The organism is Pyruvatibacter sp., from assembly GCF_040219635.1.
Lineage (GTDB): Bacteria > Pseudomonadota > Alphaproteobacteria > CGMCC-115125 > CGMCC-115125 > Pyruvatibacter.
In genome coordinates this window covers 392790-448579 of sequence record NZ_JAVJSC010000002.1, presented here as the reverse complement: position 1 = coordinate 448579, position 55790 = coordinate 392790, and the positions used below count along the sequence as shown (strand labels likewise).

54 protein-coding genes and 1 tRNA gene (1 of these 55 only partly in view) are annotated in these 55790 nt (G+C 60.0%); 26 read left to right on the top strand and 29 right to left on the bottom strand.

Annotation, left to right across the window (positions count from 1 at the left end; genetic code table 11):
• Positions 1 to 15: 15 nt before the first annotated feature.
• The 7 genes from RIB87_RS03245 to RIB87_RS03215 all read left to right on the top strand — a co-directional run bounded on the left by RIB87_RS03245 (position 16) and on the right by RIB87_RS03215 (position 5121).
• Entirely contained in the window at positions 16 to 252 is a 237-nt protein-coding gene (locus tag RIB87_RS03245) for a FliM/FliN family flagellar motor switch protein (RefSeq protein WP_350143432.1), read from the top strand.
• 169 nt (positions 253 to 421) lie between these two features.
• Complete coding sequence (locus RIB87_RS03240) at positions 422 to 982, top strand: precorrin-2 dehydrogenase/sirohydrochlorin ferrochelatase family protein (protein ID WP_350143430.1); 561 nt, start codon at positions 422 to 424, stop codon at positions 980 to 982.
• Complete coding sequence (locus RIB87_RS03235) at positions 979 to 1773, top strand: phosphoadenylyl-sulfate reductase (RefSeq protein WP_350143428.1); 795 nt, start codon at positions 979 to 981, stop codon at positions 1771 to 1773. Before RIB87_RS03240 ends, RIB87_RS03235 begins: the two co-directional genes overlap by 4 nt.
• A 99-nt stretch (positions 1774 to 1872) precedes the next feature.
• Positions 1873 to 1959 (top strand) — tRNA-Leu (locus tag RIB87_RS03230).
• 188 nt (positions 1960 to 2147) lie between these two features.
• Complete coding sequence (gene mgtE / locus RIB87_RS03225; RefSeq protein WP_350143426.1) at positions 2148 to 3557, top strand: magnesium transporter; 1410 nt, start codon at positions 2148 to 2150, stop codon at positions 3555 to 3557.
• Positions 3542 to 4516, top strand: a complete 975-nt coding sequence (locus RIB87_RS03220) for a Kelch repeat-containing protein (protein WP_350143424.1) — start codon at positions 3542 to 3544, stop codon at positions 4514 to 4516. Before mgtE ends, RIB87_RS03220 begins: the two co-directional genes overlap by 16 nt.
• A complete protein-coding gene (locus RIB87_RS03215; RefSeq protein ID WP_350143533.1) occupies positions 4516 to 5121 on the top strand; it encodes a GNAT family N-acetyltransferase in 606 nt (201 codons plus the stop codon). The genes RIB87_RS03220 and RIB87_RS03215 overlap by 1 nt, the downstream gene beginning before the upstream one ends.
• A gap of 3 nt (positions 5122 to 5124) precedes the next feature.
• On the opposite strand, the gene RIB87_RS03210 is transcribed toward RIB87_RS03215, so the two are convergent.
• The 4 genes from RIB87_RS03210 to RIB87_RS03195 all read right to left on the bottom strand — a co-directional run bounded on the left by RIB87_RS03210 (position 5125) and on the right by RIB87_RS03195 (position 9791).
• Positions 5125 to 7731 carry an autotransporter family protein gene (locus tag RIB87_RS03210; RefSeq protein WP_350143422.1) on the bottom strand — a complete coding sequence of 869 codons (2607 nt, stop codon included), beginning with the start codon at positions 7729 to 7731 and terminating at the stop codon, positions 5125 to 5127.
• A 189-nt stretch (positions 7732 to 7920) separates the two neighbouring features.
• Positions 7921 to 8532, bottom strand: coding sequence for an NUDIX hydrolase (locus RIB87_RS03205; RefSeq protein ID WP_350143420.1), 612 nt, complete (start codon positions 8530 to 8532; stop codon positions 7921 to 7923).
• A gap of 4 nt (positions 8533 to 8536) precedes the next feature.
• A complete protein-coding gene (pip, locus tag RIB87_RS03200) occupies positions 8537 to 9496 on the bottom strand; it encodes a prolyl aminopeptidase (RefSeq protein WP_350143418.1) in 960 nt (319 codons plus the stop codon).
• A gap of 88 nt (positions 9497 to 9584) precedes the next feature.
• The gene (locus RIB87_RS03195; protein WP_043949251.1) at positions 9585 to 9791 is read right to left on the bottom strand and encodes a cold-shock protein; all 207 of its coding nucleotides are present in this window, start codon (positions 9789 to 9791) and stop codon (positions 9585 to 9587) included.
• Between the two features lie 383 nt (positions 9792 to 10174).
• Between RIB87_RS03195 and RIB87_RS03190 the strand changes: the two genes are divergently transcribed.
• The 5 genes from RIB87_RS03190 to RIB87_RS03170 are packed head-to-tail and all read left to right on the top strand — an operon-like array spanning position 10175 to position 15867.
• Complete coding sequence (locus RIB87_RS03190) at positions 10175 to 11794, top strand: carboxyl transferase domain-containing protein (RefSeq protein WP_350143415.1); 1620 nt, start codon at positions 10175 to 10177, stop codon at positions 11792 to 11794.
• Positions 11795 to 11806: 12 nt separating this feature from the next.
• Positions 11807 to 12601 (top strand): enoyl-CoA hydratase-related protein, encoded by a 795-nt coding sequence (locus tag RIB87_RS03185; protein WP_350143413.1) that lies wholly within the window; start codon positions 11807 to 11809, stop codon positions 12599 to 12601.
• Positions 12601 to 14613 (top strand): acetyl/propionyl/methylcrotonyl-CoA carboxylase subunit alpha, encoded by a 2013-nt coding sequence (locus RIB87_RS03180; RefSeq protein WP_350143411.1) that lies wholly within the window; start codon positions 12601 to 12603, stop codon positions 14611 to 14613. Before RIB87_RS03185 ends, RIB87_RS03180 begins: the two co-directional genes overlap by 1 nt.
• Before the next feature lie 10 nt (positions 14614 to 14623).
• Positions 14624 to 15061, top strand: coding sequence for a DUF1489 family protein (locus RIB87_RS03175; protein WP_350143409.1), 438 nt, complete (start codon positions 14624 to 14626; stop codon positions 15059 to 15061).
• Positions 15058 to 15867: a hypothetical protein gene (locus RIB87_RS03170; protein ID WP_350143407.1), complete on the top strand. Its 810-nt coding sequence runs from the start codon at positions 15058 to 15060 to the stop codon at positions 15865 to 15867. Before RIB87_RS03175 ends, RIB87_RS03170 begins: the two co-directional genes overlap by 4 nt.
• 9 nt (positions 15868 to 15876) lie before the next feature.
• Here the strand turns inward: RIB87_RS03170 and panC are convergent, their stop codons facing one another.
• A complete protein-coding gene (gene panC, locus RIB87_RS03165) occupies positions 15877 to 16737 on the bottom strand; it encodes a pantoate--beta-alanine ligase (protein ID WP_350143405.1) in 861 nt (286 codons plus the stop codon).
• Between the two features lie 263 nt (positions 16738 to 17000).
• Here panC and RIB87_RS03160 point away from each other — a divergent pair, with 263 nt between their 5' ends.
• The 3 genes from RIB87_RS03160 to RIB87_RS03150 all read left to right on the top strand — a co-directional run bounded on the left by RIB87_RS03160 (position 17001) and on the right by RIB87_RS03150 (position 19500).
• Positions 17001 to 17885: a division plane positioning ATPase MipZ gene (locus RIB87_RS03160; protein ID WP_350143403.1), complete on the top strand. Its 885-nt coding sequence runs from the start codon at positions 17001 to 17003 to the stop codon at positions 17883 to 17885.
• Between the two features lie 106 nt (positions 17886 to 17991).
• Positions 17992 to 18717, top strand: coding sequence for a vWA domain-containing protein (locus RIB87_RS03155; RefSeq protein ID WP_350143401.1), 726 nt, complete (start codon positions 17992 to 17994; stop codon positions 18715 to 18717).
• A 15-nt stretch (positions 18718 to 18732) separates the two neighbouring features.
• The gene (locus RIB87_RS03150; RefSeq protein WP_350143399.1) at positions 18733 to 19500 is read left to right on the top strand and encodes a DnaJ domain-containing protein; all 768 of its coding nucleotides are present in this window, start codon (positions 18733 to 18735) and stop codon (positions 19498 to 19500) included.
• 34 nt (positions 19501 to 19534) lie between these two features.
• Here the strand turns inward: RIB87_RS03150 and RIB87_RS03145 are convergent, their stop codons facing one another.
• Positions 19535 to 21187: a serine hydrolase gene (locus tag RIB87_RS03145; protein ID WP_350143397.1), complete on the bottom strand. Its 1653-nt coding sequence runs from the start codon at positions 21185 to 21187 to the stop codon at positions 19535 to 19537.
• 445 nt (positions 21188 to 21632) lie between these two features.
• Here RIB87_RS03145 and RIB87_RS03140 point away from each other — a divergent pair, with 445 nt between their 5' ends.
• The 3 genes from RIB87_RS03140 to clpA all read left to right on the top strand — a co-directional run bounded on the left by RIB87_RS03140 (position 21633) and on the right by clpA (position 24997).
• Positions 21633 to 22064, top strand: a complete 432-nt coding sequence (locus RIB87_RS03140; protein ID WP_350143395.1) for a DUF1499 domain-containing protein — start codon at positions 21633 to 21635, stop codon at positions 22062 to 22064.
• 150 nt (positions 22065 to 22214) lie between these two features.
• Positions 22215 to 22622 (top strand): ATP-dependent Clp protease adapter ClpS, encoded by a 408-nt coding sequence (gene clpS, locus RIB87_RS03135; protein ID WP_350143393.1) that lies wholly within the window; start codon positions 22215 to 22217, stop codon positions 22620 to 22622.
• A gap of 50 nt (positions 22623 to 22672) precedes the next feature.
• Positions 22673 to 24997 (top strand): ATP-dependent Clp protease ATP-binding subunit ClpA, encoded by a 2325-nt coding sequence (gene clpA / locus RIB87_RS03130; protein WP_502943195.1) that lies wholly within the window; start codon positions 22673 to 22675, stop codon positions 24995 to 24997.
• A gap of 74 nt (positions 24998 to 25071) precedes the next feature.
• Here clpA and RIB87_RS03125 read toward each other — a convergent pair whose 3' ends face one another.
• The 5 genes from RIB87_RS03125 to RIB87_RS03105 are packed head-to-tail and all read right to left on the bottom strand — an operon-like array spanning position 25072 to position 29639.
• Complete coding sequence (locus tag RIB87_RS03125; RefSeq protein WP_350143391.1) at positions 25072 to 26694, bottom strand: NHL repeat-containing protein; 1623 nt, start codon at positions 26692 to 26694, stop codon at positions 25072 to 25074.
• Positions 26695 to 26752: 58 nt separating this feature from the next.
• Positions 26753 to 27187 carry an HIT family protein gene (locus tag RIB87_RS03120; RefSeq protein ID WP_350143389.1) on the bottom strand — a complete coding sequence of 145 codons (435 nt, stop codon included), beginning with the start codon at positions 27185 to 27187 and terminating at the stop codon, positions 26753 to 26755.
• 3 nt (positions 27188 to 27190) lie between these two features.
• Positions 27191 to 28378 carry a GNAT family N-acetyltransferase gene (locus RIB87_RS03115; protein ID WP_350143387.1) on the bottom strand — a complete coding sequence of 396 codons (1188 nt, stop codon included), beginning with the start codon at positions 28376 to 28378 and terminating at the stop codon, positions 27191 to 27193.
• Between the two features lie 50 nt (positions 28379 to 28428).
• Positions 28429 to 29172 (bottom strand): glycerophosphodiester phosphodiesterase family protein, encoded by a 744-nt coding sequence (locus RIB87_RS03110; protein ID WP_350143385.1) that lies wholly within the window; start codon positions 29170 to 29172, stop codon positions 28429 to 28431.
• A complete protein-coding gene (locus RIB87_RS03105) occupies positions 29172 to 29639 on the bottom strand; it encodes a RidA family protein (RefSeq protein WP_350143383.1) in 468 nt (155 codons plus the stop codon). The genes RIB87_RS03110 and RIB87_RS03105 overlap by 1 nt, the downstream gene beginning before the upstream one ends.
• Positions 29640 to 29746: 107 nt before the next feature.
• Here RIB87_RS03105 and RIB87_RS03100 point away from each other — a divergent pair, with 107 nt between their 5' ends.
• Entirely contained in the window at positions 29747 to 30790 is a 1044-nt protein-coding gene (locus RIB87_RS03100; RefSeq protein WP_350143381.1) for an agmatine deiminase family protein, read from the top strand.
• A 3-nt stretch (positions 30791 to 30793) separates the two neighbouring features.
• Here the strand turns inward: RIB87_RS03100 and RIB87_RS03095 are convergent, their stop codons facing one another.
• Complete coding sequence (locus tag RIB87_RS03095) at positions 30794 to 31516, bottom strand: GGDEF domain-containing protein (RefSeq protein WP_350143379.1); 723 nt, start codon at positions 31514 to 31516, stop codon at positions 30794 to 30796.
• A gap of 253 nt (positions 31517 to 31769) precedes the next feature.
• Here RIB87_RS03095 and RIB87_RS03090 point away from each other — a divergent pair, with 253 nt between their 5' ends.
• Positions 31770 to 32591, top strand: coding sequence for a cell envelope integrity EipB family protein (locus tag RIB87_RS03090; protein WP_350143377.1), 822 nt, complete (start codon positions 31770 to 31772; stop codon positions 32589 to 32591).
• A gap of 9 nt (positions 32592 to 32600) precedes the next feature.
• On the opposite strand, the gene RIB87_RS03085 is transcribed toward RIB87_RS03090, so the two are convergent.
• Genes RIB87_RS03085 through RIB87_RS03070 form a run of 4 tightly spaced genes read right to left on the bottom strand, consistent with a single transcriptional unit; the run spans position 32601 to position 35755 of the window.
• A complete protein-coding gene (locus RIB87_RS03085) occupies positions 32601 to 33905 on the bottom strand; it encodes a DNA polymerase IV (RefSeq protein ID WP_502943194.1) in 1305 nt (434 codons plus the stop codon).
• Positions 33872 to 34783, bottom strand: coding sequence for an ROK family protein (locus RIB87_RS03080; RefSeq protein WP_350143375.1), 912 nt, complete (start codon positions 34781 to 34783; stop codon positions 33872 to 33874). The genes RIB87_RS03085 and RIB87_RS03080 overlap by 34 nt, the downstream gene beginning before the upstream one ends.
• 10 nt (positions 34784 to 34793) lie before the next feature.
• Positions 34794 to 35456 (bottom strand): hypothetical protein, encoded by a 663-nt coding sequence (locus tag RIB87_RS03075; RefSeq protein WP_350143373.1) that lies wholly within the window; start codon positions 35454 to 35456, stop codon positions 34794 to 34796.
• A gap of 17 nt (positions 35457 to 35473) precedes the next feature.
• Positions 35474 to 35755 carry a DUF3572 family protein gene (locus RIB87_RS03070; RefSeq protein ID WP_350143371.1) on the bottom strand — a complete coding sequence of 94 codons (282 nt, stop codon included), beginning with the start codon at positions 35753 to 35755 and terminating at the stop codon, positions 35474 to 35476.
• 144 nt (positions 35756 to 35899) lie between these two features.
• On the opposite strand from RIB87_RS03070, the gene RIB87_RS03065 reads away from it, so the two are divergent.
• A complete protein-coding gene (locus RIB87_RS03065) occupies positions 35900 to 36265 on the top strand; it encodes a response regulator (protein WP_350143369.1) in 366 nt (121 codons plus the stop codon).
• Positions 36266 to 36286: 21 nt separating this feature from the next.
• Positions 36287 to 37660 (top strand): PleD family two-component system response regulator, encoded by a 1374-nt coding sequence (locus tag RIB87_RS03060; protein WP_350143367.1) that lies wholly within the window; start codon positions 36287 to 36289, stop codon positions 37658 to 37660.
• Positions 37661 to 38385: 725 nt separating this feature from the next.
• Here RIB87_RS03060 and rpmG read toward each other — a convergent pair.
• The 7 genes from rpmG to topA all read right to left on the bottom strand — a co-directional run bounded on the left by rpmG (position 38386) and on the right by topA (position 46918).
• A complete protein-coding gene (rpmG, locus tag RIB87_RS03055) occupies positions 38386 to 38553 on the bottom strand; it encodes a 50S ribosomal protein L33 (protein WP_350143365.1) in 168 nt (55 codons plus the stop codon).
• Positions 38554 to 38647: 94 nt separating this feature from the next.
• Positions 38648 to 39862 (bottom strand): MFS transporter, encoded by a 1215-nt coding sequence (locus RIB87_RS03050; RefSeq protein WP_350143363.1) that lies wholly within the window; start codon positions 39860 to 39862, stop codon positions 38648 to 38650.
• A gap of 8 nt (positions 39863 to 39870) precedes the next feature.
• Complete coding sequence (locus tag RIB87_RS03045) at positions 39871 to 40515, bottom strand: NUDIX hydrolase (protein WP_350143361.1); 645 nt, start codon at positions 40513 to 40515, stop codon at positions 39871 to 39873.
• Positions 40515 to 41282: an NUDIX hydrolase gene (locus tag RIB87_RS03040; protein ID WP_350143359.1), complete on the bottom strand. Its 768-nt coding sequence runs from the start codon at positions 41280 to 41282 to the stop codon at positions 40515 to 40517. The genes RIB87_RS03045 and RIB87_RS03040 overlap by 1 nt, the downstream gene beginning before the upstream one ends.
• Positions 41283 to 41345: 63 nt before the next feature.
• Positions 41346 to 41786, bottom strand: coding sequence for a DUF983 domain-containing protein (locus RIB87_RS03035; protein WP_350143357.1), 441 nt, complete (start codon positions 41784 to 41786; stop codon positions 41346 to 41348).
• Positions 41787 to 41851: 65 nt separating this feature from the next.
• The gene (gene rnr, locus RIB87_RS03030) at positions 41852 to 44239 is read right to left on the bottom strand and encodes a ribonuclease R (protein WP_350143355.1); all 2388 of its coding nucleotides are present in this window, start codon (positions 44237 to 44239) and stop codon (positions 41852 to 41854) included.
• Positions 44240 to 46918 carry a type I DNA topoisomerase gene (gene topA / locus RIB87_RS03025; protein WP_350143353.1) on the bottom strand — a complete coding sequence of 893 codons (2679 nt, stop codon included), beginning with the start codon at positions 46916 to 46918 and terminating at the stop codon, positions 44240 to 44242.
• A 370-nt stretch (positions 46919 to 47288) separates the two neighbouring features.
• Here topA and RIB87_RS03020 point away from each other — a divergent pair, with 370 nt between their 5' ends.
• Positions 47289 to 47531 carry a hypothetical protein gene (locus tag RIB87_RS03020; protein ID WP_350143351.1) on the top strand — a complete coding sequence of 81 codons (243 nt, stop codon included), beginning with the start codon at positions 47289 to 47291 and terminating at the stop codon, positions 47529 to 47531.
• A gap of 7 nt (positions 47532 to 47538) precedes the next feature.
• On the opposite strand, the gene dprA is transcribed toward RIB87_RS03020, so the two are convergent.
• From dprA to ruvX, 6 genes are read right to left on the bottom strand one after another with little or no spacing between them, the layout of a single operon-like run.
• Positions 47539 to 48699, bottom strand: coding sequence for a DNA-processing protein DprA (gene dprA / locus RIB87_RS03015; protein ID WP_350143349.1), 1161 nt, complete (start codon positions 48697 to 48699; stop codon positions 47539 to 47541).
• Positions 48696 to 49349: a glycerol-3-phosphate 1-O-acyltransferase PlsY gene (gene plsY / locus RIB87_RS03010; protein WP_350143347.1), complete on the bottom strand. Its 654-nt coding sequence runs from the start codon at positions 49347 to 49349 to the stop codon at positions 48696 to 48698. The genes dprA and plsY overlap by 4 nt, the downstream gene beginning before the upstream one ends.
• 43 nt (positions 49350 to 49392) lie before the next feature.
• Positions 49393 to 50679 (bottom strand): dihydroorotase, encoded by a 1287-nt coding sequence (gene pyrC / locus RIB87_RS03005; RefSeq protein ID WP_350143345.1) that lies wholly within the window; start codon positions 50677 to 50679, stop codon positions 49393 to 49395.
• 13 nt (positions 50680 to 50692) lie between these two features.
• The gene (locus tag RIB87_RS03000) at positions 50693 to 51652 is read right to left on the bottom strand and encodes an aspartate carbamoyltransferase catalytic subunit (protein WP_350143343.1); all 960 of its coding nucleotides are present in this window, start codon (positions 51650 to 51652) and stop codon (positions 50693 to 50695) included.
• 47 nt (positions 51653 to 51699) lie between these two features.
• Complete coding sequence (locus RIB87_RS02995; protein ID WP_350143341.1) at positions 51700 to 52626, bottom strand: AEC family transporter; 927 nt, start codon at positions 52624 to 52626, stop codon at positions 51700 to 51702.
• On the bottom strand, positions 52623 to 53090 hold the full coding sequence (ruvX, locus tag RIB87_RS02990; protein ID WP_350143339.1) for a Holliday junction resolvase RuvX: 468 nt from the start codon (positions 53088 to 53090) through the stop codon (positions 52623 to 52625). Before ruvX ends, RIB87_RS02995 begins: the two co-directional genes overlap by 4 nt.
• A 186-nt stretch (positions 53091 to 53276) precedes the next feature.
• Here ruvX and gatC point away from each other — a divergent pair, with 186 nt between their 5' ends.
• The 3 genes in view from gatC to gatB are tightly spaced (each overlapping or abutting the next) and all read left to right on the top strand, a layout consistent with a single transcriptional unit that may run on beyond the window.
• Positions 53277 to 53564 (top strand): Asp-tRNA(Asn)/Glu-tRNA(Gln) amidotransferase subunit GatC, encoded by a 288-nt coding sequence (gatC, locus tag RIB87_RS02985; protein WP_350143337.1) that lies wholly within the window; start codon positions 53277 to 53279, stop codon positions 53562 to 53564.
• On the top strand, positions 53561 to 55051 hold the full coding sequence (gatA, locus tag RIB87_RS02980; RefSeq protein ID WP_350143335.1) for an Asp-tRNA(Asn)/Glu-tRNA(Gln) amidotransferase subunit GatA: 1491 nt from the start codon (positions 53561 to 53563) through the stop codon (positions 55049 to 55051). The genes gatC and gatA overlap by 4 nt, the downstream gene beginning before the upstream one ends.
• On the top strand, positions 55051 to 55790 hold the 5' portion of the coding sequence (gatB, locus tag RIB87_RS02975) for an Asp-tRNA(Asn)/Glu-tRNA(Gln) amidotransferase subunit GatB (protein ID WP_350143333.1). 724 nt of this gene lie beyond the right edge of the window; only the first 740 of its 1464 coding nucleotides appear in the window; its start codon is at positions 55051 to 55053; the stop codon falls past the right edge of the window. Before gatA ends, gatB begins: the two co-directional genes overlap by 1 nt.

The window sequence follows — 55790 nt, the reverse complement described above, 5'->3', positions numbered from 1 at the left end:
TCAGGCCCGAACCCTATGAACTCGATTGACAAGGTCCATGTTGAAATCTCTGTCGTGCTCGGCAAGGCCGTCATGCCTATCCATCAGCTATTGAAGATGGGGCGTGGCGCTGTAATTGAGCTGAATGCGGGGGAAAGCGACGAGGTTTGGCTGCTGGCCAACAACCAGCCGATTGCCCGTGGCGAAATTGTGGTTCAGGGCGATCATGTGGGTGTATCCATTACGGAAGTGCTGAATACCTACGATTTCTAGCGTAGGTACTAATAACACTTTTCTGTTGTGATTTTATCTATTTCACGCCTTTTGCTTGAACAAAGGCGTTTAACCCCTTAACTCTTGATGAATTAAAGGTCCGTACGCGGCTGGGTCGCGGCAGATTTTGGCTGTTTTTGGCCAGTCATGAGGGTTTGGGTCATTCCCGATGTTTCCTGTTGCGCTTGATCTGACGGTGCTGAGGGCTGCTGTTGCCGGTGGGGGCGCGGCTGCGCGTCAACGCGTCCGCCTGCTGGATGAAGCGGGTGCGCACGAGATCAAGGTGTTTGCACCGGATGCCGACAAAGACATGCGTCTGGTTGCAGGCGATCGCCTGGTGGAGCGGCTGCCGACAACTGCTGATCTGGACGTGATCGACGTACTTTTCATCGCTGACCTTGGCGAAGAGGCCGAGGCAGCATTGGCGGCGCTGGCACGCAAGCAGCGGGTTCTGGTGAACACTGAAGACGTGCGCCCGCTGTGTGATTTTCATGTGCCTGCCATGGTGCGCCGGGGAGACCTGTTGCTGGCGATTTCCACTGGCGGTGCCTCTCCGGGGCTGGCGCGGCGACTTAAAAAGCACCTGTCGCAGTCGTTTGGAGAAGAATGGGCAGGGCACATCGCCGAAATAGCGCAAGCGCGGTCGCGCTGGCGCGAAGAAGGGGTGCCGCTGCGGGAACTGGCACAACGCACCGATACCCTGATTGATGAGAAAGGCTGGCTGTCATGACCGCACTACAGGCCGCAGATACAACTACAACGCCGGTGCAGCGCCAGGCGATGGATTCGCAAACTGTCACGTCTGAACGGTTGGAACAGCTACGCCGCGATTTTGGTCATCTCGACGGGGCGCAGTTGCTGGATGCGATGGTGAATGATGCCTTTGCGGGCAAGATTGCCATGGTGTCGTCGTTTGGCTCCGAGGCTGTGGTGTTGCTGCATCTGCTGTCGCAGGTGAACCCGACGGTGCCGGTGCTGTTTCTCAATACCGGCAAGCTGTTTGGCGAGACGCTGCGCTACCGGGATCGGCTGCAGGATAAGCTCGGCCTCACGGATGTGCGGTCGCTGGGGCCGGACCCGCGCATTGAAGCGACGGACGACCCCAAGGGCGACTTGTGGGCGCATAATCCGGACGCCTGCTGCCATTTCCGCAAGGTACTGCCGCTTGCGCACGGGCTGCGCGGCTTTGAGGCGTCTATTACGGGCCGCAAGCAGTTTCAGACCGGTGCGCGGGCGGGAATGCCTACCATCGAGCAGGAAGCCAGGGCCGATGGCTCGCCGGGCCGCTTCAAGATCAACCCGCTTGCCAACTGGAACCTTGGTGACCTCAAGACCTACATCGAAACGCACAATCTGCCACGCCATCCGCTGGTGAAGGATGGCTATCTGTCCATCGGCTGTATGCCCTGCACGGACCGGGTGAAGGAGGGCGACGACTACCGCTCCGGCCGCTGGGCTGGCACCGACAAGGATGAATGCGGCATCCATGTGCCTGGCCTGGTGGACGGGGACGGCATCTAGGCATCACCATAACCCTTGTGTGGTGCCCGGCAGTTTGCTACACGGCGGTCCCTGCTGTTTTCAGCGTTTTTCGGGCGCTGTCCGGGCAGGTTCTACCGTGCGGTCGTGGCGGAATTGGTAGACGCGCAGCGTTGAGGTCGCTGTGGGGTAAAACCCGTGGAAGTTCGAGTCTTCTCGACCGCACCATTTTTTCATTTTCCCAATAAAATATATGGCGCAGCCCTCAAACGGGTGCGTCTGCGGTACCATCTGAGATGTGGGCAAAAAATCCCTGCTGCGGGGGTGGAGACTTTTGCGCGCTTCGGATAGCAACGCCGTGCAGCCGTGTTCTTTGCGTCATGAGCGCGGGCGGACCATAAGGAAAGCAGGCAGGTTTGAGCGATACCGCACCAGATACGGATCGGCCGAGTGACCGGACAAATGAGCGCGGAGCCGGCGACGACGAGCTGGGTTTGTCGCCTGACTTCGTGCGCACCGTGGTTGACCGTATTGATGCGGGCGATGCGCCGGCCGTGCGTGCGGCGGCTGACGGCCTGCACCCCTCCGACGTTGCCGAACTCATTGAACTGTTGCGGCCTGATGAGCGGCGCACACTGGTTTCAATACTCGGTCCTGATCTCGACATAGCGGCACTTTCCGAACTGGACGAAGGTCTGCGCGACGAAGTGCTGGACTATATTGGTCCTGGCCGGGTGGCGGAGGCGCTGGCAACGCTTGATACGGACGACGCGGTTTATCTCCTCGAAGATATGGAGGAGGCGGACCAGCAGGCCCTGCTGTCGCGGATGCCGGAAGAGGACCGCGCACAGATTGAGCGTTCGCTTGAGTATGAAGAAGATTCGGCCGGCCGCCTCATGCAGCGCGACATTGTGGTGGTGCCGCCGCACTGGACGGTGGGCGAGGCCATCGACCATCTGCGCGAAAGTGATGATCTGCCGGAAACGTTTTTTGAAATCTTCGTGGTGGATGAAGCCTTTCATGCCATCGGTACGGTGCCTTTGTCGCGTGTGATGCGGTCCAGACGGCCAGTCCGCATTGCCGACATCATGGATACCGAACAGACGCTTATTCCCGCTGACATGGATCAGGAAGAGGTCGCGCACCAGTTTGAGAAGTACAATCTGGTGTCTGCTGCGGTGGTGGACAGCGAAGACCGGCTGGTGGGTATGGTGACGGTGGATGATGTGGTTGAGGTCATTCAGGAAGAGGCGGGCGAAGACATTCGCCGTCTTGCCGGTGTGGGTGACGAAGCGCTGACGGATACCGTCATCCAGACAGCGCGCAGCAGGTTTCCGTGGTTGTTCGCAAATCTGTTTACGGCTGCTATTGCCGCCGTGGTTATTTCGGCGTTCGGTGTCAGCATTGAAAAAATGGTGACACTCGCCATTTTGATGCCGGTTGTGGCGGCGCTTGCGGGCAATGCGGGGACGCAGACGATGACGGTAACCGTGCGGGCCATGGCAACGCGTGATCTGGTTGAGTTCAACGTTCGCCGTGTCATCTCGCGTGAAGTGCTGGTGGCGTTTTTGAACGGGCTTATTTTCGCCGTGCTGATGGGTGCTGGTGTAGGGGTGATATTCGGCGACTGGGCGCTTGGCGGTGTCATTGCTGTGTCGATGGTGATTACGCTGGGGTTTGCCGGGCTGTCGGGTATTCTCATTCCGCTGGCACTGGACAGGGCGGGTGCTGACCCGGCAATTTCATCCAGTGTGTTTTTGATTGCGCTAACGGACGCTGTTTCGTTTCTCGCCTTTTTGGGATTGGCCACATGGTTGCTTCTTTGACGCGGATATTCAGTGCGGCTGGTTTTGTCGGTGCAGTTGTGGCGCTGGTGCTGCTGTCAGGTCTTTCAACAGGTCATGCGGCTGAGTGGAGCGAAGGCGCGCCGATTGGGGACGCCCGTGCATTTGGCGGTGCTGCGGCGCGCGGCGAGACCGTGTTTGTTGCGGGCGGTGCAGGTCTTGAGGGGCCGGTTGAGGATTTTGCCGCGTATGACACCGTAGGTGATATCTGGCGCCCGTTGCCGCCGATGCCAACGGGGCGTCAGAGTTTTGGTATTGCGGTGGCAAATGACGGTGGGCTTTATGTCTCTGGCGGTTTTGCCGGTCAGGAGTTTGATGCGCCGTCGGCAGACCTGTGGAGGTACGATATTTCGAGCGCTGTATGGGTACAGATGGCCGATATGCCAGCGGGACGCGCGCGCCATGGCATGGCCTCTGTAGGCAGCAAGCTCTATGTGGTGGGCGGAGAGGGGCCAAACCCGTCGCGGGTGCTGGTCTATGATACGGCCACGGCTGATTGGTCAGAGCTTGAGGCTGACCTTCCTGCCTCGCGCAAGGATCTGAGTGTGGTCGCTGCGGGCGATCAGGTGTTTGCCATTGGCGGCCGCACGCCGGGTGGTGTGACCGGGCAGGTCCATGCCATTGATGTGACGTTGCGCGGCGCGTGGCGCACGCTGCCTGCGTTGCCCGCGCCGCGGGCTGATGCGGCGGCTGGCGTTGTTGGCGGCAAGGTGCATGTAGCGGGAGGCCGCTCCAACGATCCGATGCGCACGTTCTCGGAGCACTATGTGTTTGATACCGCTTCCAACCGGTGGCAGACGGCCCCCAGCCTGCCTCTGCCGCGTCTTGGGGCTGCATCCGCCGGGGTGGACGGAAAGTTTGTTGTGATAGGCGGATCGGGCGGTGCCGGAGTGTTTTCGTTTTTCACGGCATCTGATGTCGTCAACATCTACGCTCCGTGATGCGCGATCCTGCCATTCATCAGGCGCATGTGGCTGACGCCCGGCGTATTGGCCGCATCACCAGCGAGGCTTTTTTTGATGATCCGGTCAATCTTTGGATCATGCGCAAACCGTCGCTGATAAAGGCCTTCATGACTGGCTTGGCAAAGAACATCTATCTGCCACGCGGCTTTAGCGAATATCTGGACGAGGGTGCCGGGGCCACTATGTGGTTGCCGCCGGGGGCCAACGGTGACCTGTCATTGGGCAACACGCTGGCGCTGGGTGCCTCCGCTGTGCTGCATGGCGTGCCATCGGCACTTGCGCGCGGTATGGCCTTTGGGGCCTGCGTTCAAAAGGTTCATCCCAAAGAGCCGCATTTTTATCTGTTCACAATAGGCATTGTACCGCGCGCGCAAGGTAAAGGGCTGGGCGGTGCATTGTTGCGCTCAGGGCTGGCGAGGGTGGATCAGGCGGGTATGCCTGCCTATCTGGAATCCACCAAGGCGTCGAATATCCCGATTTATGAGCGCTACGGTTTTGAATTGCGCGACGTGCCAACGTTGCCCGAAGGTTGCCCGCCGATCTATCCGATGTGGCGACCGGCGCAACCAGCAACCGTTTAGCGGCTACCAGGCCACGCGGACGCCTGCGGTGAGTGCTGTGTCGCGGTCCTGGCCGGAATACGTGCCCTGATAGCCCAGATGCGCGCTTACCCCATCACAGATCAGCGATGCGAGACCAAAGCCAAGCTCTGCACTGTTGCGGCCGCGTTCCGTTGCCCAGGTGTCAAACGAACCGCCGCCACTTACAAATGCAAAGTCGCTTGACTGGCTGACATCGCCCAGTTCGCGTGCCCAGGCCAGACTGGCCGTAGGAACCACCGGACGGTCAGCGACCGTAAACTCCGTTGAGAGCTGCAGGCCAATACGGCTGATGAGCGAACTGTATGTTTCACCATCATTGGTCAGCCCTGCAGTGCCCGCGCCTGTTTCGGTAAATCCATCAACGTCAGAGTAAACATATGTGGCACCGACAAACGGGCGGAACACAACCTGGCCCGCTGTGCGCGTGGTCGAGGCTTCAAAGGAGGCAAAGCCCGTATGGGCATTGTAGTCGGCGTTGGCCGTTGCACCGAACGCGCCGATGGCAATGCTGCGGCTGGTTTCAATGTCCTGATAGCCGTAGCCGATGGAGGCTTCGATATCCAAACCAAGCGGGCTGGCATGACGCCCGGTGGCACCCAACACATAGGTGCTGCGGTCCATATCCTGTGACCCAAGGTCTGCATCGTTGTTGAGGTAGGCAACCGAGACGCCAAGCGACGTGGCATCGGTCAGGCGATATTCGCCGCCGGCGGCAAAACCTATCTGGGTATGTTCGGTCTTGCGGCCATTGCTGTCGCTGTCAATCAGCCCTTCAGAGCCAAGGGCGGTGCTCCAGTAGGTCCAGGGTGTGTCGCCGTTGCCTGCAAGGTTGTGGGCGGCGGCACCGGGGTTGGCAGAAACCAGTATCTCAGCCGCGTCGTTGGCTGAGCGACCCAGAGTGGCCTGCGCAAATTGCAAAGTGCCGCCCGTGTGTGCCGACTGTGTGGCTGAACGGTGGGCAAACACACCGTCTCCGCGGCGCATGGTATCGGCCACGTGGTTGATGTTGAGCAGCGCTGCGGATGCCCCGGCCACGTGGATTTCACCATTGAGGCTTTCAAAGCCCGCAAGCGCGCCGGGCACTGTCTGGATGGTGAGGTTATTGAGGGCTCTTTGCAGGGTGCCGGTGGCTGTGCCTGCCAGGCCATCCAGTACGGCTGCCGTCGAGCGCTGGTTGCGGGTGCGCGCCGCTGCGCTGAAGGCCGCTCCCGCGCCAATGGACAACTGCACGTTGTTGGCGTTGTAGATCAGGGTCGGATTGAGGAACGCAAAATTGTTGGCGATGGTCACGTTATTGAACGTACCTGCAACGCCACCGCCCGCAGTGATGATAGTGTAGGTCAGTGGGTTGGCATAAAGGCCTGGTTCGGGCAGCACGTTCACCGTGCCGCCGCCGATGGTGGCAGTGCCGGTGGCGGCAATAAGGTCAGACGTGCCGTTCTCGTTGATTTCCACCTGGTACGTGGAGCCGGGTGCAAACACCACATTGCCTGCAACGTTCAGTGTACCGATGGAATTACCAGGTGCCAGCGTACCGCCTGCGTTGGCGGTGAGGCCACCGAAAGTGCCCGTGCCTTTGACCGTGCCGCCGTTAATGGCGAAGGGCACGGTGGTAGTGTTGTTAAACGTCCATTCGCCGCCCGTGACATTAAAGATCTCGAAGCGTTGGTACTTGAGCGTGTCGGTCCCGGTATCAATTTCAGCAAGGTTGAAAGTGCCAGCTCCGTTTCCACCGAAACGCAACGTGTCATTGCCGCCATTGCCAAACACACTGCCGTTGAAAATGCCGGTTGGCTGCAGTTCGACGATGTCGTCGCCGCCACTGCCGATGAATGCGGTTGCTGTCAGGTTGCTGGTCACGGTGCCAGCGTTGATGAACGTTCCGCCAATATTGGTAAATTGAACGCTGCCGGTCGAAGATGTGATCGATGCGCCTTGTGCGTTGGTGACCGTTCCACCGCCGAAGGAGACTACACCAAGGGCGTTTGCTACTGTGATGGTGCCCGTATTGTTGACGACGCCGCCAGCCCCAACGATGTTAATCCCGCTTCCAAATCCGGTGGAATTGATGGTTCCGTGGTTGGTGACCGTTCCTGTGCCCCCGAGGTTTACGGTGGTCCCGAGATTACTGTTTGCGACGCCACCAACTTCATTGGTGAACGTACTATTGCCGCCGCCTGAAAACGACACTGAGGTGTTGCCATTGATGGTGCCGGAATTTCTCACGACGCCATTGGCGGCGTTGTATTCTATGCCGTTACCGCCTAGCGGGGTGATGGTCCCCTGATTGTTGATGTCCCACTGGAGCGCGCCGGAGGTGATGCCGTTGCCGCCTGCGTTAGTAACTGTGGTGCCTGGCAGAACCGTCACGCTGTTTGCTGCGCCCGGCGCGGGGCAGTTGGCGGTCAGGTTCAGCGGAAAGATGGTGTTGTTGACATTGAAGGTGTTAGCCGGGCCTGCAGCTATGCAGGCGGCATAGGCGGCATCAGGCGCTGCGGTGAGCGCGGTCAGCGCCGTTGTGCCCAGAGCGGCGCATATCAATGCTGCGCGCACCTGCTGCTGATATGTTGCCGCGTTGCTGTTACTCATACTCATAAACACCCCTGGACTCACCCTATCGCCCGCGTGAGGACGGACACTGGTGCGAAAGTCGGGGTTTTTGGGAAAAGCTGCAATCACCCGAAAGTATGAGAGGGCGAGAAAAGTCTCTGTTTTCTGCCGTAAAATGCGCCAAACAAAAGGTGAGATATGTGGCGATGGTGAGTATCCGGCAGTTGCCTAGAGCAAGGCGCGCAATTCGGCCAGTTCTGCTGTTGTGGCAATCAGATGCCGGGCACTCAGCATGATGCCCGCATGGACGATCGCAACGTGCTCGCTGCCGTCGGCAAACATCTCGAATGCGCGTGCCAGCGGCACCGTGAACACCTCAATATCCTCATCGTCTTCCAGAGCCTGTTCCGCTGTTTTGACAGCGCCTAATCCCAGGAACGGATAGGCGCGCTGGCGAAAGCGGCCGGGGTAGGGGTGGATGGGCGGCAGGGCGTGCATCGTCTCCACGCTGTGGCCGGTCTCTTCACGAAGCTCGCGGGCGGCGGCGGATCGGGTGTCGGCATCGGTTGCGTCAATGATGCCGCCGGGTAGCTCCACAATCACCTGTTGGGCGCCGTGGCGGTAATTTCGCACCAGCACCACCTGCATGTCCGGCGTTATGGCCAGCACACAGGTCCAGTTGGGCACGTCGAACACATGGTAGGGATCGACGATGGCCCCGCGCGCTGTTTCGCAGCGTTGACGGCGGGCGCGGATGTGGGGTGTTTCAAACTCGATGGCATCGGACAAAACTTTCCACGTACCCGGGCGAGAAGGAGGTGCAGGCGGGGTATTGGTCACGGGACTATCCTTTGGATGCATGGGCGTTGAGGCAGGCGAGAAGCGCCTGTGTGTTGGACGGGTCGCGCCATGTGTGACCTGCGTCAGGCACAATGGTTAGCCGGGTGTGGGGCACGGCGCGTGCAAAGTCATGGGCTGTTTTAATCGGGCAGACCATGTCGTAGCGCGCAGCGATGAGGTCAATCGGGATATCGGCCAGCACTCCAGCACCGCGCGCCAGAATGTCGTCGGCGTCGATGAAGCCGTGACATTGAAAATAGTGGTTCTCGATGAGTGAGTGCGCCAGCACGTAATCCGCATTGCTCATGTCATCGGCGAGGTCTGCTGTGCTGCCTTCAAAACGCGACACGGCCTTTTCAAGTGCCGTCCAGCGGTACAGCGCGTCATGGCGCACGGCGGCATCAGGGTGAGTGAACAAGGCGGCGTAACCTGCAATCGGATCGGCCTGCTGGTCGGGGGCAAGCGCACTGATGAACGTTTCGAAAATGTCCGGGTACAGCGCGGCCGCAACGCCGCCCTTGAAGTAGAGCGCTTCAAGTTCTGACTGGCGGGCCAGAAACAGGCCGTAGAGCACCATGGCTGTTACATGCGCCGGGTGTGCCATGGCGTAGGCCACGCTCAGCGTTGCACCCCATGAGCCGCCAAACAGCATCCAACGGTCAATGCCAAGGTGGGTGCGCAGGCGTTCCATGTCGGCGATGAGATGCGGTGTTGTGTTGTGCTCAAGCGACCCGTGCGGTGTTGAGCGGCCTGCGCCGCGCTGATCCATCAGGATGATGCGGTAGCGTTGCGGGTCGAGCAGCCGGGTTATCTCACGCGAAAACCCGCTGCCGGGGCCGCCATGCAGATAGAGCACAGGCGTACCTGACGGTGTGCCGCATTCCTCAAAGTAGATGCTGTGGCCCTCTTCCGGTGGCAGGTGGCCGGTCGAGTAGGCTTGGCTTGTGGGGTGGAGCGGCAGCATCTGGTGTTTGAATGTCCTAAAAAAGAAAACGGCCCGGACGCTGATGCATCCGGGCCGTCAATTCTTCAAGTCCTAAAGACCGTGGCGATTAGCCAACGACTTTCAGGTTTTCGGCAGACATCTTGCCGTTGCGGCCTTCCTGGAGTTCAAACTCCACGACCTGGCCTTCGTCAAGGCTGGCAAGGCCAGCTGCCTGAACGGCTGTGATGTGCACGAAGGCGTCTTTGCCGCCATCGTCGGGCTGTACGAAACCGTAGCCCTTTTTCATGTCGAACCACTTAACGGTTCCCTGCATCTTGATAGTCCTTCTTTCGGATCGTAACGGCAGATTTGTAGGCCGATTGATCTAATGTACCGCCGTTAGCAACATGCCTGGGCGGGCATTCGCAACCACTTGCCGAAAGTCCTAAATGCGCCGTTGTTCGGTGACGTCGTCGGATAAGGGGCAGGGGAAGTCGAATAGGCTTTTGGACCATGCTTTTTTTTTGCACTTTTTGCAATCACTTTCGGATTTGGCAATTTGTGCCCTGCGGCATGAAAAATCCAAGATTTTGGCGGTGTACAGTGCATCAGCGGGTGGCTTGCTCGCGCTAAGGCGCTATGCTCCCTTGCCACGCAGATGCGGGGCAACCCCGCCTGCAAAACAAAAATACGACCAACAGGGACTGCTCACACACCATGCCGCGTTTGACGTCCGCCATTCAGCCCAAGAGCGACCAGTTCAGGCACAACGCTGCCGCCATGGCGGCGCTGGTTGATGATCTGACCGCAAAGTCACAGGGCGCGTCGCTGGGCGGCAATGAGGCGTCGCGCGCGCGCCACATCAAGCGGCGCAAGCTGCTGCCGCGCGAGCGGGTGGCCCGGTTGCTTGACCCCGGCACGCCGTTTCTTGAGCTATCGCCGCTGGCCGCCAACGGCATGTATGACGACGATATTCACGCCGCTGCCATTATCACCGGCATTGGCCGGGTATCGGGGCGCGAATGTATGATCGTGTGCAACGATGCCACCATCAAGGGCGGCACGTATTATCCGGTCACCGTGAAAAAGCACCTGCGGGCGCAGGAAGTGGCGCGGGAAAACCGGTTGCCCTGCATCTATCTGGTTGATTCAGGTGGTGCGAACCTGCCCAACCAGGCCGAGATTTTTCCCGATCGCGAACATTTCGGGCGGATTTTCTTCAATCAGGCCACCATGTCGGCGGAAGGCATTGCCCAGATTGCGGTTGTCATGGGCTCATGCACAGCAGGTGGGGCGTATGTACCGGCCATGTCTGACGAGACCATCATCGTGCGCAATCAGGGCACAATCTTTTTGGGCGGGCCGCCGCTGGTGAAGGCTGCCACTGGGGAAGTGGTGACGGCGGAGGATCTGGGCGGCGCGGATGTGCATTCGCGCAAGTCCGGCGTGACGGACCATTATGCGCAGGACGATGCCCATGCGCTGGCCATCGCGCGGCAGATCGTCAGTACCCTGAACACACGCAAGCCGTGTGAAATAGAAGTCCGCGCGCCGCGCGCACCTTTGTATGACGCAAGTGAGCTGGACGGCGTCGTGCCCGCCTCGCTCGCCACCCAGTATGATGTGCGCGAAGTGATCGCGCGGCTGGTGGACGGTTCTGAGTTCGACGAGTTCAAGAAGCTGTATGGCACAACGCTGGTCACGGGTTTCGCGCGGCTGATGGGCTATCCGGTCGGTATCGTTGCCAACAACGGCATTCTGTTTTCTGAAAGCGCCCAGAAAGCTGCGCACTTCATTGAGTTGTGTTCACAGCGCGGCATTCCGCTGGTGTTTTTGCAGAACATTTCCGGCTTCATGGTGGGCAGCCAGTATGAAGCGGGCGGTATTGCCAAGGACGGCGCCAAGATGGTGACGGCGGTGGCCACCGCGCAGGTCCCCAAGTTTACGGTCATCATTGGCGGATCCTACGGGGCGGGCAATTATGGCATGTGCGGGCGGGCTTATTCGCCGCGCTTCATGTTTGCGTGGCCCAATGCGCGGATCTCGGTGATGGGGGGCGAGCAGGCGGCCAGTGTGCTTGCCACCGTCAAGCGCGACGGCATGGAGGCGCGCGGAGAAGACTGGAGCGCTGACGAAGAAGAGGCGTTCAAGCAGCCCATCCGCGCGCGCTACGACGAGGAAGGCCATCCTTATTTTGCCACAGCCCGGCTGTGGGACGACGGCATTATTGCGCCGCGCGACACCCGCATGGTGCTGGGGCTGGCCATATCGGCCTCTCTCAATGCGCCGATCAGAAACCCCCATGCGCCGGACAGGTTCGGCGTGTTCCGCATGTAAGGATCAACACCCATGGCCGATGATTTTGTGATGATGGAGCTGACCCGTGAAGGGCTGGCCACCATCACCCTCAACAACCCGGATCAGCACAACGCCTTCAACCCGGACCTTGTATCGGACCTGGTTGACCGGCTGGAAGACCTGCGCGCGAACGCTGACACCGTGCGGGCGCTGGTCATCAGGGCGGAAGGGCCGGTGTTTTCCGGGCTGACTGACTTTGACTGGCTTCCGCATATTGCGCACTACACGGACGATGAAACCGAAGAAGATGCAGAGGCCATTGCCGATGTATTGAGCCGCGTTCGCGACCTGCCGCAGCCTGCTATTGCGGTTGTGAACGGCCCTGCGGCTGGCTACGGGCTGGGGCTGGTGGCCGCCTGTGACATTGTGATTGCCACCTCGCGCGCGCAGTTTGTGTTCTCTGAAATCCGTCACGGGTTTATTCCCGCCCTTGCCGCGCCCTACGTGATTGAAGCGATGGGCATGAGTGCAGCGCGCCGCTACATGCTGACGGGTGAACCGTTTGACGCTGCTGAAGCGCATCGGCTGGGGCTGGTTGATGTGTTGGTTGACGACATGGACGACGCGGCGGCACGTCTGTCGCGTTTCGTTGATCTGATTTTTGCCGCAGCACCTGGTGCGATTGCTTCCACCAAGGGGCTGATTGATGAAGTGACAGGCCTGCCTATTGATGACGAGCTGATTGACGAGCTTGTGGCCGCGCACGGCAAAAACCGCACCGGGGCCGATGCAGCCGAAGGCATTGCCGCGTTCCTTGAAAAGCGTGAGCCGAACTGGCGCGGCTGATGATTTCCACTCTCCTCATTGCCAATCGCGGCGAGATAGCGTGCCGCGTCATTGAAACCGCCCGCGCGAATGGTTTGCGCACGGTGGCTGTCTTTTCCCAGGCTGACGCCACGGCGCGGCACGTGGAGATGGCGGACGAGGCCCATCTGGTGGGGCCTGCCCCGGCGGCGGACAGCTATTTGCGGCAGGACGCCATTCTGGCGGCCGCAAAAGCCAGCGGTGCGGATGCAATCCATCCCGGATACGGGTTTTTGTCTGAAAATGCTGAGTTTGCCGAGGCGTGCGCTGAGGCTGGCCTCATTTTTGTTGGTCCACCGGCAGACGCGATCCGTGCCATGGGCCTAAAGGACCGGGCCAAGGCGCTGATGCAACAGGCCAGCGTGCCGGTTGTGCCTGGGTATCACGGTGATAATCAGGATGCGGCGTTTCTGGCCGGGCAAGCAGAGCAAATCGGCTATCCGGTGCTTATCAAGGCCGTGGCGGGCGGTGGTGGCAAGGGGATGCGCCGCGTTGACGCTGCAAGTGAGTTCGACAAGGCACTGGCGTCGGCCATGCGCGAGGCCAAGGCAGCATTTGGCGACGACCGCGTTTTGATTGAGAAGTTTGTCGCCAGTCCGCGCCACATTGAAGTACAGGTTTTTGCGGACGCGCATGGCAACGTGGTGCATTTGTTTGAGCGGGACTGCTCGGTGCAGCGACGGCATCAAAAGGTGGTTGAGGAGGCCCCCGCGCCGGGCATGACCGATGATATGCGCGCGGCGATGGGCAAGGCGGCCTGCGAGGCGGCGCGGGCCATCGGCTATCGCGGGGCGGGCACGGTTGAGTTCATTGCGGATGCCTCAGACGGGCTGCGGATGGACCGGTTCTATTTCATGGAAATGAACACGCGGCTTCAGGTCGAACATCCGGTGACGGAGATGATTACCGGACAGGATCTGGTGGACTGGCAATTGCGCGTTGCCGCCGGTGAGCCTTTGCCGCTGGCGCAGGATGACCTTGAGATTTCAGGCCATGCTGTTGAAGTGCGGCTGTATGCGGAAGACCCCAACAAGCAGTTTTTTCCTTCCACCGGCACGCTCAAGAAGTTCCGGATACCGCAGGAGGAGGAGGGTGTTCGCATCGACTCCGGTGTGCGAACAGGCGACGAGATCAGCATTTATTATGACCCGATGATCGCCAAGCTCATTGGCTGGGGTGAGACGCGTGATGCGGCGCGGGCACGGCTGGATGGTGCACTGCGGCAGGTTGAGGTAGCAGGTGTTGCCACAAACGCCGCGTTCCTGCGCGCGGTTATCAATCACCGCGTGTTCGCGTCCGGCGAAATGGACACGGGCTTTATTGAGGCACATCTGGCGGAGCTTGTGCCGGGCACCGGTGCAGCACGTGAAAGCCATGTGGTGCTGGCAGCGCTTGCTGTGGCGCATCACCGGCTACAGATGGCAAGCCGTGGCAGCGCCAGCGACCCCTATTCGCCGTGGAACGACACCGGCGGGTGGCGGTTGTTTGGCACTGCCGGTGAAACCATTACATTGGGCGAGGGGGGCGATACCCATCAGGTGGCGCTTATATATGGCCGGGACCGTGTGGACGCTTCGCTGGGGGAGATACATGCACATATGATGATGCAGGGCTGGGGCGGGGTCGAGATGCGTGCAACGGTAAATGGCGCACTGATGAAAGCCGGTGTTCATATGGAGGACCGGGCCATCAGCATCATGCGCGACGGGGCGACGTGGCAGTTTACCATTCCTGATCCGCTTGACGTTGATGCTGCTGATACGGGTTTGACTGGGGGTGTCGTCGCGCCGATGACCGGCAAGGTTACGCAGGTGTGGGTCAAAGCAGGTGATCGCGTTCAGCGCGGCGCGCCGCTGGTGGCGCTTGAAGCCATGAAGATGGAGCACACTTTGTCAGCGCCTGGCGATGTAACTGTGGCGGATGTTCTGGCCGCGGCAGGCGACCAGGTGGAAGGCGGTGTCACGCTCGTGGTTTTTGAACCGCAGGACGGTTAGACTTGCGCCCATGACGCTTCACCTCATCAAGCTTTGCGTTGGTGCCACCAGCATCGAGGACCTTGCCGACTGGCAGGCGTTGGTGCTGGCCGGCAAGACCGGCTACGGCAAGGTCGATAAGCTGTTTCACACAACCCGCATGACGCCCAAGCGTGGCGACGAGTTGCTGAACGGCGGGTCGTTATACTGGGTGATGGCGGGGACGATCAGGGTGCGCCAGAAGCTGCTTGATATTGAAGGCTTCACTGACAGCGAAGGTATCAAGCGGTGTCGGCTGGTGCTCGACCCGCCGCTGATTGCAACGCGTCCTGCGCCGCGCAGGCCATTTCAGGGCTGGCGGTATCTTGAGGCAAAGGATGCGCCTGTGGATCTGGGCAAGGCGGGCGACGGCACGCAGGACATGCCGCCGGACATGCAGGCAGAACTGTTGGAGCTTGGGCTGTTATGATTTCAGGACATGTTGCCGTCGGCCTGATTGTGGGTGCAGCGCTTGCCTGCTCGACGCTTGTCTCATCGCCCGCGCAAGCGGCAGGGGCGTGTCTCACCATGCCGCTCGTATTTGAAACCCGCACCGCGCAGGGCTGCCCCGATGCTGCTTCACTTGAAAGCCTGATGGATGCGCCGCTGCCCATCGGTCCGCGGTCGTCCTCAACGGGTGTGCGGGCAGGGGTGACGTTGACGGACGCTGCCGACGATACCACCACACGGTCAGTGCGCGCCTGCCGTGACTATGCCGACCTGACCCGTCAGGGCTGGTACGCGGCGACGCAGATGGAAATGAACTTTGAGGGGTTCATGCGGGTTGCCTGCGGGTCGCTGTTTGCGCTTGCGGCATCGAATGAGGCCACCATATCGCGGTTTGACGCTGAAGCGGTCGGCTTTCAAACCCTCTCGCTGCTGCCGCCGGATATTCTGCCAGCGCTTGCCCCTGATACCGAGGATGCGCTTGCAACGCTCAAGAGTGCAAACTTCAGCGTTGGCAATATGGTGGCCACGGGTGACGTGCTGACCCGCTCAGGGGCACCGGAACAGCTTGAACTGGCCTATGCGGGCTCGGCATCAACCTACGGCGAGGTGGCGCGGGGTGACTTCAACGGCGACGGTGAGATGGATCTTCTGGTCTATGCCCGTCACGAAGCGGTCAGCGGGTCACTGCGCTGGTACGAGCTTTTCGCGCTCGCCTATCACGATGGTGCGCTCATCTATGAGCGGTTTGAGCCTGCGGGTCTGGATCAACTGGACGCTGGTCAATAGTCAGGCCGCTCAGGCGCTGCGGGGGTCGAGATTGTCGATCAGCCGCGTTTTGCCCAAAACGCCTGCTCCGAGCACCCGCATTGGCTGACCTGCCTTGATGTCTGCGCTGGTAAGTGGCGCGAGGCTTTCCGCGTGGCGTATGGCAACGTAGTCAATGCGTGCAAAGCCTGCTGCCAGAAGCTGACTGATTGCCTTTGTCTCGGTGGTGCGCGGATCGTCACCGGCAAGGGCCGCGCGGCCTGCTGCCTTCAACGTGATGTTCAGCACGGGTGCTACCTGCCTTTCCTCCTTGCTGAGATAGGCATTGCGGGATGACATGGCCAGGCCGTCAGGCTCGCGGATGGTGGAGCCGCCAATGATTTGCGTTGGAATATCGAGGTCGCGCGTAAGACGGCTGATAACCTGAAGCTGCTGGTAGTCTTTTTCCCCGAAAACAGCCACGTCTGGCAGAACCTGCAGCAGCAGCTTTGTGACGACCGTGGCGACGCCGCCAAAAAAGTGTGGCCGGTGATCGGTCTCAAGGCCAAGGGCCGGGCCGTCAAGGCTCACGGTTGTTGAAAAGCCGTCCGGGTACATCTCATCGGGGGTTGGTGCCCACAGCATCGACACTCCGCGGGCATCAAGTTTGGCGCGGTCGCCCTGCTCATCGCGCGGGTAGCGGTCAAGGTCTTCGCCGGGCGCAAATTGGGTTGGGTTTACAAACAGGCTGACGGCCACCTCGTCGGCGTGCCGGCGGGCGAGATCAACGAGGGTCAGGTGGCCTTCGTGCAGAGCGCCCATTGTGGGCACCAGCGCGATGCGCTTTCCGGACTGGCGGCACGTCTTGACCCATGAACGCAGGGTTGAAACGGTGCGGGTGGTTTCAATCATACAAATGAACTTTCGGCAAAATCTAACGCTCCGGGTACGGAGTGTACCGTAAAATGCAGCTATCTGGCACGCCCTTCGCATCCACGGATAGAGTGATAGTAGCAAGAATGGCGGATTTCTGAGCCATATGCACAACGCCTGTGAAGAATGTGTGCCAATGCGGGATTGCATGGCTGTTCTAAGTTGACTTGGGCACTGCTGCGCACACAATATCGGCTTGTTAAACGGGGGTTTCAGACGTGCATTCGGGGAAAGTCATAAGCGTGCGTTCGCGCACCAGGGGTAATGGTGGCGCAGGCCCTGAGGGGCGGCGCGGACACGTTATCGTGCTGGGCAATGAAAAGGGCGGGTCGGGCAAGTCCACCAGCGCCATGCATATCATTGCCGGCCTGATGAAGGCGGGCTTCAAGGTCGGATGCATTGATCTTGATTGCCGCCAGCGTTCCATCACCCGCTATCTTGAAAACCGCCGCCAGTTGTGTGATCGCACCGGCCTGCGGCTGACGTTCCCGCGCAACGAAGTGATTGACCCCTCGACGCTTGACAGCCGGGAGGCATCCCAGCGCGAGGAAGAAGCAGCGTTCGAGCAGGCCTTGTTTGAGCTGCGTGCCACCTGCGACTTTGTGGTGGTGGATTGTCCGGGCTCGGATGTTTTTCTGTCGCGCGTCGGCCATCGCTGCGCGGACACGCTGATTACGCCCATGAACGATTCATTCGTTGACTTCGATCTGCTGGGCAAAGTGGACCCGGACACCAACGAAGTGAAAGGCCCCTCCATCTACAGCGAAATGGTGTGGGAGGCGCGCAAACGCAAAGCCATGGTTGAGGGCAAGTCCATCGACTGGGTGGTAATGCGCAACCGGCTGTCGCATCTGGACGCCAAGAACAAGCGGCGTGTCGAGCAGGTGCTGACCAATCTGGCGGGCCGTATCGGCTTCAGGTTGGCGCCGGGCTTTGGCGAGCGGGTGATCTTCCGCGAAATGTTCCCGATGGGGCTGACACTGCTGGACATCATGGATGATAAGTCCGGGGTGCCGCTGTCCATGTCGCACGTGGCGGCACGCCAGGAAGTGCGGGATCTGCTGGCCGCACTGAGGCTGCCGGGTCTTACGCTGTCAGCCGAATCAGATGCAGCCCAGGTTGGCTGAAAAGTGCGGTCGCTTTGGCTGCTGCGTTGATCCGATATGGGTTGGCAAGCCGGTGGTTCCGCCCCATCTTTAGCCTCATGGCATGTATTTTATCTGACGGTCGCTAATGGCCGACAAGGGAAAATCGATCGACCGTTCGGCGCAGACCGGGCGCGCGGCTGACCGTGCAAGCGTTGACCGGTTTTTGAGCAAGGTTGCGGCCACACCGCCGCCTGTTCACGGCAATACGCGCGGGCGGTTGCTGTTCATCATGGACGCAACCCTGAGCCGCCAGCCCACCTGGGACACTGCGCTGTCATTGCAGGCACAGATGTTTGATGTGACGGCGTCGATGGGGGGGCTGGATGTGCAACTGGCCTATTTTCGCGGACATGGCGAGTTCAGGGCAAGTCCCTGGGTGAGCGAGCCCGCCGCTTTGGCGCGCGCGATGACGGGTGTGCAGGTGCGCGGTGGGCATACGCAGATATGCCGTGCTCTGCGCCACGCCATCAGCCAGGCCCGTGAAGCGCCGGTTGCAGCGCTTGTTTATGTGGGTGACTGCATGGAAGAGGCTGCAGACGATGTGTGTGCGGCGGCAGGCGAACTGGGGTTGCTGGGGGTGCGTGCCTTCATGTTTCAGGAGGGCTATGAGCCTGCTGCTGAACGCACGTTCAGGGAGGTGGCGCGGCTGACCGGCGGGGCATTCGCCCGGTTTGATGCAGGAGCTGCGGACCAGTTGCGCGACCTGCTGCGCGCCGTGGCGGTGTATGCCAGCGGCGGGCGCAGGGCGCTTGCCAACCACGCGGCATCCGGCTCTTCTGCGATCCGCCAACTCACGCATCAGGTTAAGTAGGAAACGCATCACGCCATGGGCTTTTTTGCACTTTTTGTCTGCCTGCTCGGCGCAGCCATTCTGTTGGTGTTTGCTGCCGGAAACATGCCTGCGGCAACGCTGGCGAAAGTGGTGCGCTATACGGGTGGTGGTCTGCTGGCAATTGTGACGCTGTTTTTGGGCCTCACCGGACGGCTGGGGCTGGCGATCCCCGCAGGCATGGCATCCTACGCCCTGTTCCGCGGTGATCTGGGGCGGCTGGGGTCGCTTGGGCGCGGGTTTCCCGGCATGGGCGGCGGCAGTGGACGCGGTCCGTCGCAGGGGCAGAGTTCGGACATTGAAACCGAGTGGCTCACCATGTGGCTGGACCATGACAGCGGCGAGATGGGCGGTCGTGTCAGACAGGGCCGGTTTGAAGGGGCTGAGCTTCAGAATCTGAGTGAAGCCGATGTGATGGCGCTGCGGTCTGAACTCGTGCGTGACGCAGACAGCCTGCGGTTGCTCGATAGCTACATTGAGCGGGTGTATGGCGGTTCTGGCGGTGCTGGCGAGGCGGGTGAGGGCACATACCAGGACACACACTCTCAATCGCGGCAGGAGCAGCCGTCACGGTCGGCGTCCGGTATGAGCCGTGACGAGGCCTATGAGGTTCTTGGGTTGTCGCCAGGGGCGGGCATTGACGACATCAAAAAAGCGCACCGCAACCTGATGCAGAAGTTTCATCCCGACAAGGGCGGGTCATCCTATCAGGCGGCAAAACTCAATCAGGCGAAGGATATTCTGCTTGCGGCAGCCAAAGCCTAGCGCCCCGAAAGCCTAGCACCCAGTTTGCTGAAATCTAGTTTGCAGATGGCGCGTACCAGTCGTCCGGCGGGACGGTGATGCAACTTATGCCTTCGCGGATCAGGGTGTTGCAGGCGTTGCGTGCCTGGTCCTCACCGCCAAAGCCTGTGAAGCGAGAGCGATAGAGTGTGCGCGAAGCGGTTTTGACGGGCACGGTGGCCGGGCCTTTGCCCTGCAATACGCCCGGTGCGCGCGAAACAGCCGCCTGAATGCGTCGGCCGGCTTCCTCGGCATCTGAATAGGCCCCGATCTGAATGCGCCATGCGGCAGCGGCTGCGGGCGCAGGGAGCGTTGTAAGCGTTGGGCGCGGGCTGCTGTCAGCGAATGCAACCTGCTGTGCCGCATCAACGCTGCCCATCCCAGTTTCTGCGGTGCTGGTCGCTGCGGTACCTGTTGCCGAGATGTTTCCCGGTGCGCGTTCGCGGGCGTTGGCAGGGGATACCAACCAGGCCGTTACATCCTTGAACCCGGAGGTTGTTGCCACATCAAGGCGGCGTTGTTCCGGGGCTGGCTTGGGCACGGTAGCAGACTGGGGCACGGTAGCCGACTGGGGCACGGGTGCCGGGGCAATAAGCGCTGCAACTTGTTGTGGTGATGCGGGCGCCGCCACGGGGTGTGGTGCAACTGGTGCGGGCAGTTGTTGGGCGGTGGCTGCTGCGGCAACGATCTGCGGTCGGGCGGGAGCCGCGGGCTCAGGCCGCAGGCGTGGAATGGGTGCCGTTGTGGCTATCGACATATGGCCCCGACGCGGAACGCGGCCAAAGGCTTCGTCGAGAATGTCCACCATATGGGCGTCGCGGGCGCGCGGGGTCTTGCCGCCGAGTACCACGCCCACCAGATGCTTGCCGTCGCGAATGACCGAGGCTGTGAGGTTGAAGCCCGAGGCGCGGGTGTACCCCGTCTTGATGCCGTTAGTGCCTTCGTAGTCGCCCAGCAGGTTGTTGTGATTGTTGAACACGCGACCACGGAAGTTGAAGCTCTCAGTGCTGAAATACGGATAGAACTGAGGGAAGTCATCCATTACGCGCTGGGCCAGCGTGGCCATGTCGCGGGCTGTCGTGATTTGGCGGTTGTCGGGCAGCCCGTGAGGGTTGCGGAATGTTGTGCGCGCCATGCCAAGCTTGCGGGCCTTGGTGGTCATGAGCTGCGCAAACTTGCGCTCGCTACCGGAGATGCCTTCCGCCACCACCATGGCCACGTCGTTGGCCGATTTGGTAATGAGCGCCAGCATGGCTTCTTCAACGGTGATGGTATCGCCTGCGTCCAGCCCCAGCTTAGAGGGGGCCTGCGCGGCGGCGTTTTCAGAAACCGGCCATTTTGTGTCGAGCTTGATATTGCCCTTGGCTAGCTCCTCGAACACGATGTAGAGCGTCATGATTTTTGTCAGCGAGGCGGGGTAGCGGGCTTCGTCTGCGTTGCGCGCAAAAAGCACGCGGCCTGAATATTTATCAAGGACCAGCGCTGCGTATTTGGGCTTGGCAGAGGCAGGCGCTACAGCCACGAGCGATGTCGCCACAAAAATCATTGCCACCATCGCGGCAAATGCGCCCAGACGCGTGGCAAGACGGGCTGCAAGGCCCACGCTGCTAATGCCCGGTTTTGACGACAGATATTCCCGCAACGGGTGTGTCCCCCCTGAACTACGCATCTGACCCATCCCCCGATGGACCTTTTTGGCGGCAAACGCGCCAAATCTGCCTTGTTTTGAACCGAAAACCCGTCCGGTCCGCCAAGGCCCCCACATCTTCCCCCTACGGTATGCAGGTTCAGTGCCGAGGGCAAGATGGTGCCATGACCTAAGCAGACGCAATTTACCCGCGTGTGTGTTGCGATTTGGGCCATCAGGCCTGAACTTAAATGTGTCTGACATCCGCCCTGCCTCAAGGGGTGCGGTGAGCGTGTCTGCCGGGTGCGCCGCACTGCACTCAAGATCGCCTTGCTGCGTTACAAAACAGTTAACGAAACTTAACGTTTGTGAGGTGCTGGAACAGGATTGGCCAGACCGGGGGCTACAGGCCTGAAGCTCTTGAACGGACCAGTGCCCTATTGATTTTCAGTTTGGGAAATGGCGCGCGGCATATTAGGTTTGCTGCATGGCACACAAAAAAGGAATCACATCAGGCACTCCCGTGCTTGATTTCAAGCATCTGAAGCTCAAAGGCACGCCGAATGAATATCTGGTGGCGCCGGACGATCTTTGTCAGGACGCGGTTCCGCACCGGCCAGCGGACATTTATGATGTTCCGTCAACCGAGTTGCGCGATGCCATCATGCATGTCGTTTCGCGCCAGTCGCGGGTGGAACTCAGCGGCATGAACGAAGAGGCGAAGGCCTTTGAGTTTGTTCACTATTCCGCAGTGCTGAACTTCAAGGATTTTATCTCTGTACGGGTTCTGCCCCATGGGCATACGCAGTCCACGATTGCGATCTTCAGCCGCTCCAAAACAGGATATTACGATTTTGGCGTGAACCGGAAGCGCGTCGAGGCGTGGCTTGAGGAACTGGAAGGCGAGATCATCCGCTAGTGCTGATTTGTGTGGCTTTGCGCCCGCCTTCACATTCGCTAATTTGGCCCCATATGATGTGGTATTGTGCCAATTATCCCGATTATGCAGATCGCGCTTTGCACTATCCCGTGTCTGAACTCCGGTGTCCGAGCTCCCGTGACTGAACTGATGACCGCACCCGATTTTAATTTTGATGACACGCGCACCGCACTGCCGGTTGCAGCGTCGCGCCTGCATCCCGATGAGCCTGATGGATCAGACGAGCCACCGGGGCGGGGCGGGTCCGACACGGGTGTCATCACCAAGACCAAGCCTAAAACCAAAAAACCGTCGCTATACAAAGTGCTGCTTTTGAACGACGATTACACGCCCATGGAGTTTGTCATTCATGTGCTGGAGCGGTTTTTCAACATGGGCGCGGAAGATGCGACGCGGGTGATGCTCCATGTGCATCAAAACGGCGTAGGTATATGTGGCGTGTTCACCTACGAGGTGGCTGAAACAAAAGTCACTCAGGTGATGGACTTTGCGGGGCAGCATCAGCACCCCCTGCAATGCACGATGGAGAAAGAGTGAAGTTCAGTTGGCGGGTCAGGCCCTGTCGGCCAATTCAGGAGTAGTCAGCGTTGCCATCATTTTCCCGCAGTCTTGAAGAGGGCCTTCATCGGGCCCTTGCCCTGGCCAATGAGCGCGGCCACGAATACGCAACGCTTGAGCATCTGTTGCTGTCTTTGATCGACGACCAGGACGCTGCCGCCGTCATGCGGGCGTGTAGCGTTGATGTTGATAAGCTGCGCATGGACCTTGTGTCGTATATCGACACCGAGCTTGCCAATCTGATCATTACCAGCGGCGAGGACTCCAAACCCACCGCCGGGTTCCAGCGGGTTATCCAGCGCGCCGTCATTCATGTGCAGTCATCGGGCCGCGAAGAAGTGACCGGGGCCAATGTGCTGGTGGCGATTTTTGCAGAGCGTGAAAGCCATGCCGCCTATTTCCTGCAGGAGCAGGACATGACGCGGTATGACGCTGTGAACTATATCAGCCACGGCATTGCCAAGCGCGCTGACATGGCCGAAACGCGCACGCCGCGCGGCGCGTCTGAGGAAGACGAGAGTGACGAGCGTGGGGCCAAGGAAGGCTCGGAGGCGCTCGATACCTATTGCGTAAACCTCAACGAGAAAGCCGCAAAAGGCAAGATTGACCCGCTGATCGGTCGTGACGCGGAGATTGACCGCACCATACAGATTTTGTGCCGCCGCTCGAAGAACAACCCGCTGTTTGTGGGTGATCCTGGTGTCGGCAAAACGGCGATCGCCGAAGGATTGGCGCGCAAGATTGTCAACGGCGAAGTGCCGGAGGTGCTGAAGGACGCCACCATCTTCTCCCTCGATATGGGAGCGCTGCTGGCGGGCACGCGCTATCGCGGTGACTTTGAGGAGCGGCTGAAGGCGGTGGTGAAGGAACTGGAACAGTATCCTGGTGCTGTCATGTTCATTGACGAAATCCACACTGTCATCGGTGCCGGTGCCACATCTGGTGGTGCGATGGATGCGTCAAACCTGCTGAAGCCTGCTTTGCAGAACGGTGAGTTGCGTTGCATCGGGTCCACGACCTACAAAGAGTATCGCCAGCACTTTGAAAAAGACCGTGCGCTAGTGCGGCGGTTCCAGAAGATTGACGTGGCAGAACCGTCCGTGCCCGATGCGATCAAAATCCTCAAAGGCCTGAAACCGTATTTTGAGGACTATCACAAGATCCGGTACACCAACGACGCTATCAAGACGGCGGTGGAACTTTCAGCGCGCTACATGCACGACCGCAAGCTGCCGGACAAAGCCATTGATGTGATCGACGAGGTGGGCGCGTCGCAGATGCTGCTGCCTGAGAGCCGTCGCAAAAAGACGGTCGGGGTGAAGGAAGTGGAAGCGGTTGTCTCCACCATGGCGCGCATTCCGCCCAAGTCTGTTACCAAGACGGACACAGAAAAGCTCAAGAGCATCGACACTGATCTGAAGCGCGTTGTGTTCGGGCAGGATGAGGCGATCACCGCCTTGTCGGCGGCCATCAAGCTGGCGCGGGCGGGGTTGCGGGAGCCTGAAAAGCCGATTGGCTCGTATCTGTTTTCCGGCCCCACCGGCGTTGGCAAAACGGAAGTGGCGCGGCAACTGGCCTCGATCATGGGGGTCGAGCTTCTGCGCTTCGACATGTCGGAATATATGGAGCGCCACACGGTATCGCGCCTCATCGGTGCGCCTCCGGGCTATGTGGGCTTTGACCAGGGCGGTCTGCTGACCGACGGCATCGACCAGCATCCCCATTGCGTGTTGCTGCTGGATGAAATTGAAAAAGCGCACCCTGATCTGTTCAACATCTTGTTGCAGGTGATGGATCATGGGTCGCTGACAGACCACAACGGCAAAAAGATCGATTTCCGCAATGTGATCCTCATCATGACCACCAATGCGGGCGCGTCTGACATGCAAAAGCCACCCATCGGCTTTGGCCGCACCAAGCGGGAGGGCGAGGATTTTGAAGCGATCAAGAAGATGTTCACGCCTGAGTTCCGCAACCGGCTGGACGCTGTCATTCCGTTTGCTGGTCTCTCGCAGGATGTGATCGCGCGCGTGGTCGAGAAGTTTGTGCTTCAGCTTGAAGTGCAGCTTGCAGACCGCAACGTGACCATTGAGCTGTCCAAAGCCGCCAACGCATGGCTGGGTGAACGCGGCTTTGACGAGCACTTTGGTGCGCGTCCGCTGGGCCGCATCATTCAGGAGCACGTCAAGAAACCGCTGGCTGAGGAACTGCTGTTCGGCAAGCTCACGCGGGGCGGTGTTGTGCATGTGGACGTGAAGGACGACGCGCTGACATTCGCGTTTGAGTCTGCGCCTCCGCCACCCAGCCGCAAGAAGAAGGGCGGCAAGAAACCCGCTGCGAAGGTCACAAAGTAGGCTTTCCGGATAACAAATCAAAACCGGCGGTGGTGCGTTGCACGACCGCCGGTTTTTCTTTGGCTGACTGCCGCCTATCGGGTTTGGCTGAGGCGGAAAACCTGCGCCAGATGCTCCGAGGAAAAATAGATGCTGTCATCCGGGCCGACGGCGATGCCGGTAGGCATGAACACTTCGGGGCCTTCCTCCGGCACGACGCCGAACGGCAGGCCGGAAGCGATGACGGTTTTTTCGCCGGTTGCCGGGTCCGCAATGGTGATGCGCTGCGCAGCGGCCTCTGCAATCACGATTTGGCCGGTACTCAGAAAGTCAAACCCTTCCGGGTTGCTGAGGCCATCCACAATCACATCAGGCACGCCTGAGTCCGTCAGGCGGATGATACGCCCGCCCAAAGTTTCAGACACATAGACCGGACCATCGGGACCTTCCGCCATCATCGCCGGGCCTTCCAGCCCTTCAATCATGTCAACGCGGTCGTCCCAGTTGTCACCGCCGGTATAGACAATGGTGCCGCGTGCATATTCTGTGACCATCACAAACCCGTCGCCACGGGGCAGGGCCTCTGTCGGCGTGGTGAACCCGTGATGCACGCCCAGCGATGCGCCGGTCTTAGCGTCAAACAGTTGCACGGCCCCTGCGGTAAGTCCGGCAGCGCCGATTTCTCCGCCTGCTGCCGCAACACTCAGCGGGTAATCCATTTCCTGCGCAAACACGCGGGCGATCTCTTCAACGGTGCCGGTTTCAAGATCAATGGCGCGAAAGGCAAAAACGTCTGCCACGTAAAGTTTTTTACCGTCTTCGCTGATGGCAATGTCGGCGGCGACTGCAAGGGGGCCGGACACCAGGGCTTTGCTTTCGCCGGTCTCCACATCCACTTCAATGATGGCGTTGTCGGCCATGTTGGAAATGTACAGCGTGTCGTCAGGGGCAAAGGCCAGATTGTCGATGGCGGGTTTCACACGCGCGACGACCGTTTTATTGCCGGATGCCACATCCACGCGGATGATTTCGCCAGCCTGCGTGTCGACGGCAAAGAGTTCGTTTTTGGAGTTGAAGTTGACGGCGGCGGGCGTCTGGAACCCGTCCGCGACAACTTCAATCGTGCCGGCCGTCACGTTGACACGAACGACCTGCTTCTTGAACCACAGTGGCCCGTACAGATACCCGTCCGGCCCGAAGTCAAAGCCGTTGAGGCCACCCATGTCTTTCATGACGAGGCGCGGCTCTGTCTGGCCGGTGGGGTCCAGCTCCCACAGGGCGTCACCGGCAAAAACCTGCGTCATGAACAGGCGACCGTCGCTAGTCCAAGCGAGTGAGTTGGTGCCGGGCAGTCCCTCTGCCAGTGTCAGCAATTCGCCGTCAGGTGTGCGGGCAAAGACCTTGCCCTGCAAAAAAGCCGTCCAGGCGATGGTGCCGTCGGGGCCTTCCTCCACATCGTCGGCCATGCCGTGGGGCGGCGCTTCAGCTACCGTGACGGCCCCGCTGGTGCGGTCAATTTCATAAAGTGTGGCGCCTACTACGGAGCCTGCCAGCAACCTGCCATCAGGTGTAACGGTTAACCCGTGAATGCCGTGAAAGGGCGATGGTCCGGTTATGGCTTCCATCGTCCAGTCGTCCGCAAGGGTGGGCTGCGCATTGGCAGGCAGTGAAACTGCCGTGGCGATCAGACAGGCAGCAAGAGTGTGAAAAAGGCGCATGATAGTCCCCCCGGTTGTTTTGTTGGGGGCAGCATACCGCAAACATACGGCGTGTCTCTTATGTGGCGAGTTTCGCCGTGATGCGTCTGGCGTGGTCTGCCAGCACATCGGCTTCCTGCATTTTGCGCGCGTGCAGGTTCATTTCCACACCTTCCCAGCTTGGAATGATGTGGAAATGAATGTGAAACACTGTCTGTCCGGCTGGTGCACCTGAAAACTGCGCGCAGATCACGCCATGCGGGTCAAAGGCACCGCGTACGGCGTGGGCCACCTTGCGCGTGGTGCGGATGAGCGTGGTTGCAGCATCCTCACTCAGGTCAAACATATTGACCGCCGGTTCGCGGGGGATCACCAGCGTGTGGCCTTCCATCATCGGCATGATGTCCATGAAGGCAAATGTCTGGTCGTCTTCATACACTTTGTGAGCAGGTGCCTCGCCGCGCAGTATTTTGGCGAAGATGTTGTTGTCGTCATAGGGCGTTGTGAGGCTCATGGGTCAGTGATCCTGATCGGTTCTGGTCTTTTTGAACGGAGCGTGGCTCAGCAGCATGTCTGCGTCTGCGGCCACATGCTGGCGCTCGCTTGTGAGGTAGCGCTCAACGGCGTCGCGAAAGCTGGGGTTGGGGATGTAGTGCGCCGAGTATGTGAGGCTTGGCACATAGCCGCGCGCCAGCTTGTGGGCACCCTGGGCACCGGCTTCCACGCGCTTCAGCCCGCGCGACAGGGCAAACTCGATGGCCTGGTAGTAGCAGACCTCAAAGTGCAAAAAGTCATGATGCTCCGTACACCCCCAATAACGCCCGAACAGCGTATCCGAGCCGATCATGTTCATGGCACCGGCGATGTAGCGGCCGTTGCGTTTTGCGAAAATAAGCAGAATGTCGTTTGGCACGACTTCGCCCAGCATCGAGAAGCAGGTGCGGGTCAGGTAGGGGGTGCCCCACTTGCGGCTGCCAGTATCCATATAGAACGTGAAAAACGCGTCCCAGTGGTCTTCGGTGATGTCGCTCCCGGTAACCCACTCGATGCTGATATCGTTTTCAACGGCGCGGGCGCGTTCCTTTTTCAGGTTCTTGCGTTTGCGCGAGGCGAGCGCTGTCAGAAACCCGTCAAAGTTGCCATAGCTGTCATCCTCCCAGTGAAACTGCTGGTCGGTGCGCTGCAAAAAGCCGATGCGACCCAGATGCGTCCACTGGTCGTGAGGCAGGAACGTCATGTGGCAGGATGACAGGTCAAGCTGGTTGGTCATCTCGACAAGGGCGGCGGCTACCTGATCTTCGCGCTGTTGCCTGTCGGGTCCGGGGCGTGCGAGCAGACGGCGGCCCGTGGCAGGCGTGAAAGGTACGGACACCTGCAATTTGGGATAATAGCGGCCTCCAGCGCGCTCCCATGCATCGGCCCAGCCGTAATCAAATACATATTCGCCCTGGGAGTGCCCCTTGAGGTAGGCGGGCGCGCAGCCTGCGATGCGGCCGTGCGCATCTTCCACCAGCACGTGGTAGGGCTGCCAGCCGGTTTCAGCGGTGGCCGATCCTGATGCTTCTAGGGCCATCAGGAAGGCATGAGACAGGAACGGATTATAGGGGATATCGCCGCCGGGGTTGGCGCAAGCGTCCCATTGGGCAGCGTCGATGCTGCTCATGCTTTGTGCGGTGCGTGCAATGATTTTTTCGGCGTCACCCATAGGGCCTCACTCTATCTTCTGGCCGTGTGGATGAGAAGGTAGGGCACAGATCAGGGACGAAAAGTCTCGAAAATGATCTGGTCGGCATATCGGGCGGCGGTGTCACGGTGGGCGTCGGTGCGCACTGTCCAGGTAAGCACCGGCAGACCGAGCCTGCGCCGTGCCGTCACAGACCATTGCGGCAGCCGGTTGATATCAAAGCCGATGAAATGCGGGCGGCTTTGCCAGTTGTAGAGCATGTGTCGCAGGGCAAAGCGTTGCAGCCGCGGCATGGTGAGCGCTGAGCCTTCGTCATAGCCGGTAGAAAGCTGGCCGCGAACGATGTCGGGCGCATTGGCGGCAAACCAGCCCATGCTGCGCGGGTTGAACGACATGACGGCAGCAGGGCCTTTGTAGTCAGCCAGCACCTGCGCTGTTCGTTGTTCCAGCGGGCCTTCGTCGCCGGACTTGATTTTGAGTTCGATGACCGGCGTGACGCGACCTGCCACCTGATCCAGAAACTCGCCCAGCGTCTGCATTTTGTCGGTACTGGTTTTGAACGCCACCTTTTTTAGTTCCGCGGCAGTATGGCTTGCGACCTTGCCGGTGCGCTCGGTCAGGCGATCCAGCGTTGCATCGTGAAACACCATTGCTTCGCCGTCGGACGAAAGCTGCAGGTCGCATTCAATGGCGTAGTTGCCGTCGATCGCTGCCTGAAAGGCGGATGGCAGATTTTCAACAATGCCCGGCTCAAGCCCGTGCAGGCCACGATGGGCAACAGGGCGGGCCGTAAGCCAGCCAAGATCGCGGCCCATCAGGCAATCTCGAAAACGGCGTCAATCTCGACGGCGACGTCAAAGGGCAGATTGCTTGCCGCCAGCGCAAAGCGGGCGTGTTTGCCGGCATTTCCGAAGACATCAACCATCAGATCGGAGCACCCGTTGATGACGGCGGGGTGCTGGTCAAAGTCCGGTGTGCCGTTGACAAAGCCGCCGAGCTTTACGCAGCGCGTGACCCGGTCAAGGTTGCCGTCACAGGCCTGACGCAGAGCGGCGAGAATATTGAGTCCACACAGGCGTGCGGCTTTTACGGCATCCTCCTGGCTTATCGTGTCGCCGACCTTGCCGCGAAACGGAAGCCCTGTCGCGTCCACCGGCACCTGACCGGAAATAAAAACCAGGTTTCCGGTGACCACATAAGGCACATAGTTTGCCGCCGGGGTCGCGGGGTCTGTCAGTTCGATAGCCAGCTCCTTGAGCCGTGCGTCAATTCTGCCTGCCATTTGTCCGGTTTCCTCATCGCGTGTAGATAGTGTTCATCTGCTTTTCGCACGCCTTCAGATGAAGCGAAAGTCAGTGCCGCACTTTACTCCTAATTACCGCCAGGCCGATGACAGACCTTTTTGCTGACAGTCCCGTGGCCCATGGCCTGTTCATGCCCGCTGAGTGGGAACCCCATGCGCGGTGCTGGATGCAGTGGCCGCGCCGGGGCAACTTGTGGGGGCCATATATGCCCCAGGCGCTGGTTGCCTATGCGCATGTGGCCCGCACCATTTCGCAGTTTGAGCCGGTGACGATGATTGCGCACCCGGATGACGTTGCCGAAGCCCGTTTCACCTGTGGTGCCGGCGTGGATGTTGTAGGGCTGGCAATTGATGATTCATGGGCGCGCGATACAGGCCCGACTTTCGTCAAGGATCCCGCGCGCGGCGTGGCGGGAGTTCACTGGCAATTCAACGGCTGGGGAGCAAAGTATGCTCACACGGCACATGATGCACGGGTAGGGGCGGACGTTCTCAAGCGGCTGGGAATGCGCTGCTATGAGGCACCGATTGTGCTGGAGGGCGGCAGTTTTACGGTGGACGGCTACGGTACGTTGCTGACCACCGAGCAGTGTCTGCTCAACGCCAACCGAAACCCCGAACTGCATCCGCGCGAAGTGGCTGAGGCGCTGGCGATGTATCTGGGGATCCGCCGGGTGCTGTGGCTGGGGGACGGGTTGGAAGGTGATGAGACCGACGGCCATGTGGATATGGTGGCCTGCTTTGCCGGGCGTGGCCGCGTTTTGCTCAACGCTCCGGCCCCCGGCGAGCCAAATTTTGCAGCCATGCAGGACAACCGCGAGCGGTTGATGCAGATGAAAGACGCTGCGGGCGGGGCGCTCAAGGTCATCGACGTGCCGCAGCCCATACAGGTGCACCATGACGACGGACGTTTGATGCCGCTTTCCTACGTCAATTTCTATGTCGCCAATGGTGCCGTCATCGTGCCTGCCTATGGCGATCCGCGCGACGACGATGCGGCGCAGATTATTGCGGATGCCTTTCCCGGACGCCAATGCGTGCAGGTGCCAGCCCTCGACATCGCGCGTGGCGGTGGTGCCATTCACTGCATTACGCAGCAACAGCCTGAAGGCGACCCGATCAGCCCCTAAGCGTCACTCGGCGGCGTGAAACTGCCTGACCAACGTGGGCGACGCGGCCCGACGGCGCTTGTCGTGATACATTGCCACATCAGCCATATGCATGACCTGCTCAGCCGATGCGTCACTGTCATAGGGGGCAATGCCGAAGCTGGCCTTGAGCGGAATGTGGCTGTGGTTGATTCTGGCGGTTGCCGCGTTGAGCTCTGCCTTGAGTTCGATGGCGCGGTGACGGGCGGGCGCGAGCTCACCATTGACCATGAGGATTGCAAACTCGTCGCCGCCCATGCGTGCCAGATAATCTGTTGTGCGCACACGGGCCGACAAAAAGTCCGAAACGTGCTGCAACAGCGCGTCGCCCGCTGCGTGTCCGTAGGTGTCGTTCACGGGCTTGAAGCCATCAAGATCTATGGCCACGAGCAATCCCTGTTCGTTGTGGCGACGGGCATTGCCAAGGGCGCGGTCCAGCGCATTCGAAAAACCGCGGCGGTTGAGAAGGCCGGTGAGTTCATCCGTCATCGACAGGGTTTCAAGCTGGGCGATACGCGAGCGCTGTTCTGAAATGGTTTGCTGGGCTTCCGCTGCATAGTTGAGAGCGCGCTCGATAAGCTCACGGGTTTCCTTGGGCATTGCGAGTGCGGGCTGCATGACTTTGGGCACAAAGGACGCGTCTTTGTTGCGTGTCACTATGTCTGTTAGTGCCCCCATGCCGGGTGTTGGAACTGTGGCGTGATACATAGCTCATCTACTCCTGTCTGAGCGCCGACCTACAACCCCCGTTGTGCCTTCGGTTTACCGAGGCATCATTGGGGAATGCTGCCTACGGAGCAAGCCGCGTGCCTTTGCCTATTAGTCAAAAAAGTGAGGCTATTTGTGCGTTTTCCGCCAGTGCCGTTTACCATTGCACGGGCAAACACGTGCATTTGTGCCCGGCAACCCGGCACAATTTGCCGCGTGTAATACTCAGCGGTTCCGCGCTAGGTTAAGGCCCATGTCAAACCTGAAAATGCCAACAGCCTTTGCCGCAATTTGCGCCGGACTTTTTTTTCTGGTGCTGGTTGTTTTGCCGCAGTCTGCGTTTGCGGCGAGCGGTCTGATGCCGCATCGCGCGGTCTATGCCATGAACCTGATCGGCAGCGCCGACGGGTCTGATATTGCATCGGTCAAGGGACGGCTGGTGCTGGAATGGCAGGGGTCTGCCTGTGAGGGGTTTGTCACCAGCCAGCGCATCGTCAACCGGATGGGCAGCAAGCAGGGCAATGATTTTGTCAGTGATTTTCGTGTGAATTCATGGGAAAGCGCGGACGGCGATGCGTTCACGTTTTCGATGGTGCACTACATCAACGGAAACAGTGCGGAAGAGATTTCGGGCGAGGTCGAAAACGGCGTGGTTGCATTCACCAAGCCTGAAAAAACATCGTTGGCGTTGCCGGCCGGCACGCTGTTTCCCACAGAACATATCAGGCAGATGCTTGACGCCGCGAAGGCGGGCAAGAAAATCATCACCGCTGATCTGTTTGATGGGTCGGATACGGAACATTATTTCAAGACCACCACATTCATTGGCAGCGGTGGCATCGGCGCACCCGGTGATGATGAGGCGGAGCCTGGTGCGAGCCTGGCGAACGTAAAATACTGGCCATTGCAGATCAGCTATTTTGACCCCTCTGATATTTCCGGTCTGCCTGACTTTGAAATCTCGTCGCGGTTTTATGAGAACGGTGTTTCTACGGGACTGGTTATGGACTATGGCGACCTTGCCATCGGCGCGCGGCTGATTTCGCTCGAACCGTTGCCGGTCCCTGAGTGCTAGCGCACTCACTTACCGTTTGATTTTGTCGGCGGTGATGCCGCGTCCCTTGTCGATGCTTTCCTTGCCATATTTCTCACGCACTTTATCCACGGCTCGTTCCGCCCTGGCGCGTTTGCCGGCGTTGGGGTCCAGCAGGTCGCCTATCTGCGTGCCGCCTGCGGTGACGAGACCGGCTACCCCTATGCCGAGCAGGCGATAGGCGGTGCCGTCGGTTTCAGGCTTCAGCAGCTTTTGCCCGGCCCGGTAAATCACATCCGCAAGCTGGGTGGCGTCCGTCAGGGTCAGGTTTCGCGTGCGGGTTTTGAAGTCACGGGTTTTGAGCTTGAGTACAATAGTGTGGCCTGCAAGGTCTGACGCCTTGCAGCGCGTCGCCACCTTGTCGGACAGGCGCCACAGAATGCCTTCGAGGGTATCGTAGGCCGCAATGTCTTCGTTGAAGGTGGTTTCAGCGCTGATGCTTTTGGTTTCGCGCACGGGCTTCACGTCGCGGGTGTCGTTGCCGCGCGACAGGCGGGCAAGGCGCAGGCCCATCTGGCCGTAGCGCACCAGCAGGTCGTGTTCGTCCATGGTTTGCAGGTCGGCAATCATGGTAATGCCGTCTGCCTCCAGCTTGCCGCGCATGGATTTGCCGACGCCCCATATTTTGCCAACCGGCATGGCGGCAAGACGGGAGAGCGTTTCAGCTTTGCCAATGATGGAAAATCCGCGCGGCTTGTCGAGGTCAGACGCGAGCTTGGCCAGAAACTTGTTATGGCTCAGGCCGACCGAAACTGTGATGCCGATCTCCTGCTCAATGCGCAGGGCCAGCCGCATGAGCGTTTCAGCGGCGCTCATGCGGTGCAGGCGCTGGGTACCGGATAAATCCAGGAAGGCCTCATCGATGGAGACTGGCTCAACCAGCGGCGTAACATCGCGCATCAGGTCACGGACCTGGCGGCCTGCTGTGGCATATTTTTCCATCTGCGGTCTGACCACGACAGCGTGCGGGCACGCTTTCAACGCCTTGAACATTGGCATGGCTGATCCGACACCGTATGTGCGGGCGATATAGCAGGCTGTTGAAACAACGCCGCGCCGCCCGCCGCCTATGATGACCGGCTTGTCGCGCAGTTCCGGCGCGTCACGTTTTTCAATTGCCGCGAAGAACGCGTCGCAGTCGATATGCGCCATGGTGAGATCCGTGAGTTCATCGTGGCGGGCGAGGCGCGGGCTCTTGCATGAGGTGCAGCGGCGGGTGCTGTCGTCATTCGGCGCAAAACAATCGCGGCACAGCGTTGCCATCAGTCTGCCACCGCGTCCGCAGGCCACAGCCATGCGGCGCCTCTGATGCCACTGGACGCACCGTGAGTGTTTTTGACGACCTGCGTTTCCACGGTGTCGGAGAATACATGCTGAGGCAGGTCGGCAGCTATGGCTGGATAAAGATGCTCAAGCTCGCTCAGACCACCGCCCAGAACAATAATATGTGGGTCCAGAATGTTGATAACCATGGCCAGCGCGCGGGCGAGGCGGCTTGTGTGGCGGTTAAGCGTTGCCAGCGCGTCGGTATTGCCGGCACCTGCCTGCTCGACAATTTGTTCAGGTGAAAGCGTTGTCGAAGTAATGCGGGTGTGGTCAGCGGCAAGCGCCGGGCCTGAGCACCATGTTTCGATGCAGCCGTGTTTGCCGCAATAGCATAGCGGGCCTGGATATTCGTCACGTGTCATCCACGGCAACGGCGTATGGCCCCATTCGCCGGTGATGGCATTTGGACCTGAAACAAGACGTGTATTGACGACAAGGCCACCGCCGACGCCGGTACCCAGGATAACGCCGAACACGGTCTGGTGCCGGGCTCCGGCGCCGTCGTGTGCTTCGGAGAGGGCAAAACAATCTGCGTCATTTGCAAAGCGCACGCGGTGGCCAAGGCGTTTTTGCAGATCCAGCGGCAAGGGCTGGCCGATGAGCCAGGTAGAGTTGGCATTTTTGACAAGGCCCGTAGTGGCTGACACCGCGCCGGGCATAGCGATGCCAACCGGGCAGCGGCACCCGGCGGTCTTATCCATATGAGTCACCAGATCCACCAGCATATCGAGGTTGGCTTGGTAGTTACCTGACGGTGTGGGAACGCGCAGGCGGGCAACCTTGCTGCCGTCGGGTGCCATCAGCATGGCTTCGGTTTTTGTGCCGCCAAGATCTATGCCGATGCGCATGGTGCCAGTTTCAGCCGTGCGCGGTGATCGTGGTGGTGATGTGATCTGCCGCGTGGCGCCAGTCGCCGGAGCTTATGTGATGGGCTTCGGGGCTGGGGACCAGTTTGCGCAGGCGCGGGTCGGCCACAAAGTGGATGAGATGCACATGGTCCACAGACTCATGCACCGACTGCAGATTGTGGGGAATGTCATCAAGGAAAAAAACCGGGCGCCCGCCTTTTCGCGCCAGCGCGGCCATGGCTGGCCCCTTGAGGCCGGCGTTCGCTACCAGCGGATAAGGCATACCGCTGTCCAGCAATGACTGCGCGCGGGCATCGCGGCGGTCAAACGGGACGTTGGATAACACCACGATGTCGGCGTGGGCTGACAGGGTTTGCAGGGCATCTGCAGCACCCTCTACAGGTGCCAGCCTGTGTGTTTCAGCCTGAAAGAAAGCCCCAAGCAGGCCGCGCATCTCGGTGGCTTCCACCACATTTCCTGTTGCCTTGTGGCGCACGTTACCGGTGATGGCGAAGCTTTTGAGGCTGATCTCGTAGCCTTCGCGTTCCAGAAATGCTTCCAGCCCTTCCATGAAGCGGAACAAGACTTCGTCTGCGTCGGTGACGATCAGCGGACGGGTGGTATTGAGGGTGAGGGAAGCGATCTGTTCCTCAACGAAGGGATCGAGTGTCATGAAAAATCCAGTTCGATTCAGTTCCAGCCGGGGGATTGCTGGTTGCCGGGTAAAGCGCGACGGGCGCGGGCGGGCGCATCGTCGGGACACTGCTCGCTGCCGGTAAACTCCAGCAGCAGGCGTTCGTTGCCCAAAAGATAGTCCAGAATGGCGGCAAGTCCCTCTTCGGTTTGTGCAAACTGGCGCAGGTCGGCTGGTTGGGTGCCGGTCATCCGCAGGAAACCTTCGATTCGCTGCTGGTCTTCCGCCAGAAATGTGAGCGCCCGCAGCGCCAGTATTTGTGCATCTTCACTATTCAAAACCGCAATTTTCCTTGGGTGTGGCTGCAAATGGCCATTGTGAAACGGTGCCGCTTAAACAGTGCCTTAAACCTTTTGGCCCACAGTCGGCAAAGATGAATTGGCAGACTACCGCGATCAGGCGGTGCCAAGGGAGAGATCACGATGTCCAAACGGGTTTTGATTGTTGAGGACAACGAGCTGAACATGAAGCTGTTTCATGACCTGCTCGACGCTCATGGCTATGAGACCATCCAGACCCGCGACGGCATGGAAGCGCTGGAGTTGGCGCGCTCTGAACGTCCCGACCTGATTTTGATGGACATTCAACTGCCGGAAGTTTCAGGCCTTGAAGTCACCAAGTGGCTGAAGGAGGACGACAGCCTTCGCGCCATTCCGGTGGTGGCGGTGACGGCCTTTGCCATGAAGGGCGATGAGGAAAAAATCCGCCAGGGTGGGTGCGAAGCGTACATCGCCAAGCCCATTTCGGTGGCCCAGTTCATGGAAACCGTGCAGCGGTTTTTGGGTTAACACGCAGCCAGGAGTATTTTCATGACGGCGCGTGTTCTTGTGGTTGATGATATTCCCGCCAACGTCAAACTTCTCGAAGCCAAGCTGACGGCTGAGTATTTTGATGTCTCGACCGCATTTAACGGGCGCGAAGCGCTGGAAGCTGCGGCAGCCGAGAAGCCGGACATCATTCTGCTTGATGTGATGATGCCGGAGATGGATGGCTTTGAGGTCTGCCGCCGTCTCAAGTCGCGCCCTGAAACCCAGCATATCCCCGTCATCATGGTGACGGCGCTGGATCAGCCGACAGACCGGGTGACAGGTCTTGAAGCGGGTGCGGATGATTTTTTGACCAAGCCTGTTGATGACATTGCCCTGATGGCGCGGGTGCGCAGTCTTGTGCGTCTCAAGCTGATGACTGACGAACTGCGGATGCGTGAAACGACATCCGACAAGCTGGGGCTGATGAACGAGGCTGAAGCACTGCACCGCGCGGGCAGCGGCATGGGCCGGATTTTGGTGGTGGAAGACCGCGAAACATCTGCACGCCGCATTGCCGAAAGCCTGCGCGACCAGAACCGCGTTACCATTGAAAGCGATGCGCGGGAGGCTTTGGTGCGGGTCGGCGGTGAAGATTATGACCTGGTGGTGGTCAGTCTCTCGCTTGAGCGCTCAGACGGCTTGCGCTTTTGCTCGCATCTGCGCTCTGAAGATCGCACGCGCAACGTGCCTATTCTGGCGATTGTCGAGAATGGGGATACGGCGCGGCTGGTGCGGGCGCTTGATATGGGCGTGAACGACTATTTGATGCGTCCGGTGGACCGCAATGAGCTGACGGCGCGGGTGCGCACACAGCTCAAGCGCAAACGCTATCAGGATGTGTTGCGGCAGAACCTGCAACTCAGCCTTGAGATGGCGATCACGGACCCGCTGACCAACCTTTATAACCGGCGCTACATGGAAAGCCATCTGGGCACGCTGGTGCAGCGGGCGGCGGACCGGGGCAAGCCGATTTCGCTGCTTATTGTCGATATCGACTTCTTCAAGTCGGTGAACGATACCCACGGCCATGATGTTGGCGACGAGGTGTTGCGTGAGTTCGGCGAGCGACTGGCCCGCAATGTGCGCGGCATTGACCTTGCCTGCCGCTATGGCGGGGAGGAGTTTGTGGTGGTGATGCCCGACACGGATGTGGCCTTCGCCAACGCCGTGGCGGAGCGGCTGCGCACCGAAATTGCCTCCCTGGCATTTCAGGTCAGCACCGAGACCGGCAGGCTGGATATAACAGCTTCCATTGGTGTGACCGCCTTGCTGTCGCCCAACGAAAGCGTGGATCAGTTCCTGAAGCGAGCTGACAAGGCACTGTATCGGGCCAAGCGGGAAGGCCGGAACCGGGTGGTTTCTGAAGCTGCCTGACGGCTGCTATCGGTAGCCTGTGCTGCCTGTGGAAAACAAAGCAAATACATGAGGAAAGATGGTTAACACCCTCTGGGTGAACATTTTTTCACATCAATAGTCTCATTAATTCTTGTCTGGATGCGGAGTGGTGATACGCTTTTGGAGTGGCTGGCGTCTTTTTGGGGGAGATGCCGACCGCAGGCCGAAGTCGCGAACAAATGGGGATTTGTTCCGACATGCATCCCAAAGCGCTGATTGTTCGCGCTCCGGGTGTTTGGCCACAAAAACGGGGGGCGTTTTCCTTCATCTGAAGGCTGCGCCGTTCCGGGTAGCGTGCATTGAGCGGGTTAGTGCAGCCGCATCGCCTGACCAGCTTTCGCGCGAAGAAGCATTGTTGCCGGTTTCGGGGGTCGGATAGGCCTCTTTTTGAACCCCGGGGTCGGCATTGCTTCTTTTGTTGCCCGGCACCGCTGCTTTGACCGGACACCAGCCGCATCTGGTCCGGTGCTGAGCGGTGAACCTACCAGCCGGAGTCGATGGTCGCAGCTCTTGCACCACCGGCTCCGGCTGCCCGGTTTTCTCAGTAAATGCACGATTGGCAACGCACCAGGCTAAGCACTTGCCCAAACAAGGTGCGACACAAAAAGCGCCGCTCCAACCATATGGAGCGGCGCTTTTTCGTGGTTTAAAGGTAAGCCGCGCCACACCAGCTAAACAAAAGGGCGCGCCAAAAGCCTTGATGGCTATTTGATTTTGGCTTCCTTGAACTCAACATGCTTGCGGACCACGGGGTCATATTTACGCACGACCATCTTGTCGGTCATGGTGCGGGCATTCTTCTTGGTGACATAGAAGTAGCCGGTATCTGCGGTGCTCTGCAGACGGATCTTGATGGTTGTTGGTTTAGCCATGGGCCGAATCCTAAGCAATTTTGGGCCTCTGCACTTCGGTGTGCAGGGCGAAGGCGGCAACGTAATGATACGGGGCCCGGTGTCAAGAGGTGTGTCAAGACGGTTTTGGCATTTCACCAGGCAGTGCCGGGCCTTCGGTGAAGCGGCGCCACAAAGTGATAATCAGCGCACAGGCGGCAATAACAGTGAGGGCAACCATCAGCCCGTTGGGGTTGTTGATGTCCATGGCGACGCCGCCCGCAGCGGGGCCAACGAGCGCCCCAAGCGAATACATCACCACAAAGGCCGCATTGGCGGCGGCAAGGTCAGCGCCCCTGAAGCGCTGCCCCAGCAGCGCAAGCCCCACCGTATAAAGCCCCACAACCACGCCGCCATACACGAACAGCACCGGATACAGCAGCATTGGCTGGCCCGCGGTGAAGGGAATGAGCAACGGACCGGCAATGCCAACCGCAGCACACCCCGCCAGCACATAACGCCGGTCAAACTTGTCGGCGAGCAGGCCGATGGGAATTTGCAGGGCCACGTTGCCCGCAGCAAACACGCTCAGAACCAAAGCAGCTACCGCCTCCGTCGCGCCGCTGCGCACGGAATAGACCGGCAGCAGATTGAACACCTGTGTCTCGATGGCGCCGTAGGCGAGGGCGGCAAAGGTGGCGGCGGGGGCAACCAGAATGAAGGCGAGGAAGCTGCGTGATGGCTTTTCTGTGATGTTGGGCATAAGTCCGCGCGCGAACATCAGCGGAATGATCGCCAGCAGCGTCATGCCCGCCGTGATGAGAAACGGCAGTGCGCCGGATGTGCCGACGCCAAGCAATATCAGCGGACCAATGGCGAATGAGCCGGCGAACACCGTGGCGTACATGCCGATGGCGCGGCCGCGGGTTTTTTCGTCCGCTATCTGGTTGACCCATATTTCGCTGACAATGAACAACCCCGCCAGCGCCGCAGATGTGAAAAACCGCAGCGGGAACCAGACCCAGATACTGGGAAACAGCACATAGCCCATGATGCCGATGGTGGACGCAAAAATGCAGAGGATGAGAAACGTCATCATCGGGATGCGCCGCAGAATGAGCGGCACCAGCGGCGTGAAGATCAGGTGCGACAGACCCACCATCGCAGTGTTCAGCCCGATGATGGTCGCGGACGCGCCCATGGCATCCATGCGCAGGGCGAGCAGGGGCAGGGTGGCCCCAAGGCCAATGCCAACCGCGCCGATGCACCCAAGAGCAGCCGCCATGGAGCGCCGGCGCTGGGCGTCTGTCAGCGAATGGGTTTGCACCTCTATGATGGCGGAGTCTGTCATTGGCGGGGCTATGTCTCGTATGACAAAACGGGCGTACCGGACCGGTAGCGCCAGAAAGCGACGGGGCCGTCGAGGCTTCCTCTTTTGGTCCGCGTGCCAATTTCATTCAGCACAAACTCAGTAACGTCAATCACCGGCAGCTTCTTCGCGTCGTCGAGCGGATACCAGTCAAGGTCCAGCAATTCGCCGGAGCCTTTGATGGTGCCGGTGACGGGCGCATCCAGCGCAGAAAAGAAGCGGGCATGAAAACGGATCGGGCTTTCAGTTGGCGTGATGGCGCGGGCCAGCAACTTTAGCCCTTTTGCGTCCGGAACGACGCCTTGATCCTTGAATGTTGCCCACGTGCCTGATGCAGTGGTGCCCAGGTCGCCGGGGCAGGCGAGCAGCAGGCCGGTTTCTTCGAAGGTCTCCCGAATGGCAGCGGCTTCCAGTGCGCGGGTTGCAGGCGTGGCGCGGCTTGTGGCTGATTGGGCTGTTGTCACGCGCCTGTCGTCTCGGTCCAGCTTGCCACCGGGAAACACGAAGGCATCGGGAATGAACGCGTGGCGCGAATGGCGACGGCCCATGAGCACGTCCACCTGATCGCCGTTGGTGCGCATCAGCACAAGGCTTGCAGCGTCCCTTGGTTTAATGGCACGGGGTTTGACGGGCATCAGGTGATCTTGTCCTGAACGGGCTTTGCGCCGCGAAAATAGATGAACGGTATCGGGCGGCGGGCGGCCTGCTTTGGCGCGCTGAGGCGGGCTTCGATTTCTGTCAGCACGGCGCGGGTAATGTTGGGCAGTTCAAGGTCGCGGGCATCAGCGATGGTCAGCCAATGCAGGTCCAGCAACTCGCCCGATGCGCCGCCGGTATCGTGCATGTCGCTTAAAATGCTTGAGGCATCGCCAATGAAAAACCGCGTATCAAAGCGGCGGGTGCGGTAGGGCGGCGTGATGGCACGGGCGACCATCTTGAACTTCGATAAGTCAGGCAGTGCGCCCTGTTGAAAATAGGCGTTCCAGTCGGTGTGCCGCGATTTGGGCACCGGGCCATCATTGGGTGCCCCGACGACCAGTCCGGTTTCTTCAAAGGTTTCGCGCACGGCAGCCAGCGCATAGGAGCGGGCGCGGGCCTCGCTGGGGCGACCGCGCATCCGATCCATCAACTGGCGCTGTACTGTTGGCGCAAGGTCTTTTTTTGGCGCGATACGGCTGTCGGCAAGGTCCACGCGGCCACCGGGAAACACATATTTGTTGGGCATGAACTTGTGCGACGCTGCACGCTTGCCCATGAGAATGCGTGGCGCATTGTCGTCGTGGCGCACCAGAACGAGTGTTGCTGCATCCTTGGGGCGCACAGCTGCTACTTTGCCTTCGCGGTATTCACCGGGGCGCGCATAGGCAGGGTCAAACGGTGCGGGAGTTTGTTTTTTTGTCATTGCGCAGGGACGATGCCCGGCGATGCGCACCGTGTCTAGGCTTGCAATCTGTGCGGAATGGAGTCAGGCCGCGGGCGTTGGAGCCACGTTGACCGGGTCGTCATCCTCGCCGGCAAACCCGTGCATTCGCAGCGCCCATTGCAGACCTACCAGCGCACCCTTGATGGGCGGCAGAAGGGCCATGCACAAAATGACGGTGAGCGGCAGCCACAGTGCCATGTGAATCCACAAGGCCGGTGCCCAAAAACGTTCAACCAGAATCATCAGTGGAATGATGATGTGGCCCGATATGAAAATGGTAAAATAGGGCGGTGCGTCATCGGCGCGATGATGGTGCAGTTCCTGACCGCAGGATGCGCATTCATCTTCAACCTTCAGGTATGCTCTGAACAGTCGGCCTTCGCCACAGGACGGGCATTTGCCAAACAGCCCTCGGCGCATGGCAGGCCACACGCGGCGGTGCGTTTGTTGGATGGTGCCAGTGCCTGTGTACTCGCCTGTCATGCTGAGTAATGTCGGTTTACGCAGCGTATCCCGCAAGGTGTCGGATTGCCGCATTAGGCGGATGGTTATTTGCGGCGGCCTGAGGTTTTGCGTTTGCCGGAGCGCGGTGCCTGGCGGCCTCGTGGGCCGCCTTTGTTGCGGCCGGCATCTCTGCTGCCTGCACGGTCGCGGCGGGCGCGTTTTATTTCGGCGGCATCCGCCTTGCGGCCACCTTCCAGAAGCTCAAACCGCAGCCCGCCCTTAAGCGGAGCCACTTCCTCTAGGCGCACCGTCACGGGTTCACCAAGCCGGAACATCATGCCGGTGCGCTCGCCAATGAGCGCGTGCATGGTTTCGGAGTGGTGGAAATAATCGCCGTTTAGGGAGGCAACCGGGATCAACCCGTCAGCGCCTGTTTCCGAAAGCCTGACAAACAGGCCAAAGCGGGTGACGCCGGAAATACGGGCGGCAAACTCGCTGCCCACTTTATCGGCCAGATAGTGCGCCAGGTAACGGTCGTTGCTGGCGCGCTCTGCAGCCATGGCGCGACGCTCGGTTGATGAAATGTGCTGTGAGATTTCCGGCAACCGGTCGGCTTCGTCGGGCGTCAGTCCGTCTTTTGCGGCGTTGGGCGACAGATCCAGCGCGCGGATCAGCGAGCGGTGGACCAGCAGGTCAGCATAGCGGCGGATGGGCGAGGTGAAGTGGGCGTAGCGCTGAAGGTTGAGGCCGAAATGGCCGATATTGTCCGGGTTGTATTCAGCCTGTGCCATGGAACGCAGCACCACTTCGCTGACCATGTCGGATTGCTCCGAACCCGCCGCATTTTTGAGGATGCGATTGAGGTGTCCAGGTTTCATGACGGTGCCGCGCGGCAATGTCATGTCGAGGGTTTGCAGGAACTCGGCAAGGGCTGTCACTTTTTCGGGCGCGGGTGCATCGTGAATGCGATAGACGACGGGTGCCTTTTTGCTCTCCAGTGTTTCGGCGGCACACACGTTGGCTTCAATCATGAAGGCTTCGATGAGGCGCATACTGTCGAGGCGCTCTACCTCGCGGATGCCGCTGATGCGACCGTCCGAGCCAAGCTCGATCTTGCGCTCCGGCAAATCCAGATCAAGCGGTTGTCGCTTGCTGCGGGCTTTTGTCAGCGCGGCATACGCATCGTACAGCGGCTTGATGACTGTTTCAGCGAGCGGCGCAGCCGGGCCGCTTTCCAGGCCGTCGTGTGCAGCTTGCGCCTGCTGGTAAGAAAGGCGGGCGGCTGAGCGCATGATGGCGCGCATGAAGGTGTGTGTTTTGCGGTTGCCGTCTTTGTCCAGCACCATTTGCACGGCAAGGCAGGGGCGGTCTTCGTTGCCGACCAGTGAACACAGATCATTTGAAATGCGTTCGGGCAGCATGGGGATTACGCGATCGGGAAAGTAGGCTGAGTTGCCGCGTTTTTGCGCGTCGCGGTCCAGCGCCGAACCCGGGCGCACGTAGCCTGCCACGTCAGCGATGGCGACAATCACCTGAAAGCCGCCGGGGTTTTTGGGGTCGTCGTCGGGCGCGGCCCACACGGCATCGTCGTAGTCGCGGGCGTCAGCCGGGTCGATGGTGATGAGCGGGATATCGCGAATGTCTGTGCGGCCGCGTGCGGTTACTGGCTTTGCGGCTTGGGCCTCTGCGAGTGCTGCGGGGTCAAACTCTACCGGAATACCCTGCTCATGCACGGCAATGAGGCTGATGGCGTGGGCACCGTCCATTGGCCCAAGAGCCTTGATAATGCGTGCTGCACGCGGGCCGTAGCGACTGGCAGAGAGCACCTCTGCTTCGGCAAGTTCGTCCACACGGACATCGCCCACGTCACTTGCGGCAATGCGGTAGTCGCCGCGCTCGCGCTTATCGACGGGGTCCAGCGTCCAGTCCTTGCCGGGGCCTGCGCGCAGTACGCCAATAACAGACTTCGCGCCGATGCCCAGCTTTTTGATGACGCGGGCTTCGTAGTCAAAATCTTCCGTCGCCTTGTTAAGTCGGGCCAGCACGCGGTCACCGACGCCAAATGTTGCCGGGTCCTTGTGGCCAGCGGGGGCGAGCACGATGGTGGGGGGCGGGGCGTCTGATTTCCAGTTGGCGGGTGTTGCCAGCAACTCGCCATCGGCATCACGGTCGGTGATGTCGATGACGCCGACAGGGGGCAGTTCACCGGGTCGGGTGAACTTCTTGTTGTCGGCGCGTTCCAGCAAGCCTTCTTCTTCCATGGAGCGTAACAGACCCTTGAGAGCCACGCGCTGTGGCCCCTGAATGCGAAAGGCGCGGGCAATCTCGCGTTTGCCCGGCGTGCCCTGATAGGTAGCGATAAACTCCAGCACCTGCTCGCGGGTCGGCAGAAACTTGTCAGACGCAGCCTTCGCTTTACCGCGCTTGGCGGGGCGTTTTTTCTTCGGCTGCGATGTGCGCGGCGGCTTTGATGTACCCGGAGTTCTGGCCACTTAGGATGCGTCTGTATCAGAAGCGACTGCCGACTTGGCTTTCGCTTTGGTTTTGGCTTTCGCCTTGGTCTTGGTCTTGGTCTTGGTTTTCGTTTTCGCCTTGGCTTTGGTTTTTGCCTTCGATTTTGTCTTGGCCTTCGCCTTTGATTTGGCCTTTGGCTTCTTGCCGGATTTTGCTGCTTTTTCGGCTACCAGCTCAACGGCGCGCTCAAGGGTCAGTTCATCAATCCCGACACTCTTGGGCAGGGTGGCGTTGATTTTGCCGTGTTTGATGTAGGGGCCGTAGCGACCATCCAGCACCTGCACCGGGCCGCCTTCGCCGGGGTGGTCGCCCAGCTCTTTCAGCACGGTTGCCTGGCCGCGGCGGTTGCCGCCCCGCAGCGCCTTTTGGGCGATTGCGTCAACGGCGCGGTTGATGCCGACGGAGAACACTTCCTCGATGGAATCGAGGTTGGCGTATTTGCCATCGTGCAGCACGAACGGGCCATAGCGGCCCAGCCCTGCGGTAATCATCTTGCCGGTTTCAGGGTGCTCGCCCACATCGCGCGGCAGTGACAGCAGCTTGAGCGCGTAGTCAAAGTCAACATCCGCAGGGCTCATGCCTTTGGGAATGCCGGAGCGCTTTGGCTTGTCGTTTTCCTCGGTTTTTTCGCCAAGCTGAATGTACGGGCCAAAGCGGCCTGACTTGAGAAGAACCGACAGACCTGTGTCGGGGTCGATGCCCAGTTCCTTGTCGCCCTGTGCGGCCTGTTCTGCTTCAGAGCCGGCCATGGGCCGTGTGAACTTGCACTCAGGATAGTTGGAGCAGCCAATGAACGCGCCGAAGCGCCCCGTCTTGATGGACAGTTGTCCGTCGCCGCATGTCGGGCACTGGCGCGGCGGGGTGCCGTCGTCTTTTGCCGGGAACACATGCGGGCCAAGCACGTCATTGAGAACATCAAGAACCTGCGTGATGCGCAGTTCCTTGGTGTCATCAACAGCGGCGATGAAGTCGCGCCAGAAATCGCGCAGCACTTCGCGCCAGTCCAGTTCACCGGCTGAAACCGCATCGAGGCGCTCTTCCAGGCTGGCGGTAAACTCATACTGCACATAGCGGTTGAAGAAGTTTTCAAGGAAGGCCGTAACCAACCGGCCTTTGTCTTCGGGCATGAAGCGGTTGCGGTCCATGCGGACATATTCACGATCCCTCAGTGTGCTGAGGGTTGAGGCGTAAGTGGAGGGGCGGCCGATACCCAGTTCTTCCATCCGCCGCACAAGCGAGGCTTCGGTGAAGCGGGGGGGCGGCTCGGTGAAATGCTGGTCGGCGTTAACGGTGCGGGTTTGTGGTTGCTCACCTTCGTTCAGCTTGGGCAGACGGTTCGCGTCTTCGTCGCCTTCTGAATCATCCACGCCTTCCTGATAGAGCGTCAGGAAACCATCGAACAACAGCACGGAGCCAGTGGCGCGCAAGCCGACCTTGCCGTCAGCGTCGGCAAGCTCGACGGTGGTGCGCTCGAAGCTTGCACTTTCCATCTGGCTTGCGATGGCGCGCTTCCATACCAGCTCATAAAGCTTGAGTTGTTCGCCGCTGACATAGCGCGCCACGTCCTGCGGGGTGCGGGCGAGGTCTGTGGGGCGGATGGCCTCATGGGCCTCCTGCGCATTCTTGGCTTTTGAGCGATAGATGCGCGGGCTGTCCGGCAGATAGTTGCGCCCGAACTGCGCTGCGATGGCATCACGGGCGTCGTCGATGGCTTCGGGGGCCATCTGCACGCCGTCGGTCCGCATATAGGTGATGAGACCCACCGTCTCGCCGCCAATGTCCTCACCTTCATACAGGCGCTGCGCCACCTGCATGGTGCGGCTGGCGTTGAAGCCGAGTTTACGGGACGCCTCCTGCTGCAGCGTGGATGTTGTGAACGGCGCAGGCGGATTGCGCTTGGCGGGTTTGGCTTCAACGGAGGCCACGCGCAGCGCAGCGCTTTTAACCGCTGCTTCCGCTTCGCGGGCGGCCGTTTCGTTGGCGAGGTCGAACTTGTCCAGCTTCTGGCCGTTGAAGGTGGTCAGCCGCGCGGTGAAGTCTTCGCCGGCGTCATTCGCAAGGGCAGCTTCAATGGTCCAGTATTCGCGCGGCGTAAATGCCTCGATCTCCATTTCGCGCGACACGATAAGGCGCAGCGCCACGGACTGTACGCGGCCTGCCGAGCGCGAGCCGGGCAGCTTGCGCCACAGCACTGGGGACAGGTTGAAGCCCACCAGATAGTCCAGCGCGCGGCGGGCCTTGTAGGCCTCGACCAGATCCGTATCGACGTCGCGGCCATGCTCCATGGCCTCCAGAATCGATTTTTTGGTGACAGCGTTGAACACCACGCGCTCAACCGGCATGTCCTTGATGAGGTTCTTCTTTTCAAGAATCTCAAGCACGTGCCATGAAATAGCTTCGCCCTCGCGGTCGGGGTCAGTGGCCAGAATGAGCTTGTCGGCACCTTTGACGGCGGTTTCGATTTCGCGGATCTGTTTTTTGGAACTGGGCGACACCTGCCAGGTCATGGCGAAGTCTTCATCCGGATCAACCGAGCCATCCTTGGGCGGCAGGTCGCGGACATGGCCATAGGATGCCAGCACCTTGAAGTCGCTACCCAGATACTTGTTGATCGTCTTGGCCTTAGCCGGGGATTCCACAATAACTACGTTGACCACGCAAACCTCGAACTTGGGCCGTTAGGGAAGGGCGCACGCCTCAGCGCGCAGTGTTGACTTGTCGATTCGACGCACAAGATGGTGTTGTAACCGTCGGAGTGTCAAATGCACGCCTCATTGTGGGTTTTGTCACATCGCTGAAATATTTTCGCCTGTTCGGTTGGCGAAAAGTCCTTTGAGACGTTGGGGATTTAGTTGTTGGTCGCATTTTGCACGCAAAACGAGTATTGTGGTTGTCATTGCGTCCCCCCTAAGAAGCCGTCGGGATCTTGAATACCGGGGTAAGAAGCAGGTTTTTCTACCTGATTACCCGCTGTTACCTGTGTGGCTGTCGGCGCAATGCCGACAATGAATGTGAAGGCTTGCGATTGTGACCGACAAAAGTCCGCAAGGTGCGGATCAGGACCGCACCGAAACTGCTGCTTACATCTTCGATATGCTGATCGGGCTTAGTTCAGTCGCGCGCGAGACACAAATGCCTCTCCTGGCCTATCTTTTGGAAATGGCGGGCAGCGAAGCGTCCCGGATTGCTGAGAACCGAGACGGGGCTGAGAACCGGGACGGGGCTGAAAAAAGCAACGCGAATACCCCTGCAAAGCGTGCCTCCAGGTAGCCGCAACCTACATGGTGCTGATGCGCCCGCCGGGGTGGCGGACGGCCCGTCCTGAGATTTCCAGTTCCAGAATGATTGCTGATACCTGGGCCGCCGTGAGTGCGCTCAGGCGGATCAGTTCATCCAGTTCCACCGGCGACGGGCTTAAAAGAGCGTGAACCGCGTTGGTGTTTTCTTCGGTTATAGGGGCTGTCGGGGCACCTGATCTGCGCGTGTTGGTTTGATCGAGTGCGGCAGGTTGTTGAGTATAGCGGTCAAAGAGCGGCAGGGTGCCGGGTTCTGAAAACTGGCTTTCCAAAGCCTCCAGCACATCCTCGGGCCCCTGCACCAGCGTTGCCCCCTCGCGAATGAGATCGTTGGTACCGCGTGCCCGCTGATCGAGCGGTGAGCCGGGCACAGCAAATACATCGCGGCCCTGCTCGTTGGCAAAACGCGCGGTGATGAGAGACCCTGACCGCACCGCCGCCTCAATCACTACGACGCCCGCAGACATGCCGGAGATCAGACGGTTGCGACGGGGGAAGTGGCGGGCCACGGGTTCGGCGCCGAACGGCATTTCAGTAACCACGGCGCCGGTTTGGGCAATCTGCGCGTGAAGCTGGGTGTTCTCGCGCGGATAAATAATGTTGATGCCGCCTGCGGTCACCGCGACAGTGCCTGTTTCCAGGGCGGCTTCGTGGGCGTGCGTATCTACGCCACGGGCAAGGCCTGAGGCTACGGTGACGCCATGTTGGCCCAGACCCCGCGACATCATGGCAGCCATTTTTCGTCCGGCGGCAGAAGCGTTGCGCGCCCCGACGATGCCAACCGTGCGCGGGCCGGCAACGGATGCATCACCCAGCACTGTGAGCAAAGGCGGGGGTGCGTCCACCATGGCCAGCAACGGCGGGTAACCGTCATGACCAAATGGCACAAGACGGGCACCGTATTTTTTGATCAGACTCAGTTCACGCTCTGCGTCACGCATGGACGTGATTGACAGCGCGGTGTCGCGACCGGCGCGATTGGCTATCTGTGGCAAGGCGTCCAGTGCATCAATCGCTGAGCCAAAGCGGGCAAGCAGACCCCAGAATGTGGTCGGGCCAATGTTTTGAGATCGGATCAACCGAAGCCACGCCAGCAGGTCTGCGTCATCTGTTGGCCCATGGCTGAATGACTGTGCTGTCACGAAGCGGGTGCTTCCGGGGGGGTGTTCTCTTTTTTTCCGCCGCCAATGCGAGGTTCTTCGCCCGCGATGATGCGGCGGATGTTGTCGCGGTGGCGGATGAAAATCAGCACCGCGTAAAAAATGGCAAACGGGATTACGAGCCACATGTCGGCGATCCAGAAGAACACCGGTGCCAGCGCGGCAGCCACAAGGGCGGACAGGGATGAGATGCGTGAAATGGCGGCAACAACGAGCCACGTTGCGCAGGCGGCAAGGCCAACGAAGAAGTTCAGAGCGAGTGTCAAGCCAAGGAACGTGGCAACGCCCTTGCCGCCCTTGAACCTGAGCCAGACCGGAAAGATGTGACCGACGAAAGCGCCGGTACCCGCAAGCACGGCCATTGTGTCCCCGGCAAGATAGCGCGCAAGAACAACCGCCAGTGCGCCCTTGCCGCCGTCCGCCACCAGGGTTGCCAGCGCCACCCAGCGGTTGCCGGTGCGCAGTACATTGGTTGCGCCGATGTTGCCGGAGCCGACGGACCGAATGTCGCCCAACCCGGCCATGCGTGTGAACAGCAGGCCGAAGGGGATGGACCCCAGCAGGTAGCCCAGCACGAGGGCAGCAATGTAGTAGGGGGCGGACAGCTCAACGGAAATCGGGTCGATGAACATCAGATCAGTCTCCGTTGGTATGCTTTTCGGGTTGGCACGTGATTCAGTTGGTGCCAAAAACCTGCTTGCCAGCCACTATGGTACGAAGGGCGCGGCCCTGAAAGCGGCGATCTTCGTGGGCGGTGTTCTTGGATTTTGACCTAAGAGCGTCCGCTTCCACAACCCAGGGAGCACCGAGATCGATCAGGGTCATGTCGGCGGGAGCACCGGCAGCAAGACGACCGGCGTTGAGCCCGAGAATATCCGCCGGGCGGCTGGTGACGCAGGCCATTGCCTCGCACAGCGACAGTTCTTCGTTGTGGACCCGCTCCAGCATGACCGGCAGAAGCGTTTCAAGGCCGACGGCACCGTCGGCAGCCTGGGCAAACGGGCGGCGTTTGGTGTCAGGGGCCTGCGGGTTATGGCCGGATACGACAACATCAATGGTACCGTCGGCGAGGCCTTCAATCATGGCTCGCCTGTCCGGCTCTGAGCGCAGCGGCGGCGACAGCTTGAAGAAGGTGCGGTATTCGCCGATGTCGGTTTCGTTGAGCGAAATGTGGTCAGCGCTGACACCGCAGGTTACCGGAAGTCCTTCGCGTTTTGCCTGGCGGATCACTTCAAGGGTTTCAGCGCATGAAATCTGGCTCACGTGGTAACGGCCGCCGGTGAGTTCCACCAGCCGCAGGTCACGCTCGACAACGATGGTTTCAGCTTCCGTTGGAATGCCCGCGAGGCCAAGGCGGGTGGAGAGTTCACCTTCGTTCATAACGCCTGCTGCGGCCAATGACGGGTCTTCCGCGTGCTGAACAATCAGCGCGTTGAAAAGTTTTGAATAGGTCAGCGCACGGCGCAGGAGTTGCGCGTTCATGACGGCGGTTGTGCCATCGGTGAAGGCCACGGCACCGGCTTCTGACAGGAGGCCGATCTCAGTCATCTCGTCGCCGTTGAGACCCTTGGTGAGAGCGGCCATGATGTGAACATTGACACTGGCGGTGTCGCGGGCACGGCGGCTGACAAAATCAACCAGCGCCGCGTCATCAATGACGGGCGACGTGTTGGGCATAACGACAAATGTCGTGACGCCGCCAGCCGCCGCCGCATCGCTGGCGCTTGCCAGGCTTTCGCGGTGTTCTTCGCCCGGCTCGCCGGTAAACACGCGCATGTCGATCAGGCCGGGGGCCAGCACGTGGCCGCCGCAGTCAACTGTTTCAACACCTGAGGGGGCGCCGTTGGCAAACAGGTGTGCGCCAAGGTCTAGGATCGTGCCGTTCTCAACAAGTACAGCGCCTATGGTGTCCAGCCCCGAAGCGGGGTCGATCAGGCGTGCATTTATGTAAGCCGTTGACATGGTGGTGCGCCGTTCACTGATTGGGCAGGTGGCGGGAGAGGGCATCCAGCACGGCCATGCGGACTGCAACACCCATTTCCACCTGTTCGCGGATCAGGCTGCGGTCGATGTCGTCAGCCACCAGACTGTCAATCTCGACGCCGCGATTCATCGGGCCGGGGTGCATGACGAGGGCATCCGGCTTGGCCATCGCCAGTTTTTCGTAGTCCAGTCCGTAGAGGTGAAAATATTCACGGGTGGACGGGATGAAAGAGCCGCTCATGCGTTCGGTCTGAAGCCGCAGCATCATCACGACGTCGCAGCCTTCAAGGCCTTCGCGCATGGAGGTGAAGGGTGTTGCCCCCAGCGTTTCAATGCCGACGGGCATCAGGGTGGGGGGGCCGATAACGCGGACGCTGGCACCAAGGCTGGTGAGCAGGTGAATGTTGGAGCGCGCCACGCGGCTGTGCAGAATATCGCCGCAGATGGCAATGCGCAGACCTTCGATGCGCCCAAGGCGGCGGCGGATGGTGAGGGCATCCAGCAGTGCCTGCGTTGGATGTTCGTGGCTGCCATCGCCCGCGTTGATAACGCTGCAATCCACTTTTTGAGCCAGCAGCGCGACAGCACCTGAGTCGCCGTGGCGGACCACCAGCAGGTCGGGCCGCATGGCGTTGAGGGTGACAGCGGTGTCGATCAGCGTTTCGCCTTTTTTGACGGCAGACGTTGAGACCGACATGTTCATGACATCGGCACCCAGCCGCTTGCCCGCCAGCTCAAACGAACTTTGCGTGCGGGTGGAGGCTTCAAAGAAGATGTTGATCTGGGTGCGTCCGCGCAGCACGGACGATTTTTTCACCACCTGGCGGTTCTGATCGACATAGGCGTCTGCCAGATCAAGAAGCGCTGAAATATCCTGAAAGGAAAGTCCCTGGATCCCCAGCAAGTGTGTGTGGGGAAAGATCAGGCCGGTATGTTCTGCGGGACCGTTCATTAAAGGCGCAGTTTATAGGGACTGGTGGCGGATACCACAAGGGTGCATCAGCCCAGCAGCCACAGCATTGTCGGCATGGTGAGCGCCGCAGTGAGGGTGGATGCCGTAATGAGGCTTGCCATCAGCGGAGCATCGCCGCCCAGTTGGCGGGCCAGCACATAGGACGCGGTGGCACCCGGCACAGCGCCACACAGGATGGCCACCATGCGGGCCATGCCATCCACGCCGAATACCCAGCACCATCCGGCCATCAGCAGCGGCATGAGAACAAGGCGCAGAGTGGTGGTGAGGATGATGGGAGTACGCTGGGTAGCGATGCGCGATAAATCCAGCCCGGCACCTACAGCGAGCAGCCCAAGGGCGAGGGCGGCGCGGCCCAGAATATCAACGCCGGTCAGCAGCGGTGCCCACAGGCCGATGCCGGACGCGTTGAGAAAAACGCCCACGGCGCAGGCGATCACCAGCGGATTGCGGATCAGCAGTCTTGCCAGCAGCCGGAAACTTGCCGGGTCATCGCCCGCATAACGCATAAGAATGAATACGCACAGTACGTTGACGGTGGGCACCAGCACACCGATGCCGACGGCCGCCAGCGCCAGACCCTCGGTGCCGAACAAGGCGAAGCTGGCCGCCAGCGCCACAAAGCTGTTCCAGCGGGTAGCGCCCTGAAAGATGCTGGTGAAGGCAGGGCCGGATTGCTGCATCGGGCCTGAGATTACCGGGCGCAGGCCGATCAGGATCAGCGACATGGTGATGAGGCCCGCAAACAGGGCGGCGGCCATGTTGGGCACGGGGATGTTTGAAAAATCAGCAGCCACCAGCGAGTGCACCAGCAGGCAGGGGAACAGCACAAAATATGTGACCCGGTCCAGCAGCGGCCAGAAGTCATCTCCGGGAAAGCCGGTGCGCTTGATCCATGCGCCAAGGGCGATGACTACAAAGACCGGGATCAGGGCATAAACGATTTCTGTCATCGGCAGTTTGCCAGCCGGTCCAGCACTCCCTGCAAAATGAAGTTGGCGGCCATGGCATCGATCATCTCGGCGCGGCGGCGGCGCGATGTATCGAGGCTGATGAGTTCGCGCTCCATGGCGGCGGTGGACAGCCGCTCGTCCCACAGCAGCACCGGCAGACCCAGCGCATTTGTGAGGTTGCGGCCAAATGTGCGGCTCGACTGGGCGCGGGGGCCGGACGAGCCGTCCATGTTGATGGGCAGGCCCAGCACAAGGCCCGCCGTCTTGCGTTCGTCAATGAGGCCCTGCAATTCAAGCGTATTGGCCTGAAACTTGGTGCGCTTCAGGGTTTTGACGGGTGATGAAATGCGCCGGTTGGGGTCGCTGGTGGCGATGCCGATGGTCTTGGTGCCCAGATCGAGTGCAAGCAGGCCGCCAACGGCAGGCAGGGCTGCGGCAAACTCCTGAGCATCTTCGGTAATCATGCGGGTTCGGTAATCATGCGGGGCGGTATCCAGACAGCAAAGCGCTTGAAGGTTGAACGGTCTTGTACGTTACGGCTATGTTCCGCGCCACTCTTACTCCCTTTAAGCCCCTTGAGGTGAGTCGGTGTCTGGTTCTGCGTATTGCGGTCAGGCACCTGGTCGCCTCGCAGTCGGATACCGGAATATATGTCAGTTGATGCGGCCACAGTCCGGCGGATCGCGATGCTCGCGCGGATCGCCATCAAGGACGACGAGGTGCCCCCGCTTGTGGGCGAACTCAACCAGATACTGGACTGGGTGGAACAGCTTGGCGAGGTGGATACGACCGGCGTTGAGCCGATGACCTCTGTTGCCAATGTGTCAGCGCCGTTGCGGGCGGATGATGTGACCGACGGTGGCAAGGGCGATGATATTCTGGCTAACGCGCCGGACGCCCGCGAAGGTCACTTCACAGTGCCGAGGGTGGTGGAATGAGCCAGCTTACCGATCTGGATATTGCAGGCGCGCGGGATGCGCTGGCCAAGGGCGATGTGTCGTCTGAAGAACTGACAGCAGCTTATCTCGAAGCCATTCATGAAGCTGACCCGCTTAACGCCTTCATCACGGTGCTGCCGGGCAAAGCCATTGAGATGGCCAAGGAAAGTGACGCGCGGCGCAGGAGCGGCACTGTTGGTGCGCTTGAGGGCATTCCGCTGGCAATCAAAGACCTGTTCTGTACCCAGGGCGTGCTGACAACGGCGGCGAGCCACATTCTGGATGGGTTTACGCCCGCCTATGAATCCACCGTGACCCAGAACCTGTGGAATGCCGGTGGGGTGTTGCTGGGCAAGACCAATCTTGATGAGTTCGCAATGGGCTCTTCGAACGAGACATCCTACTATGGTCCGGTGCGTAACCCCTGGCGGCTTGATGATGCGGGCGGCAGGGGGGGCGATGGTCTGGTGCCGGGCGGGTCTTCGGGTGGCTCTGCGGCGGCGGTGGCAGCGCATCTGTGCGCGGGCGCGACGGGAACAGACACAGGCGGGTCTATCCGTCAGCCCGCAGCGCTTACGGGTACTGTCGGTCTCAAGCCAACTTACGGACGTTGCTCGCGCTGGGGCACCATTGCGTTTGCCTCGTCGCTCGATCAGGCCGGGCCGATGACGCGCACGGTGCGTGACGCGGCCATCATGCTGGGTGCAATGGCGGGGCATGACCCCAAGGACTCCACCAGCATTGATATGCCGGTGCCGGACTTTGAGGCGGCCCTTGCAGGCGGCGTCAACGGTCTGACGGTTGGTGTGCCGGATGAATACCGCGTGGACGGAATGCCCAAGGAGATTGAAGATCTCTGGCAGCAGGGTATTGAGCTGATGAAGGCACAGGGGGCAACCATCAAACCGGTGAGCCTGACGCGCACCAAATACGCACTGCCGACTTATTACATTGTTGCGCCTGCCGAAGCGTCATCCAACCTCGCGCGCTATGACGGTGTGCGCTACGGGCTGCGCGTGCCGGGCGACGACATTACGGGCATGTATGAAAACACCCGCGCGGCCGGCTTTGGCGCTGAAGTGAAGCGCCGCATTCTGATCGGCACCTATGTGCTGTCGGCGGGCTATTATGATGCCTATTATCTTCAGGCACAAAAGGTCCGTACACTGATTGCGCAGGATTTTGCGCAGACGTTTGAAGATGTGGATTTGATCCTCACGCCGACATCGCCGGATCAGGCGTTTGGCATCGGGGCAAAGACGGATGACCCCCTGAGCATGTATCTCAACGATGTGTTTACGGTGCCTGCGAGCCTTGCTGGCCTGCCGGGTATTTCCGTGCCCACGGGACTGTCTGGCGACGGTTTGCCGCTTGGGCTGCAACTCATCGGCAAGGCGTTTGATGAAGAAACGGTGTTGCGTGGTGCCTATGCGCTGGAGCAGGCCGCAGGCTTTACGGCAAAGCCTGACCCGTGGTGGAGAGCGTAATGGCTGAGGCAAAATCCAAGCTGGTTGAAGGCGCAACCGGCCAGTGGGAAGTCATCATCGGCATTGAGTGTCACGCGCAGGTGTCGTCCAACTCTAAATTGTTTTCAGGCGCGGCCACCGAGTTTGGTGCTGACGCCAACTCGCAGGTGAGCCTTGTGGACGCGGCGATGCCGGGCATGTTGCCGGTGCTCAATGCCTATTGCGTGGAGCAGGCGGTACGTACGGGGCTTGGCCTCAACGCGAAAATCAACAAGCGGTCTGTGTTTGCGCGCAAGAACTATTTTTACCCCGACTTGCCGCAGGGCTACCAGATTTCACAGTTCGAGTTGCCCATTGTGGGCGAGGGCGAAGTGGTGCTTGATCTGGCGGATGGCACAACGCGCACTGTCGGCATTGAGCGGCTTCATCTGGAGCAGGATGCGGGCAAGAGTCTGCACGATCAGGACCCCGGCGTGTCGTTTGTTGATCTAAACCGCTCCGGCGTGGCGCTGATGGAAATTGTTAGCAAGCCGGACATGCGGTCTGCGGAAGAGGCGCAGGCGTTTTTAAAGAAGCTGCGGACGATTGTTCGCTATCTGGGTACGTGTGACGGCAACATGGAGCAGGGCTCCATGCGTGGCGACATCAACGTGTCGGTCCGGCGTCCCGGCGAGCCGTTGGGTACGCGCGCCGAGATCAAGAACGTCAACTCGTTCAGGTTCATCGGACAGGCCATCGAATATGAAGTGGGTCGGCAGAT

Bases quoted from the DNA above. Each gene is read 5' to 3' on its own strand.
- RIB87_RS03245 (WP_350143432.1), top strand. From the start codon at position 16: ATGAACTCGATTGACAAGGTCCATGTTGAAATCTCTGTCGTGCTCGGC.
- RIB87_RS03240 (WP_350143430.1), top strand. From the start codon at position 422: ATGTTTCCTGTTGCGCTTGATCTGACGGTGCTGAGGGCTGCTGTTGCC.
- RIB87_RS03235 (WP_350143428.1), top strand. From the start codon at position 979: ATGACCGCACTACAGGCCGCAGATACAACTACAACGCCGGTGCAGCGC.
- RIB87_RS03220 (WP_350143424.1), top strand. From the start codon at position 3,542: ATGGTTGCTTCTTTGACGCGGATATTCAGTGCGGCTGGTTTTGTCGGT.
- RIB87_RS03215 (WP_350143533.1), top strand. From the start codon at position 4,516: ATGCGCGATCCTGCCATTCATCAGGCGCATGTGGCTGACGCCCGGCGT.
- RIB87_RS03210 (WP_350143422.1), bottom strand. From the start codon at position 7,731: ATGAGTAACAGCAACGCGGCAACATATCAGCAGCAGGTGCGCGCAGCA.
- pip (WP_350143418.1), bottom strand. From the start codon at position 9,496: ATGCTGCCGCTCCACCCCACAAGCCAAGCCTACTCGACCGGCCACCTG.
- RIB87_RS03195 (WP_043949251.1), bottom strand. From the start codon at position 9,791: ATGCAGGGAACCGTTAAGTGGTTCGACATGAAAAAGGGCTACGGTTTC.
- RIB87_RS03190 (WP_350143415.1), top strand. From the start codon at position 10,175: ATGCCGCGTTTGACGTCCGCCATTCAGCCCAAGAGCGACCAGTTCAGG.
- RIB87_RS03185 (WP_350143413.1), top strand. From the start codon at position 11,807: ATGGCCGATGATTTTGTGATGATGGAGCTGACCCGTGAAGGGCTGGCC.
- RIB87_RS03180 (WP_350143411.1), top strand. From the start codon at position 12,601: ATGATTTCCACTCTCCTCATTGCCAATCGCGGCGAGATAGCGTGCCGC.
- RIB87_RS03175 (WP_350143409.1), top strand. From the start codon at position 14,624: ATGACGCTTCACCTCATCAAGCTTTGCGTTGGTGCCACCAGCATCGAG.
- RIB87_RS03170 (WP_350143407.1), top strand. From the start codon at position 15,058: ATGATTTCAGGACATGTTGCCGTCGGCCTGATTGTGGGTGCAGCGCTT.
- panC (WP_350143405.1), bottom strand. From the start codon at position 16,737: ATGATTGAAACCACCCGCACCGTTTCAACCCTGCGTTCATGGGTCAAG.
- RIB87_RS03155 (WP_350143401.1), top strand. From the start codon at position 17,992: ATGGCCGACAAGGGAAAATCGATCGACCGTTCGGCGCAGACCGGGCGC.
- RIB87_RS03150 (WP_350143399.1), top strand. From the start codon at position 18,733: ATGGGCTTTTTTGCACTTTTTGTCTGCCTGCTCGGCGCAGCCATTCTG.
- RIB87_RS03145 (WP_350143397.1), bottom strand. From the start codon at position 21,187: ATGCGTAGTTCAGGGGGGACACACCCGTTGCGGGAATATCTGTCGTCA.
- RIB87_RS03140 (WP_350143395.1), top strand. From the start codon at position 21,633: ATGGCACACAAAAAAGGAATCACATCAGGCACTCCCGTGCTTGATTTC.
- clpS (WP_350143393.1), top strand. From the start codon at position 22,215: ATGACCGCACCCGATTTTAATTTTGATGACACGCGCACCGCACTGCCG.
- RIB87_RS03125 (WP_350143391.1), bottom strand. From the start codon at position 26,694: ATGCGCCTTTTTCACACTCTTGCTGCCTGTCTGATCGCCACGGCAGTT.
- RIB87_RS03120 (WP_350143389.1), bottom strand. From the start codon at position 27,187: ATGAGCCTCACAACGCCCTATGACGACAACAACATCTTCGCCAAAATA.
- RIB87_RS03115 (WP_350143387.1), bottom strand. From the start codon at position 28,378: ATGGGTGACGCCGAAAAAATCATTGCACGCACCGCACAAAGCATGAGC.
- RIB87_RS03110 (WP_350143385.1), bottom strand. From the start codon at position 29,172: ATGGGCCGCGATCTTGGCTGGCTTACGGCCCGCCCTGTTGCCCATCGT.
- RIB87_RS03105 (WP_350143383.1), bottom strand. From the start codon at position 29,639: ATGGCAGGCAGAATTGACGCACGGCTCAAGGAGCTGGCTATCGAACTG.
- RIB87_RS03100 (WP_350143381.1), top strand. From the start codon at position 29,747: ATGACAGACCTTTTTGCTGACAGTCCCGTGGCCCATGGCCTGTTCATG.
- RIB87_RS03095 (WP_350143379.1), bottom strand. From the start codon at position 31,516: ATGTATCACGCCACAGTTCCAACACCCGGCATGGGGGCACTAACAGAC.
- RIB87_RS03090 (WP_350143377.1), top strand. From the start codon at position 31,770: ATGTCAAACCTGAAAATGCCAACAGCCTTTGCCGCAATTTGCGCCGGA.
- RIB87_RS03085 (WP_502943194.1), bottom strand. From the start codon at position 33,905: ATGGCTGTGGCCTGCGGACGCGGTGGCAGACTGATGGCAACGCTGTGC.
- RIB87_RS03080 (WP_350143375.1), bottom strand. From the start codon at position 34,783: ATGCGCATCGGCATAGATCTTGGCGGCACAAAAACCGAAGCCATGCTG.
- RIB87_RS03075 (WP_350143373.1), bottom strand. From the start codon at position 35,456: ATGACACTCGATCCCTTCGTTGAGGAACAGATCGCTTCCCTCACCCTC.
- RIB87_RS03065 (WP_350143369.1), top strand. From the start codon at position 35,900: ATGTCCAAACGGGTTTTGATTGTTGAGGACAACGAGCTGAACATGAAG.
- RIB87_RS03060 (WP_350143367.1), top strand. From the start codon at position 36,287: ATGACGGCGCGTGTTCTTGTGGTTGATGATATTCCCGCCAACGTCAAA.
- rpmG (WP_350143365.1), bottom strand. From the start codon at position 38,553: ATGGCTAAACCAACAACCATCAAGATCCGTCTGCAGAGCACCGCAGAT.
- RIB87_RS03050 (WP_350143363.1), bottom strand. From the start codon at position 39,862: ATGACAGACTCCGCCATCATAGAGGTGCAAACCCATTCGCTGACAGAC.
- RIB87_RS03045 (WP_350143361.1), bottom strand. From the start codon at position 40,515: ATGCCCGTCAAACCCCGTGCCATTAAACCAAGGGACGCTGCAAGCCTT.
- RIB87_RS03040 (WP_350143359.1), bottom strand. From the start codon at position 41,282: ATGACAAAAAAACAAACTCCCGCACCGTTTGACCCTGCCTATGCGCGC.
- RIB87_RS03035 (WP_350143357.1), bottom strand. From the start codon at position 41,786: ATGACAGGCGAGTACACAGGCACTGGCACCATCCAACAAACGCACCGC.
- plsY (WP_350143347.1), bottom strand. From the start codon at position 49,349: ATGTTCATCGACCCGATTTCCGTTGAGCTGTCCGCCCCCTACTACATT.
- pyrC (WP_350143345.1), bottom strand. From the start codon at position 50,679: ATGTCAACGGCTTACATAAATGCACGCCTGATCGACCCCGCTTCGGGG.
- RIB87_RS03000 (WP_350143343.1), bottom strand. From the start codon at position 51,652: ATGAACGGTCCCGCAGAACATACCGGCCTGATCTTTCCCCACACACAC.
- RIB87_RS02995 (WP_350143341.1), bottom strand. From the start codon at position 52,626: ATGACAGAAATCGTTTATGCCCTGATCCCGGTCTTTGTAGTCATCGCC.
- ruvX (WP_350143339.1), bottom strand. From the start codon at position 53,090: ATGATTACCGAAGATGCTCAGGAGTTTGCCGCAGCCCTGCCTGCCGTT.
- gatC (WP_350143337.1), top strand. From the start codon at position 53,277: ATGTCAGTTGATGCGGCCACAGTCCGGCGGATCGCGATGCTCGCGCGG.
- gatA (WP_350143335.1), top strand. From the start codon at position 53,561: ATGAGCCAGCTTACCGATCTGGATATTGCAGGCGCGCGGGATGCGCTG.